40 protein-coding genes (2 of these 40 running past the window's edge) are annotated in these 57,671 nt (G+C 74.0%); 11 read left to right on the top strand and 29 right to left on the bottom strand.

Annotated features, from left to right (window positions below):
* Nucleotides 1–614, bottom strand: partial view of a dihydrodipicolinate synthase family protein gene (locus tag AC2TEW_RS18135; protein ID WP_484624394.1) — the 5' portion only. The gene continues 280 nt to the left of window position 1, outside the view; 614 of the gene's 894 nt are visible here — the first part of the coding sequence; its start codon is at nucleotides 612–614; the stop codon falls past the left edge of the window.
* 72 nt (nucleotides 615–686) lie between these two features.
* On the opposite strand from AC2TEW_RS18135, the gene AC2TEW_RS18140 reads away from it, so the two are divergent.
* From AC2TEW_RS18140 to AC2TEW_RS18160, 5 genes are all read left to right on the top strand, one after another.
* The gene (locus AC2TEW_RS18140; protein ID WP_484624395.1) at nucleotides 687–1,598 is read left to right on the top strand and encodes a LysR family transcriptional regulator; all 912 of its coding nucleotides are present in this window, start codon (nucleotides 687–689) and stop codon (nucleotides 1,596–1,598) included.
* A gap of 235 nt (nucleotides 1,599–1,833) precedes the next feature.
* On the top strand, nucleotides 1,834–2,256 hold the full coding sequence (locus AC2TEW_RS18145; protein ID WP_484624396.1) for a recombinase family protein: 423 nt from the start codon (nucleotides 1,834–1,836) through the stop codon (nucleotides 2,254–2,256).
* Nucleotides 2,257–2,356: 100 nt separating this feature from the next.
* Complete coding sequence (locus tag AC2TEW_RS18150; RefSeq protein WP_484624397.1) at nucleotides 2,357–5,218, top strand: ATP-binding protein; 2,862 nt, start codon at nucleotides 2,357–2,359, stop codon at nucleotides 5,216–5,218.
* 100 nt (nucleotides 5,219–5,318) lie between these two features.
* Complete coding sequence (locus AC2TEW_RS18155) at nucleotides 5,319–5,789, top strand: DUF3291 domain-containing protein (RefSeq protein ID WP_484624398.1); 471 nt, start codon at nucleotides 5,319–5,321, stop codon at nucleotides 5,787–5,789.
* A gap of 24 nt (nucleotides 5,790–5,813) precedes the next feature.
* Nucleotides 5,814–6,266: a type II toxin-antitoxin system PemK/MazF family toxin gene (locus tag AC2TEW_RS18160; protein WP_033824720.1), complete on the top strand. Its 453-nt coding sequence runs from the start codon at nucleotides 5,814–5,816 to the stop codon at nucleotides 6,264–6,266.
* A gap of 79 nt (nucleotides 6,267–6,345) precedes the next feature.
* On the opposite strand, the gene dnaE is transcribed toward AC2TEW_RS18160, so the two are convergent.
* Nucleotides 6,346–9,891, bottom strand: coding sequence for a DNA polymerase III subunit alpha (gene dnaE / locus AC2TEW_RS18165; RefSeq protein WP_484624399.1), 3,546 nt, complete (start codon nucleotides 9,889–9,891; stop codon nucleotides 6,346–6,348).
* Between the two features lie 225 nt (nucleotides 9,892–10,116).
* On the opposite strand from dnaE, the gene AC2TEW_RS18170 reads away from it, so the two are divergent.
* Nucleotides 10,117–11,484 (top strand): DUF2252 domain-containing protein, encoded by a 1,368-nt coding sequence (locus AC2TEW_RS18170; RefSeq protein ID WP_484624453.1) that lies wholly within the window; start codon nucleotides 10,117–10,119, stop codon nucleotides 11,482–11,484.
* Between the two features lie 86 nt (nucleotides 11,485–11,570).
* On the top strand, nucleotides 11,571–12,272 hold the full coding sequence (locus tag AC2TEW_RS18175; RefSeq protein ID WP_484624400.1) for a hypothetical protein: 702 nt from the start codon (nucleotides 11,571–11,573) through the stop codon (nucleotides 12,270–12,272).
* 4 nt (nucleotides 12,273–12,276) lie between these two features.
* On the opposite strand, the gene AC2TEW_RS18180 is transcribed toward AC2TEW_RS18175, so the two are convergent.
* The 3 genes from AC2TEW_RS18180 to AC2TEW_RS18190 form a co-directional block, all read right to left on the bottom strand.
* Entirely contained in the window at nucleotides 12,277–12,693 is a 417-nt protein-coding gene (locus tag AC2TEW_RS18180; RefSeq protein ID WP_484624401.1) for a DUF3052 domain-containing protein, read from the bottom strand.
* Nucleotides 12,694–12,698: 5 nt separating this feature from the next.
* Nucleotides 12,699–13,283: a dienelactone hydrolase family protein gene (locus AC2TEW_RS18185; RefSeq protein WP_484624402.1), complete on the bottom strand. Its 585-nt coding sequence runs from the start codon at nucleotides 13,281–13,283 to the stop codon at nucleotides 12,699–12,701.
* 139 nt (nucleotides 13,284–13,422) lie between these two features.
* On the bottom strand, nucleotides 13,423–15,957 hold the full coding sequence (locus AC2TEW_RS18190; RefSeq protein ID WP_484624403.1) for a collagenase: 2,535 nt from the start codon (nucleotides 15,955–15,957) through the stop codon (nucleotides 13,423–13,425).
* A 328-nt stretch (nucleotides 15,958–16,285) separates the two neighbouring features.
* On the opposite strand from AC2TEW_RS18190, the gene AC2TEW_RS18195 reads away from it, so the two are divergent.
* The gene (locus AC2TEW_RS18195) at nucleotides 16,286–17,944 is read left to right on the top strand and encodes an alkaline phosphatase D family protein (protein ID WP_484624404.1); all 1,659 of its coding nucleotides are present in this window, start codon (nucleotides 16,286–16,288) and stop codon (nucleotides 17,942–17,944) included.
* A gap of 86 nt (nucleotides 17,945–18,030) precedes the next feature.
* On the opposite strand, the gene AC2TEW_RS18200 is transcribed toward AC2TEW_RS18195, so the two are convergent.
* The 4 genes from AC2TEW_RS18200 to AC2TEW_RS18215 all read right to left on the bottom strand — a co-directional run bounded on the left by AC2TEW_RS18200 (nucleotide 18,031) and on the right by AC2TEW_RS18215 (nucleotide 25,034).
* The gene (locus AC2TEW_RS18200; protein ID WP_484624405.1) at nucleotides 18,031–18,546 is read right to left on the bottom strand and encodes a GNAT family N-acetyltransferase; all 516 of its coding nucleotides are present in this window, start codon (nucleotides 18,544–18,546) and stop codon (nucleotides 18,031–18,033) included.
* The gene (locus AC2TEW_RS18205) at nucleotides 18,543–21,233 is read right to left on the bottom strand and encodes an MXAN_6230/SCO0854 family RING domain-containing protein (protein WP_484624406.1); all 2,691 of its coding nucleotides are present in this window, start codon (nucleotides 21,231–21,233) and stop codon (nucleotides 18,543–18,545) included. Before AC2TEW_RS18205 ends, AC2TEW_RS18200 begins: the two co-directional genes overlap by 4 nt.
* Nucleotides 21,234–21,393: 160 nt before the next feature.
* Nucleotides 21,394–22,281, bottom strand: a complete 888-nt coding sequence (locus AC2TEW_RS18210) for an ABC transporter permease (RefSeq protein WP_484624407.1) — start codon at nucleotides 22,279–22,281, stop codon at nucleotides 21,394–21,396.
* Nucleotides 22,278–25,034 (bottom strand): alpha/beta fold hydrolase, encoded by a 2,757-nt coding sequence (locus tag AC2TEW_RS18215; protein WP_484624408.1) that lies wholly within the window; start codon nucleotides 25,032–25,034, stop codon nucleotides 22,278–22,280. The genes AC2TEW_RS18210 and AC2TEW_RS18215 overlap by 4 nt, the downstream gene beginning before the upstream one ends.
* A gap of 107 nt (nucleotides 25,035–25,141) precedes the next feature.
* Here AC2TEW_RS18215 and AC2TEW_RS18220 point away from each other — a divergent pair, with 107 nt between their 5' ends.
* Nucleotides 25,142–25,522: a VOC family protein gene (locus AC2TEW_RS18220; RefSeq protein WP_484624409.1), complete on the top strand. Its 381-nt coding sequence runs from the start codon at nucleotides 25,142–25,144 to the stop codon at nucleotides 25,520–25,522.
* Between the two features lie 19 nt (nucleotides 25,523–25,541).
* On the opposite strand, the gene AC2TEW_RS18225 is transcribed toward AC2TEW_RS18220, so the two are convergent.
* From AC2TEW_RS18225 to AC2TEW_RS18255, 7 genes are all read right to left on the bottom strand, one after another.
* Entirely contained in the window at nucleotides 25,542–25,850 is a 309-nt protein-coding gene (locus AC2TEW_RS18225) for a putative quinol monooxygenase (protein ID WP_484624410.1), read from the bottom strand.
* 145 nt (nucleotides 25,851–25,995) lie between these two features.
* Nucleotides 25,996–33,462 (bottom strand): WXG100-like domain-containing protein, encoded by a 7,467-nt coding sequence (locus AC2TEW_RS18230; protein WP_484624411.1) that lies wholly within the window; start codon nucleotides 33,460–33,462, stop codon nucleotides 25,996–25,998.
* 4 nt (nucleotides 33,463–33,466) lie between these two features.
* The gene (locus AC2TEW_RS18235) at nucleotides 33,467–34,564 is read right to left on the bottom strand and encodes a hypothetical protein (RefSeq protein WP_484624412.1); all 1,098 of its coding nucleotides are present in this window, start codon (nucleotides 34,562–34,564) and stop codon (nucleotides 33,467–33,469) included.
* A gap of 105 nt (nucleotides 34,565–34,669) precedes the next feature.
* A complete protein-coding gene (locus AC2TEW_RS18240) occupies nucleotides 34,670–37,018 on the bottom strand; it encodes a WXG100-like domain-containing protein (protein WP_484624413.1) in 2,349 nt (782 codons plus the stop codon).
* Between the two features lie 225 nt (nucleotides 37,019–37,243).
* Nucleotides 37,244–37,789 carry a hypothetical protein gene (locus AC2TEW_RS18245; RefSeq protein WP_484624414.1) on the bottom strand — a complete coding sequence of 182 codons (546 nt, stop codon included), beginning with the start codon at nucleotides 37,787–37,789 and terminating at the stop codon, nucleotides 37,244–37,246.
* A 126-nt stretch (nucleotides 37,790–37,915) separates the two neighbouring features.
* Nucleotides 37,916–40,207 carry a WD40 repeat domain-containing protein gene (locus AC2TEW_RS18250; RefSeq protein WP_484624415.1) on the bottom strand — a complete coding sequence of 764 codons (2,292 nt, stop codon included), beginning with the start codon at nucleotides 40,205–40,207 and terminating at the stop codon, nucleotides 37,916–37,918.
* A gap of 76 nt (nucleotides 40,208–40,283) precedes the next feature.
* Complete coding sequence (locus tag AC2TEW_RS18255) at nucleotides 40,284–40,883, bottom strand: GNAT family N-acetyltransferase (protein ID WP_484624416.1); 600 nt, start codon at nucleotides 40,881–40,883, stop codon at nucleotides 40,284–40,286.
* Between the two features lie 404 nt (nucleotides 40,884–41,287).
* Here AC2TEW_RS18255 and AC2TEW_RS18260 point away from each other — a divergent pair, with 404 nt between their 5' ends.
* Nucleotides 41,288–42,340, top strand: a complete 1,053-nt coding sequence (locus AC2TEW_RS18260; RefSeq protein WP_484624417.1) for a mechanosensitive ion channel family protein — start codon at nucleotides 41,288–41,290, stop codon at nucleotides 42,338–42,340.
* A gap of 43 nt (nucleotides 42,341–42,383) precedes the next feature.
* Here the strand turns inward: AC2TEW_RS18260 and AC2TEW_RS18265 are convergent, their stop codons facing one another.
* From AC2TEW_RS18265 to AC2TEW_RS18285, 5 genes are all read right to left on the bottom strand, one after another.
* Nucleotides 42,384–42,842, bottom strand: a complete 459-nt coding sequence (locus AC2TEW_RS18265) for a hypothetical protein (protein ID WP_484624418.1) — start codon at nucleotides 42,840–42,842, stop codon at nucleotides 42,384–42,386.
* Between the two features lie 51 nt (nucleotides 42,843–42,893).
* The gene (locus tag AC2TEW_RS18270) at nucleotides 42,894–43,349 is read right to left on the bottom strand and encodes a GNAT family N-acetyltransferase (RefSeq protein ID WP_484624419.1); all 456 of its coding nucleotides are present in this window, start codon (nucleotides 43,347–43,349) and stop codon (nucleotides 42,894–42,896) included.
* A gap of 11 nt (nucleotides 43,350–43,360) precedes the next feature.
* Nucleotides 43,361–44,299 carry an RluA family pseudouridine synthase gene (locus AC2TEW_RS18275; RefSeq protein ID WP_484624420.1) on the bottom strand — a complete coding sequence of 313 codons (939 nt, stop codon included), beginning with the start codon at nucleotides 44,297–44,299 and terminating at the stop codon, nucleotides 43,361–43,363.
* Nucleotides 44,300–44,384: 85 nt separating this feature from the next.
* A complete protein-coding gene (gene lspA / locus AC2TEW_RS18280; protein WP_484624454.1) occupies nucleotides 44,385–45,104 on the bottom strand; it encodes a signal peptidase II in 720 nt (239 codons plus the stop codon).
* Between the two features lie 110 nt (nucleotides 45,105–45,214).
* Entirely contained in the window at nucleotides 45,215–45,724 is a 510-nt protein-coding gene (locus tag AC2TEW_RS18285; protein WP_484624421.1) for a TraR/DksA family transcriptional regulator, read from the bottom strand.
* 597 nt (nucleotides 45,725–46,321) lie between these two features.
* On the opposite strand from AC2TEW_RS18285, the gene ileS reads away from it, so the two are divergent.
* Nucleotides 46,322–49,450: an isoleucine--tRNA ligase gene (ileS, locus tag AC2TEW_RS18290; RefSeq protein WP_484624422.1), complete on the top strand. Its 3,129-nt coding sequence runs from the start codon at nucleotides 46,322–46,324 to the stop codon at nucleotides 49,448–49,450.
* Between the two features lie 572 nt (nucleotides 49,451–50,022).
* On the opposite strand, the gene AC2TEW_RS18295 is transcribed toward ileS, so the two are convergent.
* From AC2TEW_RS18295 to ftsW, 8 genes are all read right to left on the bottom strand, one after another.
* Nucleotides 50,023–51,366 carry a DivIVA domain-containing protein gene (locus tag AC2TEW_RS18295; protein ID WP_484624423.1) on the bottom strand — a complete coding sequence of 448 codons (1,344 nt, stop codon included), beginning with the start codon at nucleotides 51,364–51,366 and terminating at the stop codon, nucleotides 50,023–50,025.
* Nucleotides 51,367–51,415: 49 nt separating this feature from the next.
* A complete protein-coding gene (locus AC2TEW_RS18300) occupies nucleotides 51,416–51,706 on the bottom strand; it encodes a YggT family protein (RefSeq protein WP_033825326.1) in 291 nt (96 codons plus the stop codon).
* Nucleotides 51,707–51,782: 76 nt separating this feature from the next.
* Nucleotides 51,783–52,391 (bottom strand): cell division protein SepF, encoded by a 609-nt coding sequence (locus AC2TEW_RS18305; protein WP_033825327.1) that lies wholly within the window; start codon nucleotides 52,389–52,391, stop codon nucleotides 51,783–51,785.
* A gap of 209 nt (nucleotides 52,392–52,600) precedes the next feature.
* Complete coding sequence (locus AC2TEW_RS18310) at nucleotides 52,601–53,389, bottom strand: YggS family pyridoxal phosphate-dependent enzyme (protein WP_484624424.1); 789 nt, start codon at nucleotides 53,387–53,389, stop codon at nucleotides 52,601–52,603.
* Nucleotides 53,390–53,663: 274 nt separating this feature from the next.
* A complete protein-coding gene (gene ftsZ / locus AC2TEW_RS18315; protein ID WP_484624425.1) occupies nucleotides 53,664–54,872 on the bottom strand; it encodes a cell division protein FtsZ in 1,209 nt (402 codons plus the stop codon).
* Between the two features lie 362 nt (nucleotides 54,873–55,234).
* Entirely contained in the window at nucleotides 55,235–56,014 is a 780-nt protein-coding gene (locus AC2TEW_RS18320; protein WP_484624426.1) for a cell division protein FtsQ/DivIB, read from the bottom strand.
* Nucleotides 56,007–57,113 carry an undecaprenyldiphospho-muramoylpentapeptide beta-N-acetylglucosaminyltransferase gene (gene murG, locus AC2TEW_RS18325; RefSeq protein ID WP_033825329.1) on the bottom strand — a complete coding sequence of 369 codons (1,107 nt, stop codon included), beginning with the start codon at nucleotides 57,111–57,113 and terminating at the stop codon, nucleotides 56,007–56,009. Before murG ends, AC2TEW_RS18320 begins: the two co-directional genes overlap by 8 nt.
* A 6-nt stretch (nucleotides 57,114–57,119) precedes the next feature.
* On the bottom strand, nucleotides 57,120–57,671 hold the final stretch of the coding sequence (gene ftsW / locus AC2TEW_RS18330; protein WP_484624455.1) for a putative lipid II flippase FtsW. 753 nt of this gene lie beyond the right edge of the window; only the last 552 of its 1,305 coding nucleotides appear in the window; its start codon lies off the right edge, out of view; the stop codon is at nucleotides 57,120–57,122.

The following is a 57,671-nucleotide window of genomic DNA, read 5'->3' on the forward strand; positions in this document are numbered from 1 at the left end:
AGGATGCCGCCGGTCGCGCCGAGCGCCATCAGCGGGGAGATCAGCAGGTCGTCCCCGGCGAGGACGGCGAAGCCGGGCGGCAGGTCGGCGAGGAGTTCGACGGTGTCGCCGTCGACCGCGCCGGCCGCCAGCTTCATGCCCGCGACCCCCGGCAGTTCGCCGATCCGGCGCAGCGTCGCGGCGCCGAGCGCCTGCCCGGTGCGGTACGGGATGTGGTAGACGACCAGCGGGACGGGACTGTCCGCGGCCAGCCGGGTGAAGTGGGCGAGCACCCCGGCCTCACCCGGGCGGACGAAGGCGGGCACGGTGACCAGGGCCGCGTCGGCGACGCCCGCCAGCTCGGCGAGCGCCTGCGCGCTGCCCGCCCCGGCGGTGAACACCGCGCCGCGTGCCCGGCAGACCGCGCCGACGGTGCGGATCACGGCCGACCGCTCCTCGGCGGTCAGCGCGGCGGGTTCGCCGGTGGTGCCGAGCACGACCAGACCGGCCGCGCCCGCGTCCAGCGCGTCGACGGCCAGGGCCTCGAGGGCGTCGTGCGCGACCGAGCCGTCGGCGGCGAACGGGGTGATCAGGGGGACGTGGACGCCGTGGAGTTCCGTGTGGAGAGGTTCCATGCCGACGAGCCTGCCCCGACCCGATCATGCAGGTCCAGTTCACATTCCCGATGCTTCTCGTAAGCTGAGCCGATGCTCGATCTCCGCCGCCTGCGGCTGCTGCGCGAACTGGCCCACCGCGGCACCATCGCCGCCGTCGCCGAGGCCCTGTCGTTCAGCCCTTCGGCCGTGTCCCAGCAGCTGTCGGTGCTGGAACGGGAGGCCGGGGTGCCGTTGCTGGAGCGGACCGGCCGCCGGGTGGCGCTCACCCCCGCCGGGCTGAAGCTGGTGCGGCACACCGAGGCCGTCCTGGAACGGCTGGAACAGGCCACCGCCGAGCTGGCCGGCGCCCGGCAGGGCCTGGCCGGGCCGCTGCGGATCGGCACCTTCCCGTCCGCCGCGCGCTCGATCGTGCCGGGGGCGCTGGCCGTCCTGATGAGCCGCCATCCGGCGCTGGAGCCGATGGTCAGCGAGGTGGACCCGGCCCGGGTCGCCGCCCAGCTGCGGGCGGGCGAACTGGACGTGGCGCTGGTGCACGAGTACGACCTGGTGCCGGCCGAGGCGGAACCCGGGCTGACCGTCACCGGGGCGATCTTCACCGAGCCGATGTACCTGGCGGCCCCCGCCCCCGGCACCGTCGCGGACTTCCGGCACTCGCCGTGGATCGTCTCGCCGCCGGGCACGCTCTGCCACACCATGGCGGTCCGGGCCTGCCAGGCGGCCGGGTTCACCCCGCAGATCCGGCACCAGGTGGACGACTTCACCACCGCGCTGGCGCTGGTCGGCGTCGGGCAGGGCGTCGCGCTGGTCCCGCAGCTGGGCACGCTGACGCCGGAGGTGGGGGCGCCGGGCGGCCCGGTGACGCTGACCCGGCTGCCGATGTACCGCCGCACCCGGGTGGCGTTCCGGGCCGGCGCGGGCGCCCACCCGGCGGTCGCGGCGTTCACCACCGCGCTGCGCTCGGCGCTGCCGCCCGGGCTGGCCGGATCCGGTGCCCCTACGTAGCCGGACCAGCGCCCGGCGCGGCTACCTAGCCCCCTACGTAGTGCTTGTCGGCGCGAACGGCCGGCCGGTGTACTCACCTCGGGGGCGTCCCGCCGGCGGCGGGTACGCGGTCCGAGGGGACGGCCGGCGGGCCGCGGAGTGTCCACCTGACGGGGCATGCCGGGCTCGCCGGCCGCCGCGGGCGGTCGACGGTGACCGCCCCGACACCGGCGCTCTCGCCGGACAGGAGGTCTCTGTGCTCAGCGGCTCCCGGCGCTCCTGCGCCGCCTATCTCAGATGCGTGCCGTACGACGCCTGGGAGATGCCGGTGCACCGGCACACCATGGAGAAGTGGGCCCGCGAGCTGGGGCTGGCCGATCCGGTCTGGTTCATCGACAACGGCGAGTCCTCCACCGGCCCCAAGCCGCGGCTGCTGGAGCTGCTGACCGCCGTGGAGCGCAACACCTTCGACATCGTGCTGGTGCCGGGACCGTTCGTCTTCCACCTCGACGACGCCCGCGCGGCCAAGGTCTGCCACCGGCTGTCCGTCCTGGGCGCCTCGGTGCTGCAGCTGCCCTACGACCGCACCGGGCGCCCCGGGCCCGCCGGCGTCGCGGCGTTCGCCGCCGCGGTCCCCTCGGTGCCGGGACCGCGCGCCCACTACGGTGGGACGCGGTAGGTCCCGCCAGCGCAGCAGCGCAGCGCCGGACCACCGCAGCACCGCAGCACCGCACCACCAGCCTTCACCCCAGCCAGGCCGCGCGTCCGGGGAGACCCGAGTGGAGACAGCCAGACGCCCGGGGGCCCGCCTCGCCGTGGCCCCGGGCACCGAGGGGCCGATGACCGGCCGCGACGAGGAACTCGCCGCGATCCTGGCCGCCCTGCGCACGCTGCCGGCCGTCGTGCGGGTCACCGCTCCGGCCGGGCTCGGCAAGACCCTGCTGCTCGGGCAGGCCACCGGCGCCCTGCGCGCGGACGGGCTGCGCGTCCTGGAGACCCGCTGCCCGCCACTGGCCCGCCCGTTCCCGTTCGGCGCGGTGGCGGAGCTGCTGCGGACCGTCGCCCCCGAACTGCCCGCCGGACCCGACCCGGTGACCGGCGCCCTCGCCGAACTGCTGCCCGAGGCGGCGCCGTTCCTGCCCCCGCCGCCGCCCGCGGCCGCCGATCCGGACCTGGCCAGGCACCGGGTGTTCCGGGCCGTCCGGGCGGTGCTCGCGGCGCTCGGCCCGACCGTGCTGGTGGTCGACGGGCTGCAGTGGGCCGACCCCGACAGCCTCGAACTACTGCGCGCGCTGAGCCTGGACCCGGTGCCGACGACCGGCCTGCTGCTGGCCGGGCGCCCGTCCGAGGTGCGGGCCGCGGCCGCCCCGCACCGGCCCCCGGGCGTCGGCGGCGCCGACCTGCGGCTGGCGCCGCTGGACGAGGAGCAGACCGCCCGGCTGACCGCGCGCCGCCTCGGCGCCCCGGCACCGTCCGTCGCCGCCGAGCTGCACCGCTGGACCGGCGGCGCGCCCTACCTGCTGCTCCAGGTCCTCGACCGGCTGGCCCCGGCGCCCGGGCGACTGCCGCCCGACCGGCCGGACACCCCGGCCGTCGACGAGGCGCTGCGCCGCACGGCCGCCGCCCTGGTCCAGCCGGTGGAGACCGGGTCGGCCGCCGTGGACGCCCTGGTCAGGGCCTGCGCGGTGGTCGGCCGGCCGGCCGAGCAGGAACTGCTGGCGACCGTCGCCGGGCTGCCCGCGGAGACCGCCGGGGCCGCCCTGCTGGAGGCGCTGGGCACCGGCCGGCTCACCGAGTCCGCCGACTGCCGGTACGGCCTGCCGTACCCGCTGCTGCAGCAGGCCGTCCACCAGGCCGTGCCCGGGCCCGAACGCCGACGCGCCCACCTCGCCGCCGCCCACGCGCTGCTCGCCGCCGAACCGGTGTCCGCCGCCGAACTCGCCCGGCACCTGCGGGCCGCCGGCGACCTGGTCGGCTGGCGCGAGGAGGCCGAGGCCGCGGTCGACCACGCCGTCGCCGCCGGGGACAGCTCCGCCGCCACCGAACTGCTGCACCAGCTGCTGGCCGAACCCTCGCTGCCGCCCGAACACCGCTCCCGCGCCGCGCTGACCCTCGCCCGGGTGTGCGTCAACACCCTCGACCACCAGCAGGTCCTGGCGGTGCTGCGGCGGATCGTCACCACCGCCGACCTGGCGGTGGTGACCCGCGGCGAGGTCCGCCTCACGCTCGGCCTGCTGCTGCTCAACCAGGAGGGCGACACCGAGGCGGCTTTCCGCGAACTGGAATGCTGCGTCGGCGAGTTGCGCGAACGACCGGACCTGGCCGCCCGCGCCATGGGCGCCCTGGCCGCCCCCATCCTGGCGATCCACGCCACCCAGCAGGCGCACTGGCTGGACCGCGCCGAACGGGCCGCCCGGCTCAGCGGCGACCCGGTCGCCCGCACCGCCGTCCTGGCCAGCCGGGTCACCTGGCTGGCCTGCGTCGGCGACCCCACCGCCTGGCAACTGCTCGCCGAACTCCCCCGCACCACCCCCGACCAGGCCGAACTGCGCCAGACCGCACGGGCGTTGTGCAACGCCGCGAGCGGCGCGGTCGGCTGGGGCCTGAACGAGCAGGCCCGCCGCTACCTCGACGAGGGCCTCGACCTGGCCGAGGCCACCGGCATGGACTTCATGCAGGGCGTCGGCCGGGCCATGACCCTGGTGCTGGACTGGCACACCGCCCGCCTCGACGGCCTGGAGGCACGCGCCCGCGCCCTGCACGCCGAGATCTCCGAGATGCCCGCGCTGCGCACCGACGTCCTGCTGGTGCTCGCCCATCTGCACGCGCTGCACGGCGAGTTCGACGAGGCCGCGGCCGCCCTGGAACCACTGCTCACCGGCGGCCACGGCCCCGACCCGATGCCGTTCTTCGACGCGCACGCGCTCGCCGCCCGGCTCGCCCTCGCCGACGGCAACGCCGCGCAGGCCTGGCGCACGCTGACCCCCGTCCTGGAGCTGTACCGGACCAAGGCGGTCTGGGCCTGGGGCTGCGAGCTGGTCCCCGAGGCCGTGCTGGCGGCGCTGGCGGCCGGTGCCGACGGCGAGGCCCGGCGGCTGGCCGAGGAGTTCGCCCGGCACTGCGCCGAGCACCCGGCCCCCGCCGTCGCCGCCGGCGTCGAACTCGCCCTCGGACACCTCGCGGTGGACCACGACCCGGCCGCCGCCGCCGACCACTACCAGCGCGCCGCCGCCGTGCACGGCCGGATCGGCCGCCGCTACGCCCGCGCCCGGGCCACCGAACTCGCCGCACTGGCGCGGCTGGCGGCCGGGCAGCGCCCGGCCACCCCCGGCCTGGTGGAGGCCGCCGAGGAGTACGAGCGCCTGGGTGCGGTGGCCGACAGCTCGCGCTGCGCGATGGTGCTGCGCGAGCAGGGCATCGGCGACCCGCGGGCGCACACCCGGCGCGGCTACGGCGAGGAACTGACGCCCCGCGAACTGGAGGTGGCCCGGCTGCTGGCCTCCGGCCGCACCAACCGGGAGATCGCCCAGGTGCTGTTCCTGTCCCCGCGCACGGTCGAGCAGCACGTGGCGAAGGTGCTGCGCAAACTCCGGGTGCCGACCCGCCGCGAGGTGCGCACCGCCCTCGGGCCGCGCCCCTGAGGCCGGGCCCGCCGGCCCGCCCACGGTGGCAGGATCTCGATGACGTACGGCCCGGCTGCCACTGGCCGGGGCCGCTCCGACCGGCGACGCTGGCGGGACCATGCAGAACGACGACGCCTTCGAACTCGCCCAGATCAACATCTCCCGGCTGCTCGCCCCGCTCGACAGCGACCTGCTCTCCGGTTTCACCGCCGCCCTCGACGAGGTCAACGCCGCCGCCGAGGCCGCCGACGGCTTCCGCTGGCGGCTCCAGGACTACGGCGGCGACGCCACCGCGATCCGGGTCTTCGACGACGACTGGCTGATCGTCAACATGTCGGTCTGGCGCGACCCGCAGTCACTGTCCGCGTACGTCTACGGGCCGGTGCACCGCGCGGTGCTGAGCCGCCGCCGCCAGTGGTTCGCGCCGCCGGTGGAGGCGATGACCGCGCTGTGGTGGGTGCCCGCGGGCCACCGTCCGACGCCCGCCGAGGCCGAGCGGCGGCTGACCGGGCTGCGCGCGGCCGGGCCGACGCCCGAGGTCTTCACACTCCGTCACACTTTTCCCGCCCCCGCACCGGCCGGGCGCTGACACCGCACCACTAGCCTGTCCCCCATGACCCAGTGGACAGAGCAGCAGGACGACGCCCCCGGCCGGTACGGCCCCGACGCCACCGTGGAGGTGGAGGCCTACCAGGTCGGCAAGGTGCGCACCGAGTACGCGCCGGACCACGACGGCGACCCCGACCCGGGCGAGATCGTCTGGACCTGGGTGCCGTACGAGGAGCGCGACGGGCGCGGCAAGGACCGCCCGGTGCTGGTGGTGGCGCGGGAGGCCGGCGGCTCGCTGCTGGCCGTGATGCTCTCCAGCAAGGGCCACGCGCACGACGCCGACTGGGTGCCGATCGGCGCCGGCCCGTGGGACAAGTCCGGCCGGGACTCCTGGGTGGCCCTGGACCGGGTGATGCGGGTGCACGACGGCGGCATGCGCCGCGAGGCCTGCGCGCTCGACCGGGCCCGGTTCAACCTGGTGGTCGACAACCTCAAGCGCCGCTACCGCTGGAGCTGACCGCCCGGCACGGCCGACGGCCCCGGCGGGGATGATCCCGCCGGGGCCGTCGCCGGTGCCGCGGCCGCCGCGGGCGCGGTCAGCCGGCGGCCGAGGCCGCCAGGCAGCTCGGTCCGAGCAGCTGCTTGAGGTCGCCGAACAGCGCCGGGTCGCTCTTCACCCGGTGCCGGTCCAGGCGCAGCACGGTGGTCTTGCCGCGGCCCTCGAGGCGCAGCCGGACCTCGGTGGTGCCCCGGTGGTGGGTGAGCACCTCGCCGAGCCGGGCGACCAGCGGCGGGGTGATCCGGCCGCTCGGGATGGAGATGACGATCGGCGCGTCGGCGTGCGCGTTGGACAGGTCCGGGACCGACAGCTCCATGCCCATCAGCCGGGGCACGTCCTCCCGCTTGTCGAGCTTGCCGCGGACGAACACCACGGAGTCCTCGACCAGTTGGGAGGAGACCAGCTGGTAGCTGGCGGGGAAGAACATGCAGTCGATCGAGCCGGCGAGGTCCTCGACGGTGGCGATGGCCCAGGCGTTGCCCTGCTTGGTCATCTTGCGCTGGAGGCCCGAGATGATGCCGCCGATGGTGACGATGGCGCCGTCGGGGCGCTCGGCGAGGTCGGCGACCGCGCAGTCGGCCTTGTCGGAGAGCACGTGCTCGATGCCGTGCAGCGGGTGCGAGGAGACATACAGGCCGAGCATCTCGCGTTCCTGGGTGAGCAGGAAGCCCTTCTCCCACTCCTCCTCGGAGAAGACCACGTCGAGGCCGAAGCTCGGCTCGTCGGAGACCGCGTCGCCGCCGAACAGGTCGAACTGGCCCTCGGCCTCCTTGCGCTTGACCCCGACCACGTTGTCGATCATCGGCTCGAACTGCGCGGTCAGGCCCTTGCGGGTGTGCCCGAGGGAGTCGAACGCGCCCGCCTTGATCAGGGATTCGACGGTCCGCTTGTTGCAGACCACCGACTCGACCTTGTCCAGGAAGTCCGGGAAGGAGGCGTACTTCCCCTTGGCCTTGCGGGTGCGGATCATCGAGTCGACGACCGGCCCGCCGACGTTGCGGATCGCGGTGAGGCCGAACCGGACCAGCTCGTTGCCGTGCGGGGTGAAGTCGGCGTCGGACTCGTTCACGTCCGGCGGCAGGACCTGGATGCCCATCTTGCGGCACTCGTTGAGGTAGACCGCGGACTTGTCCTTGTCGTCCTTGACCGAGGTGAGCAGGCCGGACATGTACTCGGCCGGGTAGTTGGCCTTGAGGTAGGCGGTCCAGTAGGAGACCAGTCCGTAGCCGGCGGTGTGGGCTTTGTTGAACGCGTAGCCGGAGAAGGGGACCAGGACGTCCCACACCGCCTGGATGGCGGCGTCGGAGTAGCCGTGCTCGCGGCAGCCCTTCTGGAACGGGACGAACTCCGCCTCCAGGATCTCCTTCTTCTTCTTGCCCATCGCGCGGCGCAGCAGGTCGGCCTGGCCGAGCGAGTAGCCGGCCAGGATCTGCGCGGCCTTCTGGACCTGCTCCTGGTAGACGATCAGGCCGTAGGTGGGCTTGAGGATCTCCTCCAGGGGCTTCTCCAGCTCCGGGTGGATCGGGGTGATCTCCTGCTGGCCGTTCTTGCGCAGCGCGTAGTTGGTGTGCGAGTTGACGCCCATCGGGCCCGGCCGGTACAGCGCCAGGACGGCGGAGATGTCCTCGAAGTTGTCGGGCTTCATCAGGCGCAGCAGCGAGCGCATCGGGCCGCCGTCGAGCTGGAAGACGCCGAGCGTGTCGCCGCGGGCGAGCAGTTCGTAGGTGGGCTTGTCGTCGAGCGGCAGATCGAGGAGTTCGATCTTGATGCCCTTGTTCTTCTCGATCGCCTTGACGGCGTCGTCCATGATCGTGAGGTTGCGCAGCCCGAGGAAGTCCATCTTGAGAAGGCCGAGGCCCTCGCAGGTGGGGTAGTCGAACTGGGTGATGGTGACGCCGTCGGTGTGCCGGGTCCAGACCGGGATGTGGTCGGTCAGCGGTTCGGCGGACATGATCACGCCGGCCGCGTGGACGCCGGGCTGGCGGATCAGGCCCTCGATGCCGCGGGCGGTGTCGATCACCTTGCGGACGTCGGGGTCGCTCTCGTACAGGCCGCGGATCTCGCCGGCCTCGCCGTAGCGGGGGTGCGAGGAGTCGGTGATGCCGGAGAGCGGGATGCCCTTGCCCATCACGTCCGGCGGCATCGCCTTGGTGATCCGGTCGCCCATCGCGTACGGGTAGCCGAGGACCCGGGAGGAGTCCTTGATGGCGGCCTTGGCCTTGATGGTGCCGTACGTGACGATCATGGCGACCTTGTCGGAGCCCCACTTCTCCGTCACGTAGCGGATCACGTCGCCGCGCCGGCGCTCGTCGAAGTCGATGTCGACGTCGGGCATGGAGATGCGCTCGGGGTTGAGGAAGCGCTCGAAGATCAGGCCGTGCGGGATCGGGTCGAGGTCGGTGATGCCCATCGCGTAGGCGACCAGCGAGCCGGCCGCGGAGCCTCGGCCCGGGCCGACCGCGATGCCCTGGCTCTTGGCCCACATGATGAAGTCGGCGACCACCAGGAAGTACGCCGGGAACCCCATCTGGATGATGGTGTCCATCTCGTACTCGGCGAGCTTCTTGTGCTCCTCGTCGTAGCCGCCCGGGAAGCGCCAGTCCATCCCCTCCCAGACCTTGGCCTTGAAGAAGTCCGCCTCGGACGCGTAGCCCTCGGGGATCGGGAAGCGCGGCATCAGGTTCTTGAACTCGAACATGCCGGCCGTGTCGACCCGCTCGGCGACCAGCAGCTGGCTGTTGCGGCAGCCCTCCTGCCAGGCGTCGGAGGTGTCCAGGCCGTACATCTCGGCGGCGGACTTGATGTAGTAGCCGGTGCCGTCGAAGCGGAAGCGGTCCGGGTCGGAGAGGTTCTTGCCGGTCTGCACGCACAGCAGCAGGTCGTGGGCGCCGGCGTCGGACTCGGTGGTGTAGTGCGAGTCGTTGGTGACCACCGGCGGGATGTTCAGCTTCTTGCTGATCTCGATCAGGCCGTCGCGGACCCGGGTCTCGATGTCGAGGCCGTGGTCCATCAGCTCCAGGAAGTAGTTCTCCCTGCCGAAGATGTCCTGGTACTCGCCGGCCGAGCGGACCGCCTCGTCGAACTGGCCGAGCCGCAGCCGGGTCTGCACCTCGCCGGAGGGGCAGCCGGTGGTGGCCATCAGGCCGGCCGCGTGCTCGGCGATGATCTCCTTGTCCATCCGGGGCCACTTCACCAGCCAGCCCTCCGCGTAGGAGCGGGAGGTCAGCTTGAAGAGGTTGTGCAGGCCCTCCTTGTTGCGGGCCCAGATGGTCTTGTGGGTGTAGGCGCCGGACGCCGAGACGTCGTCCTTCTTCTGGTGCGGCTGGCCCCACAGGATGCGCTTGGTGTTGGACCGGGACTCCGGCGCCACGTACGCCTCGATGCCGATCACCGGGGTGATGCCGGCGGCGGTGGCCTGCTTGTGGAACTCGGCGGCGCCGTACATGTTGCCGTGGTCGGTCATCGCGACGTGGGTCTGGCCCAGCCGCTCGACCTCCTTGAACAGCTGCTTCAGCCGGGCGGCGCCGTCCAGCATCGAGTACTCGGTGTGGACGTGCAGGTGCGCGTACGGCTGGTCGCTCAAGGCGGGGCCTCCGGGGTCTGCGGATGATGTACTGGCTGGTCGCGGCAGGTGCGCGGAAAAACTTCAGGCCCGGCCGCATCGCGGCTCGGGCCAGGTCTCACGCGTTCACCCGCCCTACTCTAGCCCCCGGGACCGACGTTCCCGGAACCATCCGGGCACCCGTTTCGTCGGTCCGGAGGTAACCCCTTGAGCACCACCTTCAGCACCATCGGAGGCCCTGTCGCCATGCCCGAGCACCTCAACGCCGCCGACCGCGAGCCGGACCGCGCCGAGGCCATCCTGGCCGTCTTCGAGACCGCGTTCGGCGAGCTGCTGGCCCAGGACCCGGCGGCCTTCCGGGTGAAGTTCCGGAAGATGGCGGCCTCCGCCTTCGCCTTCTACCGCGGCACGGCCGGCCTGTTCTACGCGGACCTCACCGGCGGGCCGTTCGCCGGCCACGGCGCCCGCTACCTGGACGAGCGGACCAGCCGGGTGTGGATCCACGGCGACCTGCACGCGGAGAACTTCGGCAGCTACCTGAACGCCGAGGGCCGGCTGGTCTTCAACGTCAACGACTTCGACGAGGCCTACGTCGGCGCCTTCACCTGGGACGTCCAGCGGCTGGCCGCCAGCCTCGCGCTGATCGGGTACGCCAAGGCGCTGTCCGACGCGACCATCACCGAGCTGGTCCGGGCCTTCGCCACCGCCTACCGCGGCCAGATCTCCGCCCTGGTGCACGGCCCGGGCGAGGGCGACGCGTACACCCTGGACACCGCCACCGGGCCGATCCTGGACACCCTGCGGCGGGCCCGGCTGCAGACCCGGGTCGAGCTGCTGGACCACGAGACCGTGGTCGACGGCTACGACCGGCGGTTCCGCACGGGCAACGGCGCGATCGAGCTGGACGAGCAGGTCAAGGCCGAGGTGCTGACCGCGTTCGCCGGGTACCTGGAGACCCTGCCGCCGGCCTCCCGCGCCCGGCCGGACGCGCTGCGGGTCAAGGACGTGGTGGGCCGCCGGGGCATCGGGATCGGCAGCGCCGGGCTGCCCTCGTACAACCTGCTGCTGGAGGGGCACACCGACGCCCTCGAGAACGACGTGATCATCTATATGAAGCAGGGCCAGACCCCGGCGGTCGCCCGGCACGTCACCGATCCGCAGATCCGCGGCTACTTCGAGCACGAGGGCCACCGCACGGTGATCTCGCAGCGGGCCCTGCAGGCGCACAGCGACCCCTGGCTCGGGTACACCACCCTGCACGGCCGGGGCCAGCTGGTCGCCGAGGTCTCGCCGTACGCGTCCGACCTGGACTGGACCGACCTCAACGAGCCGGCCGACCTGCTCGCGGTGGTCGACTACCTGGGCCGGGCGACCGCCACCATGCACGCCGCCGCGGACGAGTCCTCCAGCGGGCACAGCCTGGTGCCGTTCTCCACCGAGCACGCCATCGACGCGGCGATCTCCGAGGACGAGAAGGGCTTCACCGACCTGCTGGTGGAGTTCGCCCACGCCTACGGCGACCGGGCCCGCAGCGACCACCAGATCTTCGTGGACCTGTTCCGCAACGGGCGGATCCCGGGGCTCCGAGGCCCGCGGCCGTCGGGCGACCGCTGACTCCTTCGGGTGGCGCGGGCGCCGGGGGATACCGCCCCCGGCGCCCGCGCGCTACTGTCGGCGCCGACGACTCACAGGGGGGCCGCATGTCCTACGCCACGCCGTACCCGCCCGCAGGCCCGCCGTACGGTGCCCCACGGCCGCAGCCGCCGGGCGGCCGGGACGGCAGCCTGATCGCACTGGCACTGCTGCTGCTGGTCCAGCTGGCCATCGAGATCGGTGTGCTGGTCTGGGACTTCACCCAGGCCGGGCCCGACTACCTGGGGACGGCGCTGGGCTTCTCCTTCGACGCCTACGTGCAGGCCCCGGTGGGCTTCTTCGGCTACGACACGGCGCTCTGCGTGGCCCTGCTGGTGCTGGCCGTCGGCGCGTTCAGCGGCGGCCGCTGGACCAGGCCGGCCGCGGTCGCGCTGCTCGGCGTCAACGCCTACGCGGCCGGGGCGCAGCTGATCAACCAGGGCGGCGACGGCTTCGCCGAGCCGGTCAGCCACCTGGTGCTCAACCTCACCGTGGTGGCCTCCCTCCTGCTGGCCCTGGCGGTGGCGGTGCTGGTGGGCGTCACCCAGCGGCGCCCGCCCGGCCTGCCGCCGGTGCCTGTCGCACCGTACCCCGGCGCCCAGCCGTACCAGGTGCCCCAGCCGTACCAGCATCCGCAGGCACCCCAGGCGCCGCAGGGGTACCTCCCGTACCCCGGGCAGCCGCCCGCGCCCGCCGACGCCCCGCCCGCCGCTCCGGCGCCGCCCGCCGCTCCCCCGGCGCCGCCCACCGCACCGCCGGGCGTTCACTAGCGGGTCAGCGGCCGCGCAGCTCGCAACGGATCACCAGCCGCAGACCGGAGTAGGTCGCGTCCACGGCGCACACCTTGTTGTCGACCAGCCCGGTCGGCAGCGCCACCTCGCGCAGCACGTCCTCGGTCAGGTCGGTCGCCACCCGGGAGGCCTTCTTCGGCCAGGCCACCCACAGCCCGGCGGCGGGCCGCATGGCGGCCCGGAACTCCGCCAGCCGGCCGGTCAGCCCGGCCCGGTCGGCGGGGAACCAGAGCGCCACGTCGAACGGCGCGGCGGGGTCCGGCGCGGGCCGGGTCCGCACCCCCGGCGGCAGCCCGGGGATCAGGAAGCCGTCCGGTGCGCCCGCGAGCACCAGCACCGCGTCCGGCCCGATGCCGAGCTTGCGGGCCAACGGCGTCCCCGCGTACCCGGCCGCGGCCACCGCTGTCAGCCGTCCAGCTCGGCGAGGAAGGCCTCGGCCACCTGCCAGGTCCGCTCCGCGGCCTCGGCGTCGTAGTCGGCCAGCCCCGGGTCGGTGTACAGGTGCCCGGCGCCCCGGTAGCGGTGGACCTCCACGTCGGCACCGGCCCGGGTCATCAGCAGGTACCAGGTGTTGAGCCAGTCCTCGGTCTCGAACGGGTCGGGCTCCGCGACGTGCAGCTGCACCGGGATCTCGGTCGCCGCGTCCTCCCGCAGGTCCGAGGTGCCGTGCAGGAGCAGCAGTGCGCGGGCCCGCTCGTCGGCCAGGGCCAGGTTCTGTGCCAGCGACCCGCCGAGCGAGAACCCCGCGTACACCAGGCCCGGCTCCCCCGCCCTGATCAGCGGGGCGGCGGCGGTCACCGCCCGGCGCAGCAGCTCGTCGCTGCCGAGCTCCTCCTTGTGGGCCGTGCCCGCCTCGACGTCCTCGAAGGTCTTCCCGTCGAACAGGTCGGGTGTGTGCACCTCGTGCCCGGCCGCGCGCAGCCGCTCGGCGGCGGTGTGCACGGCGGGGCGCAGTCCGTGGACGGAGTGCAGCAGGAGGATGGTGGCCACGGGGTCGGCTCCTTGACGGCGGGCGGGGCGGGGGTCGTGCCCTCCATGATCCCCCATCGGCCGGCCCGGGGCGGTCCCACCGGTCCGCCCTCCCACCCGGGTGCGGGTGGGAGGGCGGCGCCTTCGGTGGGCGGCCGCGTCAGTACTCGACCTTCATCGTCACCCCGCTGAAGCCCTGCTTGGCGTAGAGGCTGAAGTACACCCAGCCCGACGGCGGGTTGGCGACGGTCAGGGTCTCGGCGTTGCCGGCGTGCACGGACTTGGCGGTGTACGCGGTGCTGGTGGCCCAGCTGCGGCCGTTCCAGTAGAGGTCGGCGTTGCCGGTGCCGCCGCTGCTGGTGAGCCTGAGCTGCTTCACCCCGGCCGGCAGGTAGGCGAACATGTAGCTGACGTTGCCGGTGGTGGCGGCGACGCCGGTGCGGCGGCAGTTGCGGTCGTACTGCCGGACGTCGGCCGCGCCGCACAGCGGCAGGCCGCTGACGGTGAGCGTGCGGCTGAGGGTGGCGGTGGCGCCCCGGTCGTCGGTCACGGTCAGGGTCACCGTGTAACTCCCCGCCGTGGCGTAGGACTTGGTGGGGTTGGCGGCGGTGGAGGTGGTGCCGTCTCCGAAGTTCCAGCTGCGGGCGGCGATGGTGCCGTCCGGGTCGGTGGAGGTGTCGGTGAAGGCGACGGACAGGTCGCTGACCGCGGCCGTGAAGGCGGCCACCGGCGGCTTGTTCGTCTGGCCGCCGGGCTCGCAGGCGCCGGTGTTGCAGGCGGTCAGCCAGGCGGCGAAGTCCGCGTCGTAGCGGGTGCCGACGGTGGTGGTGAGGTAGGTGCGGGCGCCGGTGAAGTCACCGGTGCGGTACTTGGCGAGCACCGCGTCCAGGTCCGGCCGGTGCTTCTCGACCATGTAGCGGACCGCCAGGTAGCCCCAGTTGTAGATCCGGGTCTGGTCGGCGTTGTCGTAGGTGGTGTCGAAGAGCGTGCGCAGGCTGTAGGTGTGCAGGCCGGCCTGGGTGATCGCGTCGTCGTAGCGGGCCCCCCGGTAGGAGTACGAGATGTACTCGGCCAGGCCCTCGCTCCACCAGACGGTGGGGGTGGTGGTGCCGGCGTCGAAGTTGCCGTACATGTCGTAGCGGCCGTCGAGGTAGTGGGTGTACTCGTGGTTGAGGTTCCACACCTGGAAGGCGGGCCGCAGCCACTCGGCCTCGTAGGCGATGAACCGGGGCTGGTTGCCGGCCGCGGCCGGGTCGCCCTCCAGGTACATGCCGCCGTTGTCGGTGGAGATCCCGAAGATCGGTCCGGCGTAGGTCTGGTAGTCGCTGCTGGAGTGGAAGACCACCACCTCGATGGTGGTGTTGTTGTCGCCGGCGACCGGGCCGCTGTCCTTGAGGACGCTGTGGAAGTAGGCGTCCTGGTTGACCAGGCTGGTGCAGGTGGCGGCCAGGTCGGCGGTGGCGGCCTGCTGGGCGACGATCCGGATGCTGGGGCTGCAGGGGTAGTTGACGGTCAGGACGGCGGCGCGCAGCCGGGCGGCGAGGTCGCAGGTGCCGTAGTAGGCGCAGTCGGCCTGGTCGTAGGTGTCGGTGGCGACCGCGAGGTTGACCCACAGGGCGGAGCTGGGGCCGGTGATCGCGCTGCGGTCGAGCAGTCCCTTGACCTGCGGGCGGACCTTGGTGAGCAGCGGCTGGTAGCGCAGGAAGCGGCCGAGTTCCAGGCCGGCGTTGGCGGCGAGGTAGCCGCGGTCGCCGCCGAGCAGGCCGAAGTTGCGGACCGCGAAGTCGGTCAGGGTGTCGGTGATGCTGGGGTCGGCCTGGACGGCGGCCTGGTAGTCCGCGTTCTGGTGGCCGCGCCACAGCACGGTGTAGGTGTTGTTGACGGCGTAGAGCATCGACCACAGGCCGTCGTAGGAGCTGTTGTAGCCGTTCAGCAGCCGCTTGACGACGTACAGGTAGCGGGCGTTCTCGGCGGCGCTGTCGATCAGGGTGACGGCCTCGTACAGGATCTGGCCGTTGGCGTCGGTGACGTCGCCGGAGTGCGGGGCGGCGTAGAAGGTGTCCAGGGCGCCGCGGATGGCGGTCTTCAGGGCGGTGCCGTAGCTGCCGACGTCGGCGGGGTGGTACCACTGCACGAAGTAGCCGGCGCGCAGGAAGAGCACCAGCTGGCCGGCGGAGGTGCTGTTGTCGCCGGGGTAGGCGGCGGAGACGTCGCGCAGCGCGTCGGCGACGGTGACCATCTGGGCCTCGCGGAAGACCGCGCCCGCGTCCGCGCCGGTGAGCGTGAACAGGGTGTTGACGCAGTCGGTGGGGACCGACTTGACCTGCTGGACCAGGGCTGCGCCGGACTTGGTGGCGAAGTCGGAGACGTTGCAGGCGGCGTCGAGGGCGCGGGGCGCGGCGGGCTTGGCGGGCTCGGCGTAGTCGGTGCGGGCGGTGGCCGGGTCGGCGCTGCGGGGGGCGCGGTCGGCGGGCGCGACGGTGGCGCCGAGGTGCTGGTCCTCGGCGGCGGGGGTGCCGGTGGCGGGACGCGGCGGCGCTCCCGCCGGGGTCGCGGGGGCCGGTGCGGCGGGTGCGGCGGGAACGGCGGCCTGGCTACGGGGGGAGAACAGGCCGAACGCCAGACACAGGGCCAGGGCTGCGGTGAGCAGCAGCCGGGCGAGGTGTGGTGCGGCCGATGTCCGGAAGGAACTCACGTGGGGGCCTCCGGGCCGGGTGGACGGCCGCGCGCGGGCGCGGCCATGGGGATGTGGGGGTGGCCGGGGTGGGGGTGCGGCCGGGGGAACCTCGGCCGGGCGGCGCGGTGGGGACCTTGCTGCCCGGGCCGACAGAGGGTGTGACATGTACAATTGCATGTATCACATGGCGTTGGGAAGACCCGGGGAGCCGTCAACTTGCACCCCGGGCGGGCCGGTTGGGGCGGCCCGCCCGGGACGGGGGCCGCCGGACCGCCGGGTGAAGAGTCGACGAACAGTCAGTCGCAGGGGTTGGAGAGCCCGTTACCGGCTAGTAGCCTACGGCGACGTGACCGAGACCCCTGACACCCTCTCCGCTGCCCGGCCGCGCCGCCGCCGGGTCCTCAAGGCCGCCGCGCTGACCGCGGGCGCCGTCGCCGTACCGCTGGGCCTCGGCGGGGCCACCGCCTCCGCCGCGCCCACGCCCCAGTTCCTGCACGGCGTCGCCTCCGGCGACCCGCTGCCGGACGGCATCCTGCTGTGGACCCGCGTCACCCCGTCCCCGGACGCCGTACCCGGCTCCGGCAGAGGCCAGGACATCGCGGTGGTCTGGCAGCTGGCCACCGACAAGGCGTTCACCGCCGTCGTCGCGAGCGGCACCGTCACCGCCTCCGCCGCGTCCGACCACACCGTCAAGGCCGACGTCCGCGGCCTGACCCCCGACACCGGCTACTGGTACCGCTTCACCGCCGGCGGCGTCACCTCCCCCGCCGCCCGCACCCGCACCACCCCGGCCACCGACGCCGCACTGAGCCACCTGCGCCTGGGCGTCGCCTCCTGCGCCAACTGGGAAGCCGGCTACTTCTCCGCCTACCGCCACCTCGCGGCCCGCGGCGACCTCGACGCCTTCCTGTTCCTCGGCGACTACATCTACGAGTACAAGTCCGGCGAGTACTGCGCCCGCGGCACCGTGGTCCGCCCGCACGAGCCCGCCCACGAGATCACCACCCTCGCCGACTACCGCACCCGGCACGGCCGTTACAAGACCGACCCGGACCTTCAGGCGCTGCACGCCACCGTCCCGACCGTGGCGATCTGGGACGACCACGAGTTCGCCAACGACGCCTACTCCGGCGGCGCCGAGAACCACACCCCCGGCACCGAGGGCAACTGGGCCGACCGGGTCGCCGCCGCCAAGCAGGCCTACTTCGAGTGGATGCCGGTCCGCCCGTCCGTCGCCGGCACCACCTACCGCCGGCTGCGCTACGGCAAGCTCGCCGACCTGCACCTGCTGGACCTGCGCTCGTTCCGCTCCGAGCAGGTCAAGGCCGGCAACGGCGACGTCGACTCCGCCGACCGCACCATCACCGGCCGCGCGCAGCTGGACTGGCTGAAGGCCGGCCTGTCCGCCTCCGACACCACCTGGCGGCTGATCGGCAACGAGGTGATGATCTCCCCGGTCGCCTTCCTCTCGCTGCCCGGCTACCTGCTGCGCCCGCTGGCCAAGCTGCTCGGCCTGCCCGGCGAGGGCATCGCGGTCAACACCGACCAGTGGGACGGCTACACCCACGACCGGCGCGAACTGCTCGGCCACCTCAAGCAGAACGGCATCGGCAACACCGTCTTCCTGACCGGTGACATCCACTCCGCCTGGGCCGCCGACGTCCCGTACGAGGCCGCCACCTACCCGGCCTCGGGCAGCGTCGCCACCGAGTTCGTGGTCACCTCGGTGACCTCGGACAACATCGACGACGTCCTCAAGGTCGCCCCCCAGACCATCTCGCTGCTGGCCGTCGCCGCCCTGGAGGCCGCCAACCGCCACGTCAAGTGGATCGACCTGGACTCGCACGGCTACGGCGTCCTGGACATCACCCCGCAGGCCGCGCAGATGGACTACTACGTGCTGTCCGACCGGACCCGGCAGGACGCCACCTCCAAGTGGACCCGCTCGTACCGGACCCGCTCCGGCACCCAGCAGGTCGAGCGGGTCTACGCGCCCGTGAAGTGACATCCCGCCGGCCGCGCCGCCACCCGGGCCACCGGGCGGCGGCGCGGCCGGAAGCCGGATGCCGGATGGCGGATGGCGGTCCCGGCTCAGCCCGGCGGAACGGCCAGGCGGTAGCGCTGCTTCTCCGTGCGGGTGGCGCCGAGCCGGTCGTAGAAGCGGATCGCGCCCTCGTTCCAGACCGGCGTGTTCCACTGCACCTCGGCCAGCCCGCGGGCCGCGGCCTCGGCCACCACCGCGCCGATCACCAGGCCGCCGAGGCCGAGGCCGCGGTGCTCGTCGCGCAGGTAGAGGCAGTCCAGGTGCAGGTAGGGCCGCCCCTGCCAGGTGCTGAACTCCTCGGTGCAGGTGGCATATCCGGCCAGCACACCCCCCGGCAGCTCGGCCACCAGGCAGCTCAGCCGCGGCCCGGCCCGTTCGAACAGCTCGGCCGCCAGCAGCTCCGCCAGCCCCTCGGCGGGCGGCGCCGCCCGCTCGTACGCCGCGTGCTCGGCGGCCAGCACAGCCACCTGCGGCAGATCGGCCCGCACCGCCGCCCGGACCCGCGGACCCGCCGCGCCCACGTCCGCCGGGCCGGCCGCCGGGCCGCTCTGCGGCGCGGTCACCGGGACTGCTCCGGGGCGAAGCGGGCGACCAGGTCGCCCGCACCGAGCCGGCGCAGCGTGTCCGGCGCGGCGTCGACCGGGCCGGGGCGGAGCCGGTAGAGCGTCCCGGACCGGCCGGGCGGCACCGGCAGATCGCCGTCGACCAGGCAGAGCGGGCCGTCGGTCCCGGCCAGCCGGGCGGCCAGCGCCTCGCCGCCCAGCCGCTCCTCGGCGTCCGGGCCGCTCAGGGTGCGCAGCCGGGCGGCGAACCGCCCGGCCGGCTCGTCGTCCGCCCGCCGCCAGGTCCGGACGGTCCTGCCGTCCCGGGCCCGGACCAGCACCTCCCGCGCGTCGGCGGCGGCGCAGGCGCAGGCCAGGTCCCACAGGGTGGCCCGGGCGCCCGGCGCGAAGTGGGCCAGCAGGTCGGCGCACAGCTGCCCGACCTGCGCGCCATGCCGGGCGATGTTGTGGAAGCCGCCCGCGGCGGAGGTGTTGAGGTCGGTCCAGGTGTACCGGCGCTCCGCCAGGTCGACGATCATCGGCACGCACACCCGGGCGTCCCCGGCCAGGTCCATCCGCTGGCGCACCGCCCGGGGGTCGAAGCCGCCGGCCGGGCCGAGTTCGGCGAGGTCCATGAACCCGGTGAAGGCGTCGGTGAGTTCGTCGAAGGCGATGTCGTTGTACGCGAGCACGAGCACCACCGCGTAGCGCGCGCCGTGGCCGGCCAGCAGCTCCAGGTCCAGGTCGGCGAACTCGGTGGCGCCGTGCGGCGGCGGCGCGTCGACCAGGTCGCCGGAGTGCACCGCGGCCCGCTGCCCGTACACCAGTGAGGTGTAGTCGCACAGCCCGGCGAACTGCCAGTCGGCGCTGTAGAGGGCGATCGACAGGTCCAGGTCGACCCGCACGCCCTCGGGCTGCATCCAGTGCAGGAACAGCCGCAGCCGGCCGCCGTCCGGCAGCGGCTGCACACTGCCGCGCGGCACCGGGACCAGCGTCTTGGCGGCCGCCCGTTCGGCGAACGGCGCCACCAGGTCGGCCAGTCCTTCGTCCAGCAGCGCCGTCCCGGTGCCCCGGCCGGACGGCGACGCCTGGGCCCGGCGCAGCAGTTCTGCCTCGATCAGCTCGCACACCGGGCCGCTCAGCGCCACGGGCACCACCGTGCCGTGGTCCTCCCGGGCGTGGGCCAGCGCGACCGAGCCCCGCGGGAAGTACAGCCGCCGCTCGCCCGGGGTGCGCGGGCCGCGCAGCCGCCCGTACGCGCCGAGCAGCGGACCCGGTCCGACCGCGCGCAGCGCCTCCGCGGCCGTCCGCAGGAACGCCTCGGGCAGCGGGCTGCCGGGCGCGGCGGTGGCGTGCACCCGCAGCAGGTGGTGGAGCCGGCGGACCAGCTCCCCCGGCCGGGCGGCCAGCAGCGCGGTGGCCCCGGCCAGGTCCCCGTCCGCGAGCCCGGCCTCGACCTGTCCGCCGAAGCCGGTGAAGCCGAGCCGGGTGCCGCGCTCGCGCCGGTCCACCCGCAGCGGCGCGGGCGCGTCGAGGAGCCCGGCGGCGGCCGGGTGCGCCTCCAGGTCGGTCTGCCGCAGCAGCGCGAACGCGGCGGCCACGGCCGGGAAGCGGCGGCGGTGCTCGGACGGGTGGAGCAGCTCGCCGGCCCGCAGCCAGGCCTGCCGGTGCCGCCGCAGGTCCTCGGCGAGCGCGGCGAGCGGCAGCGCGTCCAGCACGGCGAGCAGCGAACGGCGCAGCGGGCGCGGCAGGTTGCGCAGCCTGGGGGCGTTGGCGGGCAGCAGGTCGGGCTCGGCGCCGGACAGCGCCCACAGGATGCGCAGCACGTCGGTGGCGGTGTCGACGTGGGCGCGCAGCAGCGCCTCGGCGCCCTCGGGCGCGCGGCGCACCAGCGCCGCGAGGACGGTGGCCCTGGTCTCGCGGACGGGGATCGCTCCGGGCAGCCGGTCGGCGAGGTCGGCGGGGGCGTGGGCGAGCAGCACGGCGAGGTCCTCGCGGTCCTGCGGCGGCAGCGGGGTGCGGCGGGCGAGCAGCAGGTCGAGTTCGGCCAGGGCCGCGGCGGCGGGGTCGGCGCCCTCGGCCAGGTTCAGCGGGACCAGGCTGCGCCGCTGCGCCTCGGGCACCACCACGCGGTGCGAGTACGGCGCCCGGCCGGGGCCCAGGCGGCGCTCGGCGGCCAGTTCGGTGCCGCAGACCGGGCAGGCGGACAGCGCAGCGCCGTCCGCGGGGCCCGCCGGGTCCAGGCAGTCGGCGCAGACCAGGTGGGCGCAGGGCGCGAGGGCGCCGATGCCCGCCTCGGCGCCGGTTCGGCCGCACCGCACGCACGGCTGGTGCGGCTGGCTCAGCAGGAACTGCCGCATCTGCTCGGAGAAGTAGGACTGCGCGTCGTCGGGCACGCTGTCGGGGAAGCCGCGGAACAGCGGGCGGTGCCGGCGGTCGGCGCCGTACAGCGCGTCCAGCCGGGCCAGCAGGGTGGAGCCGAGCAGCGCCAGGTCGGTCGGGTGCAGGCGGGCCAGGGTGGCGCGCAGCGACGCGCCGAGCACGTGTCCGCGCTGGAGCAGGTCGCCGTCGAGGGCGGTGAGGCCGGCGGCGGTCCAGCTGTCGGCGGCGGCGCCGAGCAGGGCCGGCGGGACGTGGACGGCGCTTCGACGGCGGAGCAGGAAGGTGTCGAGGTCCGGGTCGGCGACGGCCTGGGTGGCGCTGGTCATGCTGGTGGGGCCCCCTGGGGTGAGAGGCGCGGGGCGGAGAGTGGGCGCACTCGGTTCATTTACAGTGAGTTGAAAGAAGGAAGCACGCCGCGGAGCCGCCCCGCGCAGTCGTCACCCTAGCCCACCGGCCGCCGCGGGTAGAACGGCTTTGCGGACCCGGTCAGGACACCACGTCCTTGCGGGCGAAGCCGCGGAACGCCAGCGCCAGCAGGACCAGCGAGTAGCTGACCGAGAGCGAGGCGCCCTGGAGCATCCCGCCCCACTCCAGCTGCGGCTGCAGGGCGTCCGCCCAGGCGTAGTTCCAGTGCGCGGGCAGCCATTCGCGCAGGCCGCCGAGGGCGGTGATGGCGTCGAGCACCCCGGTGACGATGGTCAGGAACACGGCGCCGCCGACCGCGCCGAGCGGGGCGTCGGTGGCGGTGGAGAGCCAGAACGCCAGGGCGCCGACGACCAGTTCGGCGACCACCACGAAGGCCACCGCGAGGGCGAGCCGCGGCAGCGCCACCGACGCGGGCAGGCTGGCGCCGGTGGGCAGCCTCAGGTCGCCCCAGCCGTACGCGGCGGTGCCGACGCCCAGCCCGACCAGCGGAAGCAGCACGATCGCGGCCGCCGAGAAGGCCAGCCCGACGGTGAACTTGCGGGCCAGCAGCCGGGCCCGGGGCACCGGCGCGGCCAGCAGGTAGCGCAGCGAGGACCAGCTGGCCTCGGAGGCGACGGTGTCGCCGCAGAACAGCGCCATCGGGATGACCAGCAGGAAGCCGGTGCCCATGAAGAGCATGGTGGCGGCGAAGTTGGGCCCGGAGGCGGTGGCCAGCTCGATGAAGGTGGTGCGGTCCGGGCGGTCGGGGGTGCCGCCGATCTGGAAGGCGGCCAGCACGATGAACGGCATCGCGGCCAGTACCCCGCCGATCACCATGGTCCGGCGGCGGCGCAGCTGGCGGACCGCCTCGACCCGCAGCGGCAGGGTCCGGCCGGGCCGGTAGCCCGGGGCCGCGGCGGTGTCGGCGGGTGCGGGCGCGGGGGCGGGGGCGGGGGCGGGGGCGGTCATGCCGTTCCTCCGATCAGTGACAGGAACGCGTCCTCGAGTCTGCGGTGCGGCCCGAACCGCTCGACCGGGACGTCCAGCCGGACCAGTTCGACCAGCAGCTCACCGGCGGTCAGGCCGTCGAGGCGCACCAGCAGCCCGCCGTCGACCGCCTCGGCGGAGGCGACCCCGGCCAGCGCGGCCACCTTGTCGGCGGCCACCGCCCGCCGGTCGCCGCCGAACCCGGCGGGGGTGGCGACCAGCAGCACCTCGCCGGCGCCGACGATGTCCGCGACCTCGCCCGCGACGACCAGCCGGCCGCGGTCCATCACCACCAGGTGGGTGCAGCTCTGCTCGATCTCGGAGAGCAGGTGGCTGGAGACGATGACGGTCCGCCCGGCCGCGGCGTACCGGATCATCACCTCGCGCATCTCGCGGATCTGCGGCGGGTCGAGGCCGTTGGTCGGCTCGTCCAGGATCAGCAGGTCGGGCAGGCCGAGCATGGCCTGGGCGATGGCCAGGCGCTGGCGCATGCCCTGGGAGTAGGTGCGCACCGCCCGGTCGAGCGCCTCGCCGAGGTCGGCGATGGCCAGCGCCTCGTCCAGGTGGGCGTCCTCGGCCGGGCGGCCGGTGGCCTGCCAGTACAGCCGCAGGTTGGCCCGCCCGGTGAGGTGCGGGAGGAAGCCCGCGCCCTCGACGAAGGAGCCGACCCGCGACAGCACCGGGGAGCCGGCCCGGATCGCGTGCCCGAAGATCCGGATCTCGCCGGCGTCGGGGCGGATCAGCCCCATCAGCATCCGCAGCGTGGTGGTCTTGCCCGCGCCGTTGGGCCCGAGCAGGCCGAGCACCTGGCCCTGCTCGACCCGGAAGCCCAGGTCGCGGACGGCGTACCGGTCGGCGGCGCCGCGGTAGCGCTTGCTCAGACCGGTGATCTGCAGCGGGACACCGGCCAGTGCCGGATCGGGCGCCCGGTGCCGCAGGCGCCGCCGGGGCAGCAGCAGGACGGCGGCCGCGCCGAGCGCGGCCAGCGGCAGCAGCCAGGTCCGGGCGGGCAGCGGGGCGGCCTCGGTGTGCAGCGCCGCCACGGTCGGTACGGTGAGCGGCCCGTCCGCGGAGATCCGGTAGGTGGCGCTCTGCGCGGGCGAGGCGTACGCCAGGTCGGTGGCGGCCAGCACCAGGCGCAGCCGGTGGCCGGCCTCGAAGGTGTGGTCGACCGCGGGCAGCGTGATGTCGACGCTCCGCCCGCCGGGCGCGTCGGCGCCGGTCACCCGCAGCGGCGCGACCAGCTGCTGGGGCAGCGCCTGCTTGCCGTCCGGTCCGACGTCGTACAGCTTGGCGAAGAGCACCGCGTCGGGGCGGTCGGCCCGGACGGTGATCCTGGTGGTGGGTGCGCCGGTGAGGTGCAGGCCCGCGTCGAGCGGTGCGGAGTCGAACGAGGCGTACTGGCCGGGGAAGTCCAGCGCGAGGCCGGCGCCGAGCGCGGACGCCTGGGCGAGGGCACCGATGCCGGGCACGGTGGAGATGTCGGGCGGGGTGCCGCCCGGCGGGTTGGCGATCTCCTGCGGGGCGCCGCCGAGCGGGACGGTACGGGAGCCGGTGCCGCCGAGTCCGGGGTAGGCGGCGGCGTCGGCGCCGCGCAGCACGGCCTGGAACCCGGTGGAGTCGACGCCGCCGGTCCGGGTGACCCGGAACGCGGGTCCCGTGTCGGTGCCGCTCTGCTGCTTGAGGTAGCGGTCGAACCAGGCGGTGACCCGGTCGTCGACCCGGGCGCTGCCCTCGGTGCCGCCGTCGTGGCCGCCGGCGAACCAGTCCACGGCCACCGGCGCGCCGTTGGCGGCGACCGCCCGGGCGATCTCGTCCCCCTGGTCGAGCGGGAACAGCGAGTCCTGCTGGCCCTGCACCACCAGGGTGGGGACCTTGATCCGGTCGCCGACCGAGGACGGGCTGGACCGCTCCAGCATCGCGACCGCGTCCGGGTCGGCGTGCCCGGCGGTGGCCACCCGGTCGTACATCGCGCACAGCTCGTCCAGGAACCGGCCGCAGCCGATCGGGCCCTGCGCGGCACCGCCGCCGGGACGCCCGCCGGGGCCGGCCGAGGGGTCGGCCGCCGAGCCGGTGGTGAAGAAGATCCCGGCCCACAGCTTCTTGAACACCCCGTCGGCCGCGCCGCTGCCCTGCACCCCCTGCGGGAACAGCGCGTCCGCCAGGTTCCACCAGGTGATCTGGGTGGCCACCGAGTCGATCCGGGAGTCGTACGCGGCGCCGAGCAGCGCGACCCCGCCGCCGTAGGAGGCGCCGGTGATGCCGACCCGCGGGTCACCCGGGCCGTCCAGCTGCACCTCGGGGCGCTGGGCCAGCCAGTCGACCAGGTGCCGGACGTCCTGCACCTCGCGGTCGGGCGCGTCCAGGCCGATCTTCCCGCCGGACTTGCCGAAACCGCGGGCGGACCAGGTCAGTACCGCGTAGCCGGACCTGGCCAGCTGCTCGGCGCGTGCCCGCTCGCCCTCCTTGGAGCCGCCGAAGCCGTGCGCCAGCAGGACCGCCGGGCGCGGCCCGGAGCCGGTGGTGAAGAACGAGGTGTCGATCGGGACGGTCGCGGCGCCGCCCGGGGTCTCGGGCAGGTCCAGCACCCGGTCCTCCCGGCGCACCGCCGGTCCGGAGCCCGAGGCCGCCACCGCGCCGAGCCCGCCGAGGACGGCGAGCAGCGCCAGCAGCAGGCCGATCACCACCGACCGCCGGCCCGTCGGCCGCCTGCGCCACACCCCACCGAGACCCATGGTGACCGATCCTATGCACCGCTCGGGTAGGACGGTGATAAGCCCCCCGGCGGCGCACCCGCCGCGGGCGCTGGACCGGCCGGACGGCAGCGGCCATAGTGACCACCATGGCCTCTCTCATCCGTCAGGTGACCGTCGACTGCGCCGATCCGTACGCGCTGGCCGGATTCTGGGCAGCCGTCCTGGACTCCCGGATCCACCCGGACGACGGGCCCGAGGACCCCGAGGTGCTGGTCGAGTCCCCGGGCGGCCGGGTGCTGTTCATCGCCGTACCGGAGGGCAAGACCGTCAAGAACCGGCTCCACCTCGACCTCCAGCCGCAGGACCGGCCCCGCGACGAGGAGGTCGACCGGCTGCTCGCCCTCGGTGCCGCCCTGGCCGACGACCGGCGCAACCCCGACGGCTCCGGCTGGGCGGTGCTCACCGACCCCGAGGGCAACGAGTTCTGCGTCGAGCGCAGCGCCGCCGAGCGGGCCGCCACGGCCTGACGCACCCTCGCGGCCCGGGTCACGGCAGCTTGGCCGCCAGCAGGTCGATCTGCCGGATGTCGGGGGCCACGGCCAGCATGGTGGGCGCCGCCTCCATCAGGGCGGCCGCGATCCGGCCCTGCAGGTGGGCGGCGCGGCCCTGCTCGTCGGCGAAGGTGTCGAAGACACCGAAGGTGGTGGCGCTCTCCCGGAACGAGAACCACGCCAGGGTCCGCTCCTCCTCGTTGGCGAGCGCGACGGCGTCGCGCAGCATCGTGCCGACCTGCTCGGCGTACTCGGGCTTGGCTTCGATCCGGACCAGCAGACCGATGGTCATACCGCTGCTCATGCTCACTCCCTGCCTGGATGCCGTCACCCTGAGTGGTGACGCCAGTGCATCCTAGGTCGGCCGGGGCGGCCCGTCGGGGAGCGCGGCGGGCCGCCCGGCGCCGTTTCGGCGCCGGGCGGGTGAGCCGGCCGGACCGGCCGAGGACCTACCAGAGGTCGTCGGGGTCGAAGTTGGCCATGTCCGCGTCGCTCTCCTCGTCCGAGCTGTGGCTCGTCTGCGCGGGCTGCGGCTGCGGCTGCGGCTGGACCGGGGGTGCGGCGGCCGCGGCCGCGGCCGCCTCGGCGCGGGCCCGGCGGGCCGCCTCGAACTGCTCCTGCCGCTGCTGCTGCTCCAGCAGGCGCTGCGCCTCCCTCGCCTCCCGCTGCCGCTGCGCCTCGGCGGCCCGTGCGGCCCTGGCCTCCCGCTCGGGCGCCTCCCGGCGCCAGTTGACCTGCTCCTGGGCCTGCGAGTGGATGCTCTCGTCGGTCAGGACGTGCGGGTTGTCCATGTGCAGCAGGCCCATCAGCAGCTGGTCCTGCCGCCAGTCCAGCGCCCGGCCGTTGACCTCCGAGGTGTACTGCCGGAACCGGGAGTCCGGTGTGCGGTAGCCGCGCAGCACCTCGGCGATGTCCTGCACGGACTCGGGCTTCGGCTCGTTGGAGAGGTGGCCCAGCTGGTCGATGACCTCGTCGGAGTAGAACCGCTCGTTCGCCCGGATCTCCTGCGACAGCGTCTCGAAGTTCTGCCGGACCACGTCGGGACGGCCCAGGCTGGTCGACGGCGTCACATTGGTGCGGATCATCTCCCCTTCCCAGGTCTTCTTGTCCATCGCGAGCTTCAGTGCCTGCGCGTCGGCCGGGTCCAGGCCCCGGCTGAGGATCTCGTACACCCGGTCGAACCCGGCCTGCGTCTCGCCGGGGTTCGGCGGCCGGTTGCGGTCGGTGTGACGGGTGAGCGCGTTGCCGAAGTCCTGCAGCTTGTCGACGGGCATGGTGAACTTCCCGTCGCCCGTGTGCTGGTTGGCCTCCTTGGCCCAGCCTTCGACGATGTCCCGGCCCCACTTCACCTTGCCGAGCTGCATGTGCGGCTCGGAGTGCTCGGCGGCCGCGGACCACTCGGTGCCCGCGTTCATGCCGTCCGTCGCCTTGGTGAGGTCACCGTTGACGCCCAGCGCCTGCGCGGAGCGCTCCAGCACCGACGCGTCCTCGCGGGCCTGCGCCGCGGCGTCCCGCAGGGTCCGGGCGACCTGCGGGTCCGGGTGGTCCTGCGCCAGCCGGTCGACGCCGTCGGCGGCGTCCCGCAGGCTGTCGGCCGCGTTGCGGTAGTCCTCGTGCGACGGCGACTCGTTGCGCCAGGTGGCCCGGTCCCAGGCGTCCCGGGCGTGCGACAGGTCCGGCACCGAACCCGCCCCGTCCCGGCCGAGGGCGTTGGCCACCCGCGCCTCCAGCAGGTCCGCCGCGGCGGGCTCGTGGATCCGCGGGTAGGGGGTCGTACCGACATTGGGCGACAGGTACGGACGCCCGGTCAGCTGGCTGGCGTTGGTGGTGTTGGCGCCCTCCTGGATGGCCGGCAGGTCACCGAGCTGGAACAGCTTCTCGAAGTTCGACTGCGAGGTGCCGTCGCTGCGGATGAGCAGCACCTCGCCGTCCTTGAGCTCGGACATCATCCGGGAGACGTCCTCGGCCCCCAGCTCGGAGAGGTTCGCCCGCTTCAGCCAACTGGGCTCGAACTTCGGCGCGTAGCCGATCTCGCGCCCGCCGACCTCCACCATCACGGCCGGCTTGCCGTACGTCTTCACCCCGCCGACCTCGTGCGCGCCGGACTCCCGGATCGCGGACGCCAGGTACTCCGGGCCGCTGGCGCGCAGCCGGTCCTCCATCCGGGCCAGCCCGTAGACCGGCATCATGTCGACCTTGCCGTTGGCCACCGAGTCGGCGATCGACTGCAGCTTCGGGTCGTCGGGGAAGGCGACCTTCTCGGGCGTGCGGATGTCGAACTGGTACAGGCCGTGGTCCGGGCTGACCCCCGCGTCCATGTGGTGCGCGGTGTACTGCGGCGTGCCGTCCTCCCCCGGCGTCCGCTCGTAGACGGCCCGCGGGTGGCCCCAGGCGTACGGCGTGAGCAGCATCGCCTTGTCGGCACCCGTGAACGACAGCAGCGCGCCGGCCGACTCCCGGTTGACCTCCAGGCTGTCGCTGGCCGCGACGAAGGTCGGCCCGCGACCGAGGTCCGGCCGCACGGGCTGCTCGTACACGGTCTCGTGGTCGAGCTCCTTGTCCACGTACACCGGCTCGTTGACCCGGAGCTCGTCCCGGTCGAGCATCCGCTCCAGCCGCTCCCGCACGCTGTGCGGCGCGACCATCTGGATCTCGCCCCCGTAGCCCAGCTCACGCAGCGAGCGGACCAGCGTGATCGCCGCCGCCTGGTGGCCGGAGCCGGGGCCCGACTCGACCACGACGGTGACCGACTCGTGCTGCTGGAGCTTCTCGTAGACCTCCTGGCGGGCCTGGATCTCCTCCCGCGACGGCGGGTTGCCGCCCCGCCGGTCCGCGATGACGTCGTGCAACGCCTGCGCGTGCTCGGGCCGTTCGCGTCCCAGACCCCACAGCGCGTGCTCCGGGATCTCCTTGCCGAGCGCGTGCACCGCGCCCGTCCCATGCTGGTCCACCCAGCGCGCGAGGTCGTCGACCTTGCCGTTGCGGGCGTTGCGGACCAGGTCCTGCACCTCGTGCGTCCGGTCCTCACCGAGGCCGAGCTGCTCGCGCAGCTGGTCCGCCCGGTCCTCGGGCGAGTCCAGCAGCCTGCGCTCGGAGCCCCAGCCGGGCCGCGGCGTGCGCTCCGACGGGAGGTCCCGGGAGCCGGAGCCGGTGGTGTCCTCGTGCGGCGTGACGTTGTCGTGGGTGCCGTCGGTGTGGGTGTCGTGGGTCTGCGGGTCGTGGGTGTCGTGCGTCTGGTGGTCCTGGGTGTGGTCCACCGCCGGGTGCGTCTGGTCGGCGGACCCGTTGCCGTGGGTGTCGGACGGCGGCATCGGGGGCGGCGGCGGGACGTCCGCGTGCAGCGACCCCTCGGGCGCCGTGCGCACCGGCGGGGCCGGCGGCGCGGGCGGCGGCGGGGGCGCCTGGGTGTGCGGGGTCACCGGATCGGCGAACGGGTCGTCCGGGTGCCGGTTGGAGCCCTGCGAGCCGTGCGAGTCCAGCGAATCGTGCGAGTCGTGGGAGCTGATGCTCGCCGTGTCGGAACCGTCGTCCGAATGGTCCGACGGGTCCCGGAACGGGTCGTCCGGGTGCCGGTTGGAGCCCTGCGAGCCGTGCGAGTCCAGCGAATCGTGCGAGTCGTGGGAGCTGATGCTCGCCGTGTCGGAACCGTCGTCCGAGCGGTCCGACGGGTCCCGGAACGGGTCGTCCGGGTGCCGGTTCGAGCCCTGCGAGGCCGACGAATCCTGGGAGTCGTGCGAGCTGATGCTCGCCGCGTCCGAGTCGTGCGAGTGGACACTGCCCGTTCCCGTACCTGTGGGGTGCACCGGGCCGGTGCCGGTGCCCGTCGGGTGCACCGTGCTGCCCGAGCCGGCGGCCGTGGCCGCCGGGTCCGGGACCGGGATCGGCGGGGCGGGGCGGGTCGGCGCCGGCGGCCGCGACGGACCGGCCGGGTCCTCGTCGCCGAACAGGTTGCGCAGCCCGCGCAGCCCGTCGTTCTCGTTGACCGGGTTGGCCCGGATGGGCTCCGGGTCCGGGCCGTAGAGGCGCTCGAGCAGCGGCAGCAGGTCGGGCTCGTTGGCCCGCACCCAGTCGGCACCGTTGTTCCGGGGCTCCCCGGTGTACGGGTCATTGCCGTGGTTGGTACCGAGGTAGGCGTTGGTGACCTGCGCGAAGTACTCCAGCTCGTCGCGGGAGGCGTAGTTGTCGCCCTTCGGCCCGTCGGGCCGGCGGGCACCGTCGGTCCACTGGACCGGGCTCTCCTCGCCGAAGGTCCGCGCCAGGTGGTCGGCGTCGATCTTGGCCTGGTAGGAGTCCGTGATGAGCTGACGGTCCGACGGGCCCAGCGCCTGCCGGTGGATGGTGTGGGCGAACTCGTGGGTCGTGGTGGAGTAGCCGTCGTCGTAGTGCGACAGGCCACCGACCGTGGTGTGCTCCCCGAGCAGGTTCTCCTCGGTGGCGGCGGCCCGGCGGCCACCCGAACCACGCACGTCCTCCCACTTGCGACCGCCACCCGCGTCGCCCGCGGCCTCGGTGCCCCGCAGGTTCCGGTACGGCGCGGCGTCGGTCATCGGGACGTCCTTGGGCACCACGTACATGCCCGCGCGCCCCTTGAGCAGCTTCGCGGTCACCTCCGGGTCCTGGAGCATCCGGGAGAGGTTGTTCTCCGCCTCCTTGCGGGCCGCGTCGTGGTCGCTGACCCGCGGGTCGACGTCCACCATCAGGCGGGCCGCCGTCCGCGCGAACTCCTGCGGCGGCAGCGTGTTGCGCAGGTTGTCGACCAGCGGTTCGTTGGAGGCCAGCCAGCGGCGGTACTCCGGCCGCAGGTTCCCGAGGGCCTCCATCCGGTCGTGCTCGCTCATCCGCGGCACGTCGGCGACCAGGCGGTCGGCGTTCGGCGGCTGGGTCATCAGGAACCGCTGTTCCCGGCCGAGGCCGGTGATCGTCCGGCCGACCTGCCCGTCGTTGTCCGCGTTCAGACGGCCGAGTTCGGCCTCCCGCTCCAGGCGGCGCTGCTCGAAGATGTCCGGGCGCGGCGCGGTGTGCTGACCCTGGTTCTGGCCCGGGGTCTGGTTGTGGCCGTTGCCGTGCGCCTGACCGGTGCCGCCACCGGCGACCGGGCCGAGGGAGGACCCGGGGTTGACCGGGCCGAGCCCGCCGTGCGCCGGCGCGGGCGCCGGGGTGCCGGTCGAGGTGGAGGCGTGGTTCTGGCTCTGGTTCGGCGCGGCCGGGGGCGGCGGCGGAACCTCCCCGTGGGCGCCGGCGGCCGCAGGCTGCCGGGCCGGGGCCGGGGGCGTCGGAGCGGGGGGAATCCGGTCGGCGCCGCGGGCGCCCGCCGGACGGTTCAGACCGCCGGTGGACGACGGCTGCACCGGGCCGAGACCGCGCTGGCCGCCCTGGCCGCCTTGGCCGGTGCCGGGCGTCGTCCGGGGCGGGGCCTGCGGCGGCGGCGCCGCCGAGGAGCCGTGCGGCATCGAGCCCGGCACCCCGCCGGCCTGGGTCGGCACGTGGAACCCGCCCGCGCCCGGCACGCCCTGCGGCGGCACGGTCGCGGCGGTGGAGGCGTCGGCCGGGGGCGGCGGCGGGACCGCCGCCGGGTCGGTGGTGCGCGAGGTGTGGTCGCCGCCACCGCTGGTGGGGCGCACGGTCGGCACGGACAGCCCGCCGAGACCGGCGGTCTCCACCCGGGTGGGGCCGTTGTCGGAGTCCCGGGGCACGGAACCGCCGTCACCGGCGGCCGACTGGTGCGGCACCGACGCGGCAGACGGACCGGACGAGCCGGACCCGCTCACGTGACCCGCGGCCGGGACGGCCGACGGGGCCTGCTCGTGCACCTGCGCAGCGGGAGCCTCGTGCGGGGCCTGCGAGACCGGCGCCTCGTGCGGGGCCGCACTCGGCACGTGCTCCGAACCGCCCGAATGCACCGGAGGCACCGTGGACCCCTCGTGCGGGGTCGCGCCGGCGACGTGCTCCGGGGCGACCGGCTGCACGGTCGGCTCGGCGGCAGGCGGACGGGCCTCGGTGAACGGGGCCTGCGTGTGCTGCTGCGCGACCGGCTCCGGCTCGACGGGCCGGGGGGCGCTGTGCTCGGTCGTGGTGTTGTGCTCCGCCGTCGGGGTGGGCTCGACACGAGCACCACCCTCCGCCGGGGCACCACGCTCGACCGTCGGCGTGTGCTCGACCGACGGGGTGTGCCCCGCCGTGGTGTTGTGCTCCGCCGACGGCATGGGCTCGACACGAGCACCACCCTCCGCCGGGGCGCCGCGGTCCACCGGGGCGCTGTGCTCGACCGTCGGCGTGTGCTCGACCGACGGCGTGTGCCCCGCCGTGGTGTTGTGCTCCGCCGACGGCATGGGCTCGACACGAGCACCACCCTCCGCCGGGGCACCACGCTCGACCGTCGGCGTGTGCTCCGCCGGCGGGGTGTGGGAGGTGGTCTCCGTACCTGCGGGGTGGCTGGTACCCGCCGCCGGGGACTGGTGCTGCTGGGCAGGAACCGGGGTGTCGGCCGCGGGCGTCGCATGCTCCGGCGTGGCGTGCACCTGCGCGCCGCCGCCGGGAGCCTCCGAGGTGACATGGCTGCCGGAGGAGGTCGGACGGTCCGAGCCGAACGGCACGAGGCCGCCGGTGCTGCCGCCGCCGCTCCTGGTCGTGCCACCGCCGCCCTCAGTGGAGTGGCCCGCACCCGCGGTGATGCCGCCACCGGTACCGGCCGACGTGCTCGCCGTACTCGGAGCGGTCTCCGGGCCGCCGTGGGTGGACGGGCCGGAGCTCGGCCCGTGGTACGCCGACGCGGAGGTGTCGGGCTTGGAGAACGTCGGGGTGCCCTCGCCGTGGCTCCCGCCGCCCGTCGACGAGCCGCCCACGGACGAACCGCCCGCCGACCCACCCGCCGACCCACCGGCCGAGGAGCCGCCCACCGAAGGCCCGCCCACGGACGAACCGCCGACCGAACCGCCGATGTGCGCACCACCGATGGGCGCGCCGCCCTCCGGGGCACCGCCCTTGGGCGGCGGGCCCGCGTGCGGGGTCGGGATGTTGCCGGGGCCGTTGAACTTGCCCTTGATGTTGGACGCACCGGCCTTCAGGCCGACCGCCGCACCGCCGCTGAGGCCCGAGCCGAGCAGGCTGCCGCCCTCGACGTGGCCGGTGGTGATCAGCTGGGTGGAGACGTCCGCACCGACGCCGACCGCCGCACCGTGCACCATCTTGCCCGGGATGGTCTGCATCGCATTGGCCAGGCCGAGCTTTCCGCCCGCCCCGCTGAGACCCTTGCCGATCAGGTGGCCGCTGGCGCCCGCGACGGCGCCGCCGAGGGCGTTCTGCCCGACCTCCTTCATGTCGATGCTCTTGCGGTGACCCTCCATCACCTCGATGCCCTGGGCGAGCACGTTGATGGCGGCCATCTGCGCGGCCTGCTTGGCCGCGAACTCCAGGGCTTCCTTGAGCAGCGTCTTGAGGATCTGCTGGACGACGGTCCGGCTGATGCCGACCGCGACCGGGATCTGGGCGAGCGAGACACCGGCCGTGAACGGCGCCTCCGCCTCGGCGGTGGCGATCTCGAAGGCCAGGATGCCGAGCTGGGCGATGATCTGGATCTTCGCGGTCTCGGCGGAATTCGCCATCGCCTCCAGCATGTCGCCCATGCCGTTGCACGCCTGGACCAGACCGGGGAAGTACCCGGGGTCGGACTCCGTGCCCTTGCCGACGGTGAACTGGTCCCAGTGCTTGCCGAGCGCCTTCGCGGCCTCGCCCTCCTGGCCCTCCAGTGCACGCTTCAGTGCCGAGTCCGCGGACTTGCCCGCGTCCTCCAGGGTCTCGGCGCCGCTGCGCCAGCGCTCCGCCATGTCGCGGAGCATGTCTTCGTCGGCCTCCGGCCAGCGGGTGCCGGCCAGGAGGAGGAGCACCCACTGCAGGGGCTCGGGCAGCTCGACTGCCATGTGATCAAGCCCTTCCGGTGGTGTGCGTGCTCGGGCGGCCGTGGGCGATGCTGCCCAGGGCGCCGGTGGGGATCGTCGGGTGGACGGGCGCGGAGTACGTACCGACCTGCGGCGCGGCTGCCACCTCCCCGCCGCCGTCGCTCTTGAAGACGTCGGTGGTGGCGTCCTCGGCGTAGCGGTAGTTGTCGGCCATCGCCTTCAGGCCGTCCGCGATGTACTTGACCGCACCGGGCATCCCCTTGAGGCCCTTGAGGGTCTCGGTGCTGTACTTCAGGTAGCCCTTCTCCCCCTCGGCGAACTTCTTCCCCGACTCGTCGTTGCCCCAGGGGGCCGTGGACTGGGTGTGGTCCAGGAACGCGGTCAGACCGGTGACCAGCTGGGAGAGTTGGTCGGCGGCGGCGAGCAACGGGCTGACCGCGGCCTGGTACTGGGCGGGGTCGACCCGGAAGCCGGTACCGGCCGAACCCCCGGAGCCGCCGGAACCCTGCGGCGCCTGCTCGGCGGCCGGCGCGCGGCGCTTGGCCGCTTCCCCGCCGTCCGGATCGGTCGCCGCGGCGCCGCGCGTGGCGGCGAGACCCGGGCCGGACTCGGCACGCCGGACGCCCTCCGTCGCGGTCAGCGGCGTCCCGCGCTCGAAGGCCTCCGTCGGGCGCAGCGCGTCCTGCGAGGCCAGGTGGGCCTGCTCCGGCTGCAACGCGTCCCGCGCGGCCAGGTGAGCCTGCTCCGGCTGCAGAGCGTCCCGCGCGGCCAAGTGGGCCTGCTCCGGCTGCAGCGCGTCCCGCGACGCGAGCCGTGTCATCTCCGCCGGATGCATCGGTTCACCGCGCTCCATCGGGCGCAGCTGCGCCGTCTCCACCGGATGCATCGGCTCACCACGTTCCATCGGACGCAGCTGCTGCATGGGCTCGGCCCGCTCCATCGGACGCAACTGATCCACCGGCTCGGCCCGCTCCATCGGACGCAACTGCTCCACCGGCTCGGCCCGCTCCATCGGACGCAACTGCTCGACCTGCTCCGTCGCCATCAGCCGGGGTTCGGTCACGGCCTCGACGCTGTCGCGCATGGTCGCCCGGACCGGCTCCGTGCGTGCCTGCTCATCCATGGCGCTTCCAGTTCAGGGGGTTCGGGTTCCGGCGGGGTGACCGGGACGGCGGTGTCGGGTGGTGTCGGGTGGTGGGGAACGGGCGGAGGGGAACGGGCGGCCGGCTCACCGGCCGGCCGCCGCGTTCGGCGCGGCCGCCGGGCTTCCGCCCTCGGCCCCGCCGGTGGCCAACCGGGCGAGTGCGGCCCGCAGGAACGGGCTGGGCACCTGGTAGCCGCCCTCCTCCCGGAGCGGGGCGGGCCGGGCGGCCTCCCCGGCCGGCCTGGCGTCCGGCGCGGGCGCCGCCTCGTCGGGGCGGCCGCGGCGGGCGGCGACCGAGCGGGCCCGGTCCAGGTAGGCGTCGTCGTCGCCGGACCCGGTCCGCTCGCCGGTGCGCTCGGCCGACCCGGCGGCGGCCCGGTCGCCCGAGCCCTCGGTCGTGCGGTCGGCCGTCCGGTCGGCGGCGCCGTCGGTGGCGGCCGCGGCCGGGTCGGTCGGGGCGTCGCCGTCGGCCGGTGCGGCGTCGGGGCCGAGCAGGGCGGTGGCGAGCTGGTTGAGCAGGGCGTTCTCGTTGGGGGCCGTCTGGGCCTCCTCGGCGGGCGGGGGTGCGTCCGCCGCGTCGGTGCGGGCGGAGTCGAGCCACTGCCGGCGCATCCGCCGCCAGCGGCGGTCGTTGTGCTCGAAGTGGCCGGCCTGTCCGTCGACGCCGGCGTCGGAGAGCGCCAGCTCCTCCTCGTCCTCCGGTCCGTTCTCGCCGAAGCGGCTCGGCCGGACGAACCGGTTGCCGGTGCTGCGGCCGCCCTTGCCGCCGCCGGCGCCGGGCATGCCGCCGGGGCCGTGGGCGCCGCCCATGCCGCCGGGGCCGGTGGTGCGGGACGTGCCGGTGCCGGTCGCGCCGGTGCCGGTGCCGCCGCGGCCGGACGCGCCGGCCGCGCCGCCGAGCCCGGAGCCGGAGCCGGAGCGCACGCCCTCGCCGGTGCCCGAGGCCACCGACAGGCCCGACTTCCCGGGGACGATCCGGCCGCCGGCGGCGGAGACGGATCCGCCGCCGCGCCCGATGCTTCCGCCGGAGCCGGAGAGGCCGCGTCCGGCGGTGCCTGCGGTGCCGCCCCCGCCGAAGCCGCGCGCACCGCCGCTGCCGCCGGAGCCGCCGCTACCGCCGACGGTGCCGATCTTGCCCGGGGTCGCCCCGATGGGGGTGTACCGGGAGGGGCTGGTCGGCCGGCTGCCGCCGGGAGAGCCGCCGAGCGACCCGCGCCCGCCGAGCGGCGAGCCGCCGCCGAACGGGGAACCGCCGCCGAACGGCGAGCCGCCACCGAACGGGGAACCGCCGCCGAACGTGGAACCCACCGACGCCGGGGCGGTGGGCGAGCCCCCGGGGCCGCCCGACCACGGGTTCAGCTTCGGCGGGTTGTACGTGCTGCCACCGCCTCCACCCCCGGTGCTGCCGGTCAGCCCGGCCAGGCCGAGGCCGGGCGAGCTCGGCTTGAACACCGGCATCCCACCCCCGCCACCACCGCCGCCGCCACCGCCACCGGTGCCGAAGGTGCCCGCACCGGGTATCGTCCGGCCGACCGGCGAGGGCGCCTGGAACGGCTGCAGGGAGGCGAGTTGCGGCTTGTACGGGCTCGCCGAGCCGCCGCCACCGCCACCGCCGAACTGGCCGCCCGGCATCCCGCCGCCGTAGCCCCCCGTCCCGCCGGAGCCGTCCGGGAAGCCGGATCCCGGGCCGCCGGGGCCGCCCAGCGCGCCGGGTGCGTCCGGCATCGCGGCACCGGGGCCGCCGCCGTACGGGACTCCGCCGGCCAGGGTCATCGAGTCGAGGCCGGTCGGGTGCTGGAGGGTGGTCGGGTCGAGGACGCCGTCCGGCAGGGTGCGCGGGGTGGCGCCGGAGCCGCCGGACCCGCCCGAGCCGCCGAGGGTGGCGACCTGTCCGGCACTGGTCATCCGCTCGACGTGCCCGGCGCTCTGCCGCAGCATCGTGTCGACGCTGGAACCGACCTGCCCCACGTACGTGTTGTAGGTGTCCGCCGCCGTCTTGATGCCCTCGGACTGCGCGATGTCGTCGTGCTTGCCGGCCGGGTTCTGCTCCATGTAGTCCTTGGCGTACTGGAGCTCCCGGACCATCTCGGTCTTGGTCTGGCTGACGGCCTCGTGCGCGCCGCGCAGCGACTGCGCCATGGCGGCGCCGGCGTCCAGGGTGGTGGCCGCGTGCGACTGGTCGTTGCCCGCGTACTTGCGCAGGTAGCGCTCGAAGCTGTCGGCGGCGGCGCCGGACATGTTGGACATCGCGCGGTTCGCGCTGGCGACGATGGTGCGGACGGCGGGCTCGGCGGCCTTGTTCCAGGCGTCCCAAGCGTCGGCCAGCTCGGCCAGCAGTTCCTCGTCGGCGTCGGGGAAGAGGATGCCGGAGCCGTGTTCGTTGCTCTGGACGACCTTGAGTACCTCGGCGAGGTCGGGCGGGAGCTCGATCATGACGGGTCGCTCTTTTCGGCTGGCTGGCCGGCTGGCCTGGGGCGGGCGGTGTGACGGGGGGAGAAATACGGTGTTTCGAGTCGTTGCTGACGGAACGTCCGCCGGACGGGCGGCATTCCACGGGTTCCGGCCCCGCGCCGGCCTGGCTGGAGCCGGACGGGGGATTCGGGGCCGGAGGGACGGCGGCGGCCGGGCGGCCGGAACGCCGCCGCCCGCGACGCGGCCCTAGATGAGCATGTGCCCGCCGCCCGGGGCGTGCGGCTCCGGATCCGGGTCGGAGTCACGCTCGTTGTAGTCCAGGTCGGGCTTGTCCGGGTTGTGGAACTCCGGCGCGGGCTCACCCGAGGTGGTCAGGGTGACCGGGTCCTTCTGCGGCACCCGGGGGGTGACGTGGGTGGGGGTGGCGGGGACCGGGTCACCGTCGGCGCGGGAGCCGTTCAGCCGCCGCAGCTCGGTGGCCTGCGCGTCGTCGGTCTGCCGGTACTGCTGGCACATCAGTTCCAGGTTGGCCGCCAACTGGGCCGAGTTCGCGAGGTACTTCTTCACCCCGTCGAAGACCTGCTGCTGGTGCTCGGGAATCCCGCCGACGGAGGACCCGCCGCCGGTCAGCGACTTGCCGACGGCGTCGGTGCCGTAGGCGGTCGGCTTGATCTGCTTGATCACGGCCTCCAGCCTGGCGGTCGGCGCCTCCATGTCGTCGAGCATGGTCCGGATCGCCTTGGCCGCCGCCTCGACCTCGTCGAGATCGATCTGGAACGATTTTCCGCTCACGGTGCTGCCCACCCTCTCCCCCCAGGCTCCCGCCCGGTCCCGTCCGGCCCGGTCCCACTCTGTCCCGGACCTCTAAACGATCACAAAACGCCGTCCCCGCCGGCCGGCGGGGACGGCCGCCCCCGGTCAGAGCACGGTCGCGCCGCCCGGACCCACCACGTGCAGCCCGGCCTCGCCGAAGGCGATGGCGAGCGGGATCCGGTCCAGCCCGGCCTCGTTGAGCAGCGTGCCGCTGGAGACGTGCCACAGCCGCAGAGTGGCACGCTGGTCGCCCGCCGCCAACAGGGCCTCGCCGTCGAGGTTCTGGAGGACCATGCTCCGCACCGCGGCGTCGCCCCCGGCGAACTCCGCGGCCCGGCTGCCGTCCTGGGCGTCCCACAGCAGGACACCGCCCGCGGCGCTGCCGCCGAGGACCACCTGACGGTCGCCCAGCAGGCCGAACGCGAGCGTCTCGACCGCTCCGGCGAGACCCGTCAGTTCGGGTCCCGGACGGCCGTCCAGGGCGTCCCAGAGGCGCACCACGCCGTCCGCCCCGCCGGTGGCGAGCATCCGGCGTCCCGCAACCGCGCCGACGGCCAGTGCGGTCACCCCGCGCGGGTCGGCCGCCAGCCGCAGCAGCGGGCGGCCGGTGACGGCGTCGCGGACCCGGACGGTGCCGTCCGCGCCGACCGAGACCAGCAGCGCGTCGCCGTCCTCGGCCGGGTCGGCGAACGCCAGCCCGGTGACCGCGCCGGTGTGCGGCGTCGGGACGGACAGCGGCACGCCGTCCCGCGGGTCGAGGCAGCGGACCGCGCCGACCGCGGTGCCGCACACCACCAGGGTCCGGCCCTCGGTGGGGCACAGCGCCACCGAGGTGACCGGGCCGCCGTCGGGCGCGGTGACCAGCAGTTCGGTCCGCAGGGTCGCGTCCCACAGGCGCAGGGTGCCGTCGCCGTAGCCGGCCGCGAGCACCGGGCGGCCGTCCAGTTCGCCGGCGGCCAGCGCGTTGACCGGGTAGCCGGAACCGTCCGGGGTGCACTCGCCGAGGCCGGCGCCGGTGGCCGGGTCCCAGAAGGCCAGCCGGCCGCTCTCGTCGCCGGTCGCCAGCACCAGCCGCCCGGCCGGGCGGACCGCGGCCACCCCGGTGAGCCAGCGGCGCTCGGAGGTCCAGCCGTTGAGGGTCTTGCCGGTGAACACGTCCCAGGTCCGGATGGTGCCGTCGAGGGCGCAGGAGGCGAGCAGCGGGTCGGCGTCCGAGGTGAGGAAGGCGAGCCCGGTGACCGTGGCGGAGTGGCCGGTCAGCACCGCGACCGGCTGCCCGGTGGCGAGGTCCCAGAGCCGGATCGAGCCGTCCAGTCCGGCGGAGGCCAGCAGCGCCTGGTTGCCCAGTGCGAGGACCGCGAGGACGGTCACCCGGTCGGTGTGGCCGACCAGCAGGTGGAGCTGTTCGCCGGTGGCGGCGTCCCAGACCCGGACCAGCGCGTCGTCGCCGGCCGCGGCCACCAGGTCGAGGTCGGCGCAGCGGGCGTGGCACAGCGCGGTGGCGCCGTGTCCGGCGACCGGCAGCAGGCCGAGCGCCCGGCCGTCCTCGGCGTGCCAGGCCTGGACCTCGCCCTCGCGGCCGGCCGAGAAGACCAGCGGAACGCCCTGCACCGTACCGGCGGTGACGGCCTGTGCGCCCTCGCCGCCGGCGGTGCCGTGCAGCAGGGCGCCGGTGGCGGCGTCCCAGACCTGCACGGCGCCGTCCTCCCCGCCGACCGCGAACAGCTCGTGGCCGCCCGCCGCGCCGAGCGCGACGGCGGTCGGCAGCACGCCGGCGTCGGTGTCGGAGCCGCCCAGCGGGACCGAGCCCTCCAGGGCGGCCAGGCCGAACCCGAGGCCGGGTTCGGCCAGGGCGTAGGCGGCCCGGCCTGCCACCGTGCCGATGACGGCGGCGGGGCGGGCACTGGGCTCGGCGGGCGCGGGATCGGGCTCGTCCAGTGCGATCAGCGCGCTGGGCAGCCGGCCGGCCGCGGCCGGGTCGATGAGCTGGGCGGCCAGCGCCTCGAGGGCGTTGCCGACGCCGGGCAGTGGTGCGGCCGTGGCGTCGTCCCAGACCGTGTCCCCGGCGGGCAGCACGCCGAACACGGCGAGCCGGCGGGCGGCGGAGGGTGCGGCGAGGCCCGGGTCGGCCGGGTCGAGGCCCGGGCGCGCCTTGCGCAGCGCCGACAGGATGCGCTTGAGCAGCGCCGGGTCGATCCGCCCGGTGCGCAGCACCAGGGTGTCGGCGGTGCGGCGGCCGGCCCGGACGGTGCCGTCGGCGCCGACGGCCAGTTCGACGTACCCGGCGGGCAGCGCCTCGTCCCCGGTGGTCAGCAGCAGGCCCGGGCCCCCCGGCGCCTCGGGCGCCGTCCCCTCGGGCACCGTCTCGTCGACCGGGGTTCCGGTTTCCTGCGACATTTCGCTCTCCTCTCGACGGGTGTCCCGTCGGTACGCTCGCCGCGAAACGCCCCCCGCGCGCGATCCTGAACCGGCGTCAGCAAAGGTCCTCGGGTACAAGGGTGGCGTACACGGCGTCGTGCAGCCTCTGGGTCCGGGAACTGCGGAACAGCTCCGAACGGAAGCCCGCACGGCGGAACCCGATATACGCACCAACCACCTGAACCGGCATGTTATCGACGGCAGCGTACGCGTCAATCCGCCGCAGCCCCAACTGCTCGAAGCCGAAGCGGCAGACCAGGCGCAGGGCGGAGCTCGCCACCTTCATGCTGCGCGCCTCCGGCAGCAGCCAGACGGCGGCCTCGGCGGCGTCCTCGGCGGGCCGCAGGTCGACCAGTTCGGCCCAGCCGACCGACGGGCCGTCACCGAGCGCCACCGAGAAGTAGGCTGCCCGGCCCTCGGCCCAGAGCAGCGGCGGGACTTCGGCGATCCAGCGTTCGGCCGAGGCCAGGTCCTGATGCGGGATCACGCCCTGCATGAACTCGCGGACCAGCTGGTCACGGGTGCCGGCCAGTACGGTGGCGGCGTCGCGGGCCTCGGGGCGGCGGATCAGCACCTGATCGTCCGTCAGAACCGGCACGGGAAGCGTGTTCGGTGGGCGCACGGTCAGCCCCCTTCGACGCGCCGGGGCGGCCATCAGATCACCTCTACGCGCGAAGATCAACCCGCCGCCCGGCGGGGGTGACCTGCACTCCCGGCGTACCCGGCGGCGCGAACCGCACGGATCGGACACGAAGCGCCCGGCCCGTCCAACGCACCCCGCCGGAGCGTGCGCACCCACCGCGCGCCACCCGCCGCCGACCGCCCCCCGAGGACTTCACGCACCTGTTACCGACTGGTAACGATCCGCTCGGCCCCCGTCCGCACCCGGCCGACGGGCCCGCCCTCCCGGCCGCCCGGCCGGGCGCTCACCCCGGCGACACCCGGAACGGTGACCCGGCCACCCTCCGGCCCGCGCCACCGTCCCGGGTGGCCCGATCCCGGCGAAACCTGACGGTATGGTGCGAAACACCCAGGAAACTACCCGACCGAGGTGTTCCCGTGCTCTGGCCCCTCGTCAGTCTGCTCGCCGTCGGCCTCGTGACCCTGGCGGCCGGATGGCTGGTCGACCAGGCCCTCCGGCGGGCCGCGGCCGGCCACCCCGACGCACCGCTGTGGCCGCTGCTGCGCCGCTGCCGGCCACCGCTCCAGCTCGTCCTGCTGGCCGCCCTGCTGCTCGCCCTGCGCCCGGTGGAGCACCTGCTCGGCCTGACCGACGACCGGGTCCGGCACGCGCTGCTGCTGGTCCTGATCGCCGCACTGGGCTGGCTGGCGGTCCGGCTGCTGGCCGCCGTCCTCGGCGCGGTCCTCGGCCGGTACGAGACGGTCACCGAGGACGCGTCCCGGATCCGGCGCGTGCACACCCAGCTCGGCCTGCTGCGCCGGGTGCTGAGCGCGCTGGTCTGGGTGGTCACGCTGGCCTCGATGCTGCTGACCTTCACGGCGATGCGCACCATCGGCGCGAGCCTGCTGGCCTCGGCGGGCATCATCGGCATCGTGGCCGGCATCGCCGCCCAGTCCGCCCTGGGCAACTTCTTCGCCGGACTGCAGATCGCCTTCAGCGACACCGTCCGGATCGGCGACACCGTGGTGGTCGACGGCCAGCAGGGCACGGTCGAGGAGATCACCCTCTCCTACCTGGTGCTGCAGCTGTGGGACCACCGGCGGCTGGTCGTCCCGGTCTCCTACTTCGTCGGCAAGCCGTTCGAGAACTGGACCCGGCGCGACCCCGGCCTGCTGGCCTGGGTGCTGCTGCACGTCGACCACACCACGGCCGTGGACGAGCTGCGCGAGGAGTTCCGCCGGGCACTGCCGCTCAGCCCCGGCTGGGACGGCCGGGAGTGGTACCTCCAGGTCGTCGACACCACCCCGAGCACCCTGGTGGTCCGGGCCGCGGCCACCGCCGCCACCCCGGACGACGCGGCGGCGCTGCGCTTCGAGATCCGCGAACGGCTGGTCGCCCACCTGCGGGACCGGCACCCGGCCGCACTCCCCCGGATCCGTACCGGCGACGGCCCGCGGCGGGACGGCCCGCCGGACGGCGGCCGCCACTGACCGGACCGGCCCCTCGGCACCACCCGCCTCAGCACCACACCCCTCAGCACCACACCCCGCGGTACGGGTCGGCGACCAGGTGCGCGACCAGCTCCGTGCCGTCGTCCGAGGGCCCGAAGTCGAGGAAGACCACGGTGCCCGCGGCCTCCCTGGCGTAGCACGGTCCGGTGCCGGGCCGCACGGGCTGCGGCTGCCAGCCCTGCCGTCGCACCTCGGCCGTGTAGCGGTCCACCGCCTCGGCCATCGGGACGGACGGCCGGTACCGCTGCCCGATCTCCACGTGCTGGTCGTCCTCGTCGCAGGGGCCGGCCTCGGGCGGCCCGACCGGTTCGAGCCCGGCCGGGTGCGCGGGCAGGACCTGCTCGGACAGCAGCCGCGGGCCGAGCCGCCGCTCCGCCGCCGAGCAGCCGTACACGCCGCCGGTGGCCGCCCACCACACACCGGCGCCGGCCAGCAGCGCGGCGGCGGCCATCCCCGCCTCGATCTTTCTCGCCTTGGTCATGAGCAGGCAGGGTAGAGGGGGCGGGGAGAGGTCCGGCAGGCGGGTGCGGGGCTACAGCACCCGGGTCATCGTCCGGTGCGGGATGCCCGCGTCCTGGTAGACCGGGCCCTCGGCGGCGTAGCCGAGCCGCTCGTAGAAGCCGAGCGCCTGGACCTGCGCGTGCAGTTCCAGTTCGACCGCGCCGCGCTCGCGCGCCGCCTGCTCGATCGCCCGGACCAGCCGCGCGCCGAGCCCGGTACCGCGGGCCTCCTGCCGGACGGCGAGCCGGCCGAGCAGCACCCGGCCCTCGGTGCCGGTGAGCTTGAGCGCGTCGGCGCCGTGGATCAGCCGGCCGGTGCCGAGGGCGTGGCCGTCCGCGGCCACCGCGAGCAGGTGCACGGCGGTGGCATCGAGGTCGTCGTACTCGAGCTCCTCGGGGACGCTCTGCTCGACCACGAAGACCTCGTGGCGGACGCCGCGCACCAGGTCCAGGTCGGCGCCGCCGGAGGCCTCGCGGATCTCGGTCATGCCGCCCTCCCTCAGCTCTCGGAGGAGATGATGTCGAGGGCCTTCTGCAGGTCGGCCGGGTACTCGCTGTGGAACTGCACCCACTCGCCGTCCGAGGGGTGCTCGAAGCCGAGCTGGACGGCGTGCAGCCACTGGCGGGTCAGGCCGAGCCGCTTGGCGAGCGTCGGGTCGGCGCCGTAGGTGAGGTCGCCGACGCACGGGTGGCGCAGCGCGGACATGTGCACCCGGATCTGGTGGGTGCGGCCGGTCTCCAGCTTGATGTCCAGCAGCGAGGCGGCCCGGTAGGCCTCGATCAGGTCGTAGTGGGTGACGGACGCCTTGCCGTCCCGGGTCACCGCCCACTTCCAGTCGGAGCTCGGGTGGCGGCCGATCGGGGCGTCCACGGTGCCGCTCATCGGGTCCGGGTGGCCCTGGACCAGGGTGTGGTACTTCTTCTCGGTGATCCGGTCGTGGAACTGCCGCTTGAGGTCGGTGTAGGCGCGCTCCGACTTGGCGACCACCATCAGGCCGGAGGTGCCGACGTCCAGGCGGTGCACCACGCCCTGGCGCTCGGCCGCGCCGGAGGTGGAGATCCGGTAGCCGGCCGCGGCCAGGCCGCCGATCACGGTGGTGCCGGTCCAGCCGGGGCTGGGGTGGGCGGCGACGCCGACCGGCTTGTCGACGACCACGATGTCGTCGTCGTCGTGCACGATGCGCATGCCCTCGACGGGCTCGGCGACGATCTGCACGGGCGAGGCGGGGGCGGGGATCTCGACCTCCAGCCAGGCGCCGGCGGTCACCCGGTCCGACTTTCCGGCCACCGCCCCGTCGAGCGTCACCTTGCCGTCGGCGGCCAGCTCGGCGGCCTTGGTCCGGGAGAAACCGAACATCCGGGCCAGGGCGGCGTCGAGTCGCTCGCCCTCCAGGCCGTCGGGAACGGGGAGGCTGCGGGTCTGCGCTGCGGTACTCACCCGTACGAGTATGCCGGACCGCGGGTGCCCGCCCGACCCGCGGGCGCGGGGCCGGGGCGGGTGCGGCCGCTGCCGGGTCCGGCCGCTACTCGGTCCGGTCGGTGGTGTCGGCGGCCGCGGTGTCGTCCTTGGCCTTGGCCGGCTGGTGGCTGGTGCCGTCCGGGTTGGAGCCGCGGAAGGAGAGCAGGACGACCAGGATGCCGCCGCAGACGATCGCCGAGTCGGCGAGGTTGAAGACCGCGAAGTGCTGCACCGAGACGAAGTCGACGACGTGGCCGCGGAAGACGCCGGGCGAGCGGAACAGCCGGTCGGTGAGGTTGCCGAAGGCGCCGCCGAGCAGCAGGCCGAGGGCGACCGCCCAGGGCAGGCTGTACAGCCGGCGGGCGATCCGCCAGATCACCACGATGACGGCGGCGGCGATGGCGGTGAACACCACGGTCATCGCCTGTCCCATGCCGAACGCGGCGCCGGGGTTGCGGATCACCTGGAAGGTCATGATGTCGCCGACCACCCGGATCACCGAGTGGTCGGGCTCCAGGCGGGCGACCACCAGCAGCTTGGAGACCAGGTCGATCACGTAGGCCAGCAGCGCGACGGCCAGCAGGACGCCGATCCGGCGGCGGCGGACCGCGGCCCGCGCCCCGCCGGCGGCGGTGGCACCGGCCGCGGTGGCGCCGCCCGGCTCGGCGGCTGCGCCGTCGGCGGGCTCGGCGGTCTCGTCCAGGGCGCTCTCCGGCTCGTGCGGCACACGCGCGGTCGGGACGGCGTCGTCCTGGGTCTGGGGGGAACCTGGAGTGCTGATGATCCGCTCCGCTGCCTGTACAAAGTGGACCGGCCGGGTGGGCCGACGTTACGGGGACGAGCGTACGGCAATGACCAGCCGGACCGCCCGTCTCCCGTCTCCCGGGCCGGGGGTCAGCGGCGTTCCTGCTTGGCCTTGCAGGTGACGCAGAGCGTCGCCCGCGGGAAGGCCTGCAGCCGGGCCTTGCCGACCGCCTGGCCGCAGGACTCGCAGATGCCGAAGCCGACGCCCTCGAGTCTGGCCAGTGCCCGCTCGGTCTGGGCGAGGCTGTCGCGGGCGTTGTTGGCGAGCGCGAGCTCGCTCTCCCGGTTGATGTTCTTGGTGCCGGCGTCGACCTGGTCGTCGCCCGCGCCGTCGTTGGAGTCGCGCATCAGGCCGGTGATGGCGGCCTCGGAGGCCTCGATCTCGGCGACCAGCCGCTCCAGGTCCGCGTTCAGTTCGGCGTGCAGCTCGGCCACCTCGGCCGTGGTCCACGGCTCCTCGCCCGGGCGGACCGGCAGCTCGGCCGGGTCGACCGACTCGGCGCCGCCGCCCCGGGCGCCGGTGGCGGCCGGCACGTGGGTGCGGCTGGTGGTCGCGGAATGGCCGGTGGTGGTGCTGGTCTTACGCCGTGCAGTGCTCACGGTCCCCTCCCCTGGGTCGCCTGCCACAGCCTTGCGCGCCCGCTTGGTGGCGGTACCCGCACCTGTTGCCTTCTCAGCCATGGCTTCGACCTCATTTACGAATAATTCGAACCGCCGGTTCCCGGCGGTCTCCGGTGCCGGAACGATAATCCCCATCGAATCCGGCCACAACGGGACATACCGATGCGCTCCATGGAACCCACTCGGGCAGCCGTGACCGCTCGACCCGCACCCCGTTGCTGCCCAAGTTGTGCCCAGATCGTCATCCGCTAACCTCACGGCGCGTAGCGAACGCTGCGAAACCGGGTTGCCGGGGCCGATACACTGGGGCCTGCGAGGCGCTGATGGGACGAGTACCGACGTACGCAGCCGAGAGCGACCCGGGGACGGTGTGAGCCCGGGGGTGTGCGCGGCGGGAAGATCACCCCGGAGCCGCCGGAAGAGGGGCCCTGGGCCCGGTAGACCCGGCAGCAAGCCCTAAAACAAGAGGGCCGCAGTCACCATCGCGGTCAAGGAGGGTGGTACCGCGGGACGGCACGCCGTCTCGTCCCTCCGTCGGAAGCCAGTCCACGCATCCGCCGGAGGTAGACGCACCCCATGACCACCTACAACGCCGTCCCGCCGCAGGTCGACCTGCCCGCGCTGGAGCACCGGATCCTGAGCTTCTGGCAGGACAACAAGGTCTTCCGGCAGAGCCTGGAGCAGTCCGAGGGCCGCCCCGAGTGGGTCTTCTACGAGGGCCCGCCCACCGCCAACGGCATGCCCGGCGCGCACCACATCGAGGCCCGCGTCTTCAAGGACGTCTTCCCGCGGTTCCGGACCATGAAGGGCTACCACGTCGCCCGCAAGGCCGGCTGGGACTGCCACGGCCTGCCGGTCGAGCTGGCCGTCGAGAAGGAGCTCGGCTTCTCCGGCAAGCAGGACATCGAGGCGTACGGCATCGCCGAGTTCAACGCCAAGTGCCGCGAGTCGGTCACCCGGCACACCGACGAGTTCGCCAAGCTCACCGAGCGGATGGGCTACTGGGTCGACCTCGACGAGGCGTACCGGACCATGGACCCGGAGTACATCCAGTCCGTCTGGTGGTCGCTGAAGCAGATCTTCGACAAGGGCCTGCTGGTCCAGGACCACCGGGTCGCCCCCTGGTGCCCGCGCTGCGGCACCGGCCTGTCCGACCACGAACTGGCCCAGGGCTACGAGACCGTGGTCGACCCCTCGGTGTTCGTCCGCTTCCCGCTGACCTCCGGCCCGCTGGCCGGCCGGGCCGCGCTGCTGGTGTGGACCACCACCCCGTGGACCCTGGTCTCCAACACCGCCGCCGCCGTGCACCCGGACGTCACCTACGTGGTGGCCACCGACGGCACCGAGCAGCTGGTCGTCGCCGAGCCGCTGGTCGGCAAGGCGCTGGGCGAGGGCTGGGAGACCACCGGCGAGTCCTTCACCGGCGCCGAGATGGAACGCTGGGCGTACACCCGGCCGTTCGACCTGGTCGAGATCGAGGACGCGCACTACGTCCTCAACGCCGACTACGTCACCACCGAGGACGGCACCGGCATCGTCCACCAGTCCCCCGCCTTCGGCGCGGACGACCTGGCGACCTGCCGCAAGTACGGTCTGCCGGTGGTCAACCCGGTCCGCGCCGACGGCACCTTCGAGGAGGACGTCCCGCTGGTCGGCGGCGTCTTCTTCAAGAAGGCCGACGAGACCCTGGTCGCCGACCTCCAGGCGCGCGGCCTGCTCTTCCGTCACCTGCCGTACGAGCACAGCTACCCGCACTGCTGGCGCTGCCACACCGCGCTGCTCTACTACGCGCAGCCGTCCTGGTACATCCGCACCACCGCGGTCAAGGACGCGCTGATCCGGGAGAACGAGGCCACCAACTGGTACCCGGAGAACGTCAAGCACGGCCGCTTCGGCGACTGGCTGAACAACAACATCGACTGGGCGCTGTCCCGTAACCGCTACTGGGGCACCCCGCTGCCGATCTGGCGCTGCGAGGAGGACCACCTCACCTGCGTCGGCTCGCTGGCCGAGCTGGGCGAGCTGACCGGCACCGACCAGGACGCGCTCGACCCGCACCGCCCGTACATCGACGACGTCACCTTCGGCTGCCCGCAGTGCTCCGGCACGGCTGTCCGGGTGCCCGAGGTGATCGACGCCTGGTACGACTCGGGTTCCATGCCGTTCGCCCAGTACGGCTACCCGTACAAGAACAAGGAGCTGTTCGAGAAGCGCTACCCGGCGCAGTTCATCTCCGAGGCGATCGACCAGACCCGCGGCTGGTTCTACACGCTGATGGCGGTCGGCACCCTGGTGTTCGACAAGAACGCGTACGAGAACGTGGTCTGCCTCGGGCACATCCTCGCCGAGGACGGCCGCAAGATGTCCAAGCACCTGGGCAACATCCTGCAGCCGATCCCGCTGATGGACCAGCACGGCGCCGACGCGGTGCGCTGGTTCATGGCCGCCGGCGGCTCGCCCTGGTCGGCCCGCCGGGTCGGGCACGGCACCATCCAGGAGGTGGTCCGCAAGACCCTCCTCACCTACTGGAACACCGTCGCCTTCCAGGCCCTGTACGCCCGCACCGCCGACTGGTCGCCGTCCGCCGCCGACCCGCGCCCGGCCGACCGGCCGCAGCTCGACCGCTGGGTGCTCTCCGAGCTGAACACCCTGGTCCGCGAGGTCGACCTCGCGCTGGAGTCGTACGACACCCAGCGGGCCGGCAAGCTGCTCTCCGGCTTCGTCGACGACCTCTCCAACTGGTACGTCCGGCGCGGCCGCCGCCGCTTCTGGCAGGGCGACGCCGCGGCGCTCGCCACCCTGCACGAGGCACTGGAGACGGTCACCCGGCTGATGGCGCCGCTGACCCCGTTCATCACCGAGCAGGTCTGGCAGGACCTGGTCGTCCCGGTCGCGCCCGACGCCCCGGCCTCGGTGCACCTGGCCACCTGGCCGGTGGCGGACGAGACGCTGATCGACACCGAGCTGTCCGGGCACATGGCGCTGGTCCGCCGCCTGGTCGAGCTCGGCCGCGCCACCCGCGCCGAGTCCGGGGTCAAGACGCGTCAGCCGCTGTCCCGCGCCCTGATCGCCGCCCAGGGCTGGGACGAGCTGCCGACCGACCTGCGGGCGCAGATCACCGAGGAGCTCAACGTCTCGGTGCTGGAGTCGCTGGCGGAGGTCGGCGGTTCGCTGGTCGACACCACCGCCAAGGCCAACTTCCGGGCGCTCGGCAAGCGGTTCGGCAAGGGCGTCCAGGAGGTCGCCAAGGCGGTCGCCGCCGCCGACGCCGCCGCCCTCGCGGCCGACCTGCGCGCCACCGGCACCGCCACCGTCACGCTGGACGGCGAGTCCGTCGCGCTGACCCCCGACGAGGTGATCATCACCGAGACCCCGCGCGAGGGCTGGGCCGTCGCCAACGAGGCCGGCGCCACGGTCGCCCTCGACCTGACGATCACCCCGGAGCTCAAGCGGCTCGGTGTCGCCCGCGACGCCATCCGCCAGATCCAGGAGGCCCGCAAGAACTCCGGCCTCGACGTCGCCGACCGGATCGTGCTGCGCTGGCAGTCCGCCGACGAGGAGACCGCCGGCGCCATCACCGAGCACGGCGGCCTGGTCGCCGAGGAGGTCCTCGCCACCGACTTCGCCGCCGGCTCCGCCGACTGGGAGTCCGAGACCTTCACCGACGAGTCCCTCGGCCTCACCTTCCAGCTCCGCAAGGCCTGACCCCACCCCCGCACCACCGGTGGCCGCCGCCTCCCCCACGGGAGCCGGCGGCCACCGCCTTGTCCGCCCCCGGGGCACCGCCCCCACCGGCTCGCACAGTCCACTGCCCCCACCCAACCCCGGCGGCCACCGCCTGTCCGCCCCCGCGGCCCTCCCGGGCCGAAGGCCGGGGAGAACGGCGCGCAGCAGAAGAGTCCGCCGCATCCCGGCGCAACGAACGCCCCCACCCCGGCGATCACCGCCTGTCCGCCCCCGCGGCCCTCCCGGGCCGAAGGCCGGGAAGAACGACGCGCAGCAGAAGAGTCCGCCGCATCCCGGCGCAACAAACGCCCCACGCTCCCACCTGCTCACGCAGTCCCACCACCCGCACCCGCCCCCGGCGGCCACCGCCTTCCCGCCCCCGGGTGCCCCCGGGCGGAAGGCCGGGGAGAACGGCGCCTCGCAGCGGAGGACCACAGCGGACCCCGGCGCAACGAACGGAAGCCGTCCGCCCGCCGCCCGCAGGGCCACGCACGAGGGCGCCCCCGCCGTGACCATGGTCACAGAAGGGGCGCCCTCGACGGTGGTGCTGTTTAGTTGTCGCCGTCCTCGTCGATGAGGAAGCCGCGCATCGGCGCCGGCGCCTGCTGCATCGGCTGCGGAGGCTGCGGACGGACCGCCGCCATCGGCTGGGTCATCCCGGCGGGAGCCATCTGCGGAGCGCCGTTGCCGACACCCGACTGGCCACCGAAGGAGGGCTGGCCGCTGCCGCCGCCGAAGGAGCTCTGTCCGCCGAAGGACTGGCCGCCGCCGAAGGACTGGCCGCCGCCGAACGACGGCTGGCCGCCGAAGCTCGGGGTGGCGCTGCTCATCGAGGACGCACCGGTCGGCGCCATCGACGACGCGGCCGGCGGCAGCGAAGCGGTGGCGGGGATCCGCGGCGGGGCGAGCGAGTCGTCCGCCTGCGACTCCAGCTGGCGCAGCTGGGTCTCCAGATAGGACTTCAGGCGGGTGCGGTACTCGCGCTCGAAGGCCCGCAGGTCCTCGACCTTGCGCTCCAGCGTCGCGCGGGCGGACTCCAGCGAGCCCATCGCCACGCGGTGCTTCTCCTGCGCGTCCCGCTCCAGGGCGTCGGCCTTGGCGCGGGCGTCCCGCTCCAGACCCTCGGCGCGGCTGCGGGCCTCGCCGACGATCTTGTTGGCCTCGGACCGGGCCTCGGAGATCGCCTGGTCGGCGGTCTGCTGGGCGAGCGCGAGCACGCGGGCCGCGCTGTCGCCGCCGGGACCCTGCTGCTGCTGCGGCATGGGTGCGCCGAGCGGGCCGCCGAGCTGCTGCCCCATCGGGCCGCCCATCGGCTGCAGCTGCTGGCCGCCCATGGGCTGGCCCATCTGCGGCTGGCCCATCTGCTGCATCGGGTTGCCCATCGGCTGCAGCATCTGACCGCCCATCGGCTGCACCAGCTGCTGCTGGCCGCCCATGGTCTGGCCCATCTGCGGCTGGCCCATCGGCTGGCCGAGCTGCGGCTGACCCATCTGCTGCTGCATCGGGCCGCCCTGACCGGCCGGAAGCTGCGGGGCGCCGGACGGCAGGCCGAGGGGCTGGTTGCCCATCTGCTGCTGCGGGCCGCCCATCTGCTGCGGACCGGGGCCCTGCTGCTGGCCGGGCACCGGCGGGCCGGATATGGCGGCGGGCACCGGGGCGCCCGGCCGGGCGTCCTGGGGCTGCTGCTGCTCCTTGCGCATGTTGGCCTGGTTCTGCGCGGCGGCACGGGTGGCCGCCGCCAGCTTGGCGCGCAGGTCCTCGTTCTCGCGCAGCAGGCGGGTCAGCTCGGCTTCGACCTCGTCGAGGAAGGCATCGACCTCGTCCTCGTCATAGCCTTCGCGCAGCCGGACGGTCGTGAACTGCTTGTTCCGAACGTCCTCGGGGGTCAATGGCATCTCTTCACCTCAACGTGATCGTCGGCACTCCGGAATCCTGTCGCATCGCTCACACCGACAGGGACCGCACGAGCGAGATCAGGACATACACAATGATCATCAGTACGAAGAAGGACAGGTCGAGCGCCACGCCCCCGAGACGCAACGGCGGGATGAACCGCCGAAGAAGCTTGAGTGGCGGATCCGTGACAGTGTACGTGGCCTCCAGGACCAGGACCATGGCCTTGCCGGGTCGCCACGAGCGGGCGAACTGGAAGACCCAGTCCATGACGAGTCTGAAGAGCAGGATCAGCAGGAAGACGGTCAGCGCCCAGTAGAGCACCGCGCCGACGATCCCCATCTCGTCTCCCTCTCCCCCGCCAACATTCCGTCAGTCACACACTGTTGCTCGATCCACACATAAAGTCGTGGCCGGGTCAGCTCTGGTTGAAGAACCCACCCTCGGCGATCCGAGCCTTGTCCTCCGCCGTGACATCGACGTTAGCAGGAGACAGGAGGAACACCTTCTGGGTCACGCGCTCGATACTGCCGTGCAGACCGAAGACGAGTCCAGCGGCGAAGTCTACGAGGCGCTTCGCGTCGGTGTCGTCCATCTCGGTCAAATTCATGATCACAGGGGTCCCGTCACGGAACTGTTCCCCGATGGTACGGGCCTCGTTGTAGGTTCGAGGGTGAAGTGTGGTGATGCGGTAGGGCTCTCGTTCGTTCACTACCTTGGGCATGATCACCGGGGCGCTCTTCTCCACGTTGTGGCGTCGGTCGGGTGTGATGGACGACACGGGAGCCATCCGCGGCGCCTCCTGCCGGATCGGCACGGCGGCCGGCACCGGCTGGGGGGCGATGTGGGCGACCGGCGCCGGGGCGGGCTGGGTGGCGGCCGCGGACCTGAGGTCCTCGGTGCGGCCGGTCCGGATCGGCTCGGGGTCCGAGTCGTAGTCGTCGTCGGGGTCGTACCCCTGGCCGTCGTACGTCTCGTCCTCCACGAGGCCGAGGTAGACCGCCATCTTGCGCATTGCGCCGGCCATGCTCCTGTCTCCTCCGCTCTGTGGTGGATCGGCTCCGACCACGGTCTTCACCTGCGGTCTCCGCCGCCCGCTCAGGGGCCATCGGGCCGACGGCCCGTCAGGCCGGGAGCACGGGGGGCGGAGGTGCGATCCACGGTTCGCTAGCGCTCTGAAAAGCTGCTAGGTTCTGTCCTATTTTGTCCTGCAGTCTGATCTACTACCCGGTGACGTTACCCGAGCGGTGACCGCACTCCGAGTACCGCCGTCCCGACGCGTACATGTGTCGCTCCGGCCGCCACGGCCTGTTCCAGATCGCCGCTCATCCCTGCCGAAACCATCGTGGCAGCAGGATGGGCCGCGCGTACGGCGCTTGCGATTTCCGCCAACCGCCCGAAGGCCGCCGCCGGATCGCCGGCCAGCGGGCCGGACAGCGGAGCGACGGTCATCACACCGGCCAGCTGCAGCCCGGGCGTGTCGGCGATCAGGGCGGCCAGTTCCGGCACCTCGGCCGGTGCCACCCCGGCCCGGTGCCCGCCCTCGCCGGCCTCCTTGTCGAGGGCCACCTGCACCAGGCAGCCGAGCGGCGCCCGTTCGGCCTGGAGGACGGCGGCGGAGAGCGACCCGACCAGCCTGGGCCGGTCGACCGAGTGCACCAGGTCCGCGTAACGGACCACCGAGCGCACCTTGTTGGTCTGCAGCTGGCCGACGAAGTGCCAGGTCAGCGGCAGCTCCACACAGCGCTCCGCCTTGGGTGCGGCGTCCTGGTCCCGGTTCTCCGCGACGTCGGTGACGCCGAGGGCGGCCAGCAGCGCGGTGTCCTCGGCCGGGTAGGTCTTGGTCACCACGACCAGCGACACCTCGGATCGCTCCCGCCCGGCCGCCGCGCAGGCGTCGGCGATCCGCCGCTCCACCACCTCGAGGTTGGTGCCGAGCTGCTCGTAGCGGGCGTGCTGCTGCTGCGTCAGGCCGGCCAGGAACGCGCTGTTTCCCGGGAACGGTCCGTAGAGGTCGTTCGTCATCAGAGTTCAGGGCCCAACCAGACGTGGCTCGCGAGCCGGCCGGCATGGCTCGCGACAGTAGGAGTGGTGACCGGCCGGCTCAAGGGTGCAGACAGATGATCGCACCAATTCGGTGGTCCTGTGGTCCACCTATCGCCCCGCCACACCGGCGGGTCCCCCCGATGCCGCCGGCCGCCGACGGGCTCGGAACACCACGGTGCCCACCCCGCGGCCCCGCCGGTCGGGCGGGGACGGGGTGAGCACCGGGCCGGACCATCCGTCAGGACGGCCGGGGTCACTTCAGGAAGTCGGGGACGTCCAGCTCCTCGGCCGGGCTCTCCACGTACGGCTGACGGGCCGGCTGCACCTGCGGCGGGACCGGGGAGGCGGTCGCGGTGACCGGGGCGGTCTCCGGCTGGCGGGCCCCCTCCTCGCCGCGGGCGGTCACCGAGCCGATGGCGCCGTAGGACGGGCGGGTGGCGGGGCGCTCGGGAGCGGCCGCCGGGGCCGGGGTGGAGGCGGACTTCACCACCGGCTCGCGGACGATCGCCGGCGGCTGGCCGCCGTCGAAGCCGGCCGCGATCACGGTGACCCGGACCTCGTCGCCGAGCGCGTCGTCGATGACCGCACCGAAGATGATGTTGGCCTCGGGGTGGGCCGCCTCGCTGACCAGCTGGGCCGCCTCGTTGATCTCGAACAGGCCGAGGTCGGAACCGCCCGAGATGGAGAGCAGGACGCCGCGGGCGCCGTCGATGGACGCCTCCAGCAGCGGCGAGGAGATCGCCATCACGGCGGCCGCCTTGGCGCGGTCCTCGCCACGGGCCGAGCCGATCCCCATCAGCGCGGAGCCGGCGTCGGACATCACGGACTTGACGTCGGCGAAGTCGAGGTTGATCAGGCCCGGGGTGGTGATCAGGTCGGTGATGCCCTGGACACCGGAGAGCAGCACCTGGTCGGCCGAGCGGAACGCGTCCAGCACGCTGACCTGGCGGTCCGAGATGGACAGCAGCCGGTCGTTGGGGATCACGATCAGGGTGTCGACCTGCTCGCGCAGCGAGGCGATGCCGTCCTCGGCCTGGTTGGCCCGGCGGCGGCCCTCGAAGGTGAAGGGGCGGGTGACCACACCGATGGTCAGGGCGCCGAGCGAGCGGGCGATGTTGGCGACGACGGGCGCGCCGCCGGTGCCGGTGCCGCCGCCCTCGCCGGCGGTGACGAAGACCATGTCGGCCCCCTTGAGGACCTCCTCGATCTCCTCGCGGTGGTCCTCGGCGGCCTTGCGGCCGACATCGGGGTTGGCGCCGGCGCCGAGGCCCCGGGTGAGTTCACGGCCCACATCGAGTTTCACGTCGGCGTCACTCATGAGGAGGGCCTGCGCATCGGTGTTGATCGCGATGAACTCGACGCCCTTGAGCCCGACCTCGATCATCCGGTTGATGGCGTTGACACCACCGCCGCCGATTCCGACGACCTTGATGACTGCGAGGTAGTTCTGGGGTGCTGCCACGTCGAAGGCCTCTCGCCTCGAATTTCCGGGTCGGCTCCCTGTGTTGGTGAAGGCCGACGGATGTCGATGGGTGGGGAGCGCGCTTTCGAACGGATTGTCCGAAATGCCGACCACCGACCCGAACCCTGAACTTGAGGTTTAGGGTTACCGCTGCGCCTGTGTCACATCACTGTCTGACACAGCCTGGTGAAACAGGACAGTAGGTCGCGGGACGGCACGTGTTCAACGAACACGCCGAGCTTCCCTTTTTTCTTTTGAGCCTATGTGATCATCGACCCCTCGGCGAAACCGGGGTGACCACCAAGAGTCGGACCGGGGTCCCGACCCCGTCAATACCGCCCTCAGGCACAGAACTTACCGGATCATCCCGACACAGCCGGTGCGTCCGGCGCACTCACGTCATAATTCGACGCCTTCCGGCCGAGCAGCGCGGTCAGCACCACGGCCTTGCGCGCGGTCCGCTCCGGACTGCCCCAACGCACCGTCACCCCGTCGCGCAACTGGAGCCGGATGTCGTCCCAGGAGTGCACCTGGACCGCGCCGGCCCGCTTGGCGACCTCCGGGGGCAGTCCCGCGGCCACCGTGACGGCGGCCCGTACCAGGGCCGGCCGGTCGATCACGCCCAGCGCCTCGTTCGCCTGCGCACTGAGCTGGAGCTCCACCACCGGTACGCCGTCCGGGGGTTGCGGTTCGTCGGCGAACTCCTTGCCGCCCGCGTCCACCTGCAGGTACGTCCCCCGGTCGGTGTGGACCGCGGCCACCGGCCGCCGTTCGGTCACCTTCACCCGCAGGGTGTGCGGCCAGCCGCGCCACACCTCGACGCCGGCCACCCTGGGCACCGCGGCGACCCGTTTCTCCACCGCGGCCAGGTCCACCCGGGCCAGCGGCCGACCGTCCTGCACCCCGGCCGCCCGGCGCACCTCGTCCTCGCTCAGGTGCCCGCTCTGCAGGCCCTGGACGGCGACCTCGCGCACGTCCAGGGCCGAGGAGAGGAACACCAGCCAGCCGAGCGTGCCGGCCACCAGGGCGGCCAGCACGCACAGCACCACGACGCCCCGCCGGGAGAGCCGGAGCCGGGGAGCGTGCTCCTCGGCGTCCTCCTCGTCCCGCGGCGAGCCGTCGAGGACCGGCGCGTCAGCCACGTCGGCGGCCGCCCCGGGCGGCGTCGATCGCCTCGTAGACCATGCCGACCAGCAGCTCGTCCGCGTCCCGGCGGCCGAACTCGGCGGCCGCCCGGCTCATGTCCCAGAGCTTGCGCGGGTCGGTGAGCACCGGCAGGACGTTCTGCAGTACCCAGTCCGCGGTCAGCTCGGCGTCGTCGACCAGCAGGCCGCCGCCCGCCTTGACCATCGGCTGGGCGTTCAGCCGCTGCTCGCCGTTGCCGATCGGCAGCGGGACGAAGGCGGCCGGCAGCCCGACGGCGGCCAGCTCGGCGACGGTCATCGCACCGGCCCGGCAGAGCATCAGGTCGGCGGCGGCGTAGGCGAGGTCCATCCGGTCCACGTACGGCACGGCCCGGTACGGCGGCATCCCGGGGATGTCGTCGATCTGCGGCAGCTCGTTCTTCGGGCCGACCGCGTGCAGGATCTGCACCCCGTACTGCTGGAGCCGCGGCGCGATGGCCTGGATGGTCTCGTTCAGCCGGCGGGCGCCCTGGGAGCCGCCGGAGACCAGCAGGGTGGGCAGCCGCTGGTCGAGCCCGAAGTAGTGCCGGGCCTCCGGGCGGACCGCGTTGCGGTCCAGGGTGGCGATGGTGCGGCGCAGCGGGATGCCGATGTACCGGGAGTCGCGCAGCTTGGAGTCGGGCGTGGAGACGGCGACGAAGTCGCTGTACCGGGCGCCGATCTTGTTGGCCAGGCCGGGGCGGGCGTTGGCCTCGTGCACCACGATGGGCACCCCGGCGCGCTTGGCGGCCAGGTAGGCCGGCATCGCGACGTAGCCGCCGAAGCCGACCACGGCGTCCGCCTTGACCCGCTCGATGATCTCCTGGGCGGCCCGGACGGTGCCGCGCAGCCGGCCCGGGACGGTGATCAGCTCGGGGGTGGGCTTGCGGGGCAGCGGGACGGCCGGGATCAGCTCCAGGCTGTAGCCCCGCTCGGGGACCAGTCTGGTCTCCAGGCCGCGCTCGGTGCCGAGCGCGGTGATCCCGATCGACGGGTCGTGCCTGCGGAGGGCGTCCGCGAGGGCCATGGCCGGCTCGATGTGGCCGGCGGTTCCGCCGCCGGCGAGTACGACATGCACCGAAATTCACCGCTCCCTGCGCGGCGGCCGGGTGGCCTTGCGCGCTGTGGTCCGTCGTCGTGGCAGCACCCGGGCCAGGACGGGCCTGAGCCGGGAGTTCGAGCTCCGGGCGGCCATGGCCGCCTTCGCCCCCGGGGAGCTGCGCGCGAAGCAGAGCAGCACGCCGATGGCGCACATGGCCGACAGCATGGCGGAGCCGCCGTACGAGAACAGCGGGAGCGGGACGCCCGCGATGGGCAGGAGTCCCAGTGCGGAGCCCAGGTTGACCACGGCCTGCGCCATGATCCACGTGGTGGCCGCTCCCGCGGCGTAGCGGACGAACGGGTCCTTGGTGCCGAGAGCCACACGGATACCCGCATACCCTAGTGCCGCGAAGAGGCCGAGTACCGACAGCGTCCCCACCAGGCCGAGTTCCTCGCCGGTCGCGGCGAAGATGAAGTCGGTGTGGGCCTCGGGAAGCTGGCCCCATTTCTCCACGCCGGCGCCGAGTCCGGAGCCGAACGGGCCGCCCGCGGCGAAGGCGTACAGGCCGTGCAGGGCCTGGAAGCAGTTGAGGTT

Source organism: Kitasatospora sp. NEAU-CNBT7 (genome assembly GCF_057220535.1).

Coding starts and splice junctions, on each gene's coding strand:
- AC2TEW_RS18140 (WP_484624395.1), top strand. CDS start 687: ATGCTCGATCTCCGCCGCCTGCGGCTGCTGCGCGAACTGGCCCACCGC.
- AC2TEW_RS18155 (WP_484624398.1), top strand. CDS start 5,319: ATGCAGAACGACGACGCCTTCGAACTCGCCCAGATCAACATCTCCCGG.
- AC2TEW_RS18160 (WP_033824720.1), top strand. CDS start 5,814: ATGACCCAGTGGACAGAGCAGCAGGACGACGCCCCCGGCCGGTACGGC.
- AC2TEW_RS18170 (WP_484624453.1), top strand. CDS start 10,117: ATGCCCGAGCACCTCAACGCCGCCGACCGCGAGCCGGACCGCGCCGAG.
- AC2TEW_RS18175 (WP_484624400.1), top strand. CDS start 11,571: ATGTCCTACGCCACGCCGTACCCGCCCGCAGGCCCGCCGTACGGTGCC.
- AC2TEW_RS18205 (WP_484624406.1), bottom strand. CDS start 21,233: ATGACCAGCGCCACCCAGGCCGTCGCCGACCCGGACCTCGACACCTTC.
- AC2TEW_RS18210 (WP_484624407.1), bottom strand. CDS start 22,281: ATGACCGCCCCCGCCCCCGCCCCCGCCCCCGCGCCCGCACCCGCCGAC.
- AC2TEW_RS18215 (WP_484624408.1), bottom strand. CDS start 25,034: ATGGGTCTCGGTGGGGTGTGGCGCAGGCGGCCGACGGGCCGGCGGTCG.
- AC2TEW_RS18220 (WP_484624409.1), top strand. CDS start 25,142: ATGGCCTCTCTCATCCGTCAGGTGACCGTCGACTGCGCCGATCCGTAC.
- AC2TEW_RS18225 (WP_484624410.1), bottom strand. CDS start 25,850: ATGAGCAGCGGTATGACCATCGGTCTGCTGGTCCGGATCGAAGCCAAG.
- AC2TEW_RS18230 (WP_484624411.1), bottom strand. CDS start 33,462: ATGGCAGTCGAGCTGCCCGAGCCCCTGCAGTGGGTGCTCCTCCTCCTG.
- AC2TEW_RS18235 (WP_484624412.1), bottom strand. CDS start 34,564: ATGGATGAGCAGGCACGCACGGAGCCGGTCCGGGCGACCATGCGCGAC.
- AC2TEW_RS18240 (WP_484624413.1), bottom strand. CDS start 37,018: ATGATCGAGCTCCCGCCCGACCTCGCCGAGGTACTCAAGGTCGTCCAG.
- AC2TEW_RS18250 (WP_484624415.1), bottom strand. CDS start 40,207: ATGTCGCAGGAAACCGGAACCCCGGTCGACGAGACGGTGCCCGAGGGG.
- AC2TEW_RS18255 (WP_484624416.1), bottom strand. CDS start 40,883: ATGGCCGCCCCGGCGCGTCGAAGGGGGCTGACCGTGCGCCCACCGAAC.
- AC2TEW_RS18265 (WP_484624418.1), bottom strand. CDS start 42,842: ATGACCAAGGCGAGAAAGATCGAGGCGGGGATGGCCGCCGCCGCGCTG.
- AC2TEW_RS18270 (WP_484624419.1), bottom strand. CDS start 43,349: ATGACCGAGATCCGCGAGGCCTCCGGCGGCGCCGACCTGGACCTGGTG.
- ileS (WP_484624422.1), top strand. CDS start 46,322: ATGACCACCTACAACGCCGTCCCGCCGCAGGTCGACCTGCCCGCGCTG.
- AC2TEW_RS18295 (WP_484624423.1), bottom strand. CDS start 51,366: ATGCCATTGACCCCCGAGGACGTTCGGAACAAGCAGTTCACGACCGTC.
- AC2TEW_RS18300 (WP_033825326.1), bottom strand. CDS start 51,706: ATGGGGATCGTCGGCGCGGTGCTCTACTGGGCGCTGACCGTCTTCCTG.
- AC2TEW_RS18305 (WP_033825327.1), bottom strand. CDS start 52,391: ATGGCCGGCGCAATGCGCAAGATGGCGGTCTACCTCGGCCTCGTGGAG.
- AC2TEW_RS18310 (WP_484624424.1), bottom strand. CDS start 53,389: ATGACGAACGACCTCTACGGACCGTTCCCGGGAAACAGCGCGTTCCTG.